The following is a 47289-nucleotide window of genomic DNA, read 5'->3' as shown; positions in this document are numbered from 1 at the left end:
CTGGACCCAATATCTCGCCGCGCATCAAAATCCTCGCTAAGACACGTCAATAAGGACGTCATTATTGACGTGTCTTAAATCAGAAGACCGAGTTCGGAAAGGCGGTGCCAACCGGGTGATTACCTACTCCGATACCGCTCCATCGCCTGTTTGGCGACAAGGAGTTCGAGATTGTCATAGGTATAGTCCATGCCGTGAAGATACTCGTCGCGATGGATGACGTAATCAAGCACTGTGCCAAGGGCGTCATCAACGGGGATGCCCTCATGGTCGGCGCATCGCAGGACAGTATTCAGAAGCCATTCCTGCGAGGGGGCAAATTCATAATCCAGTGCCCAGTCATACCAGCGCCAGACAAGGCGGTAGGTTTCTATCTTCCGGGTTACACCATCGGGGAATTCCAAGTTCCGAACAGAGGTTCGAAACATCTCTTCCCGTTCCCTTTCAACCAAATAATCAAACATATTTGCAGTTTACCGGATTTAGCAGCAGGGCTGCAAACTTCATTCAATTTCTGGTTCATTTTCAAAGCCATGGCGCATAGTGCGGGAAGCACTATCGAGACGTTTTTCCAGATGATTGATGCGCCGCTCTCGCATGCGCATCCATGCACGATCTGAATCATCAGAATCCTCAATCCAAGATGGCTTCGGGTAGTTGTATTCAGGAACGGTGGGATCATTGTCCCGATCAGCAATCAACTGATCCAGTTCATTGCGGGTGACAATGTCAGGCTCGGTGTCTGCCATGAGGTTTCAGGCTCCTTGACAAGAGAAACACCCACCCGCATGAAGCGGATGGGTGATGTAGTAGGGCGATCACATTTCAGGGTCGTGGTCGCGTGAAGGGGTGTTGTCACGCTCACGAGTAGGGAGACCCTGTTCAGCACGCACCTGTTGGAGATAGTCAAACGGGTCTTTCTCAAAGGCCTCGTTGAACTTTGAGGCAATCATCGCCTTCATTTCATCCTTCGGATAACCAGTTTGATCTGAAAGTCGATCCGCATAAGCCGAAAGCGTTTTGCTATAATAACCTTTTTCATCAATCTGATTTTTGATTTTATCCGCATAACCTTGCGCCTCCTTGTCATGAACCTCTTGCCATGGCACTGGATCAGGCGTTGCCACGACAGGGCCATTGGCAGACTGGAACACTTGGGCTTGTTCCAGATTGTCCGGCAGCTCCGCATTCTGGAAGTAGTCTTTGAGCGGAGTGCCTTGTTGGCTGCGCGGAACACGGGCAACGCCATCGCGGGTTGGGATCAGGCGGGTTTCTCTTGGATCGTCCATCTTGCTCTCCTTGGGTTTGGCTATCTCAATTTTCGGAACACAACGAATGGGCAATCAGGACCATCCAGAGTGAACTGCTCAAGGCCGATATAGTGACAATCAGACATCGGACCCGGCCTTGAGTAACTCCCAGTAAAGCTGTATTGCAGCCGCAAGTGGGGCGTTCCCAGGGCAAACCCGGTCGCAATCAGGGCGGAAGTCACAATCGCTATAGAGAGCGGCAAGCGGGAGATGATGTATTCCGCGATCAGAGGCCAACGCTTGACGTCCATCACGGGGAAGCGACCACGGCGTGTTACCTTGGCTTTCTTGCCTTTGATGATGACTTCGACAGGTTTCAGGTAACGTTTGCCGCCATACATGCTGTTTGGCGACAATTCCATACGCCAGGGTGACACCGAGAAGACCTGTACCTTGCGCGATACAATTGGCTTTAAGTTGCCATAAAAGATCAATTGAGCGTCTTTGCGCAAACGGCGGATCTCATCAGGCTTTTGCAAAGGCCTGCCTGTATGGCTTAGGCTTTCCTTCACATCATCATCTTGGAAGGCATAGCTAACACTGCCCGTGGTGATGTCGCCAAGATACTTGCTAATGAACTCCAGAGTGGTCTGCGACCGGATACCGCCCAAGAAGACCTTGATATCTGTCTCGGACAAGATGGTCTCATAGGCGGCGGGTCCATAGACCCGTTTCAAGTCCTCCAAATCTTGCGTTCCGCCCACCCATTTGACCCCATAGGATCTGAGGAGCGTCAATATGGTCGGAAGCGAATAGAGTGGCGAGTTGGCACATTCATCATGATAGATGATCACTGGGACATTGTTGTTGGCGCGCACCAGTTGGTCAGTAGCAATCCAGAGCATGAGGCCAGCCCATTTGCCCAACACCTCTCTAATGGCAAAATCAACGGTCAGATAGGCGGTGATCTTCTCGGTCTTGAGATCAGCAAAAGAGATGGTGGTCTTGGATGTGATATGCGCCAAATAATTTCCCGGCCCAAAAGCTTCCAAAGCTTGCATAGACCCGATGCGGAATTGCTCAAATGTCTTGGCTGCGCCATCTTCCCCAAAAGCCATCCGGTGCAGGTCATCAGCCATTTGGGCAATCTCGCCCTTGAATTCTGTGCAACGTCCGGCCTGCATCAAAAGCTCATTGAGAAAGCCCGCATTGGTCAGTGCTCGATAAACAGTGGTTAGATTGCGGTGCTCAGCGGGGCATGTTGCGACCACCGCCAGCTCAAGCGTGACAATCATCAGACGGGTGCCATCACGAAAGAACTTGTTGGCACCTTCTTGAGGTGGTTCAGGATAGAGTTGAAGCACCAAGCCGCGTGCCAGTGACAAGGCTGCAGGTGAGCCAATCTTGAAGAACTCAAAGATATAATCGAGGGGGTTCAGACAATCGGTTTCAGTGCCCATGGGATCAAGAACGACAATGCGATGCCCGAACTTCTTGGCTCGCAAGTCTGCGGTGGTTTCGAAAAATTCCCGCTTGATATCAACGACAATGCAGCTTTCGTCGTTGCTCACGAGCATATTGGCAAAAGCCGCCGTGCTCTTAGAGCTACCTGCAGGCCCGATGATCAGCATATGGGTTTCTGTTATGAGCCATATAACAGTCTTGCCAATCACTCCGGCAAAGCGACTGCCCCATGTTCGAATGTGAAGCCCGGCATGCCGTGCCTCTTTTTCCGTCAAAAAGGCAGACGTACCATGAGAGGAACCTGGACTGATGGCTCTCAAATATCGGGCAAAGTTGCGAAAGCCATTCCAGCCAACGCCAAAAGCCTTCATCGCATGAACAACAGAGCCAACAACCAAAGTCCCCGCAAGGAGTTTCATCCAATCGGGAGAGTAAGATCCCGGCCAGAAATAATAAGCCCCATAGGCAAAGCCAGCGGACAGAATGGTTGACCCAATCAAACTTGGGCGCTCAGAGGGAGGTTGATTTGACACAATCGCTTCCTTTCGCAAAAAAGGCGCTCCGCGTGATGCGAAGCGCCTTTTGAGATTGGAGTTTTCCTGCGATCTGTGAGGGCGAAGACCGGGCCGGGCTTGGGCTATTCTCCGGTCAAAACATCCTCCGGCTTGATAATAACCCAGGCCTTATTTGGCACTTGACCGTCACGCATTACAGTTTCTGCACCTTTGCCTTTGTTTCCCCTTGTCTCGGCAATCTTGAAGGGTTTGGCCCAAACCTGATCACCGATGGCAATGCGAATTTCGCCAGAGACACCACCAGCAGGCACCTGACCGCTATAAATATTGATCGCCAGCATTGTATCGCTGAGATCAAACGTGCCGTTCAAAGCCACAGTCTCAAAGCCATTGACGGGGCTGTTGCGGAAGTCCTTGTAAAGCTGACCTTCCTCGGTTGCCTGCCCAAAGAAGATTACAGGCGAGGATGGAGTGGGGCGAACAAACAGATCCAAGTCAGCATTGGGAGCATTCCAGCTAATACCAATACGAGGATTAACCGCACCACGCCAGACTGGCTCAGGAGCAGGTTCGGGCATCGAACGCGCGTCGTAAATCTCTGCGACCTTTCCTGTATCGCGACCAAACTGGATCATTTCCAACTTGTCCGTCGCGACCAGTGGTTGGCTGTGTTTCACATCCGGCGCATCTGTTCCGGCCTTTTCAAACAAGGTCGCCAGATCATTGCCGAAATAGGCAAGCGAACCACCATGTGCCTCAACGCTCAAAGACCAGAAGCGTTTTACATGATAGCGATGCGCATTGGACACAGCCCAATCATCTGTAAGGGTTCCGATATAGACATCATAGCCTTTCAAGGAACCGGAAAGCCCGGCAGTGCCATAGGAGCTTTCCCCAACACCAGCAGCAATGTGACCGTCATTGGGAACACGACCACCCACCATAGACAATGAAGGCGATTTCGGATCATCCTGGATCTGTGACCCCAAAAGGATCAAATCAGCCCCTTCTTCTGTTTGGTAATTCTGACGCAAGGTTGCAAACAAAGCGGGCATATCAATCCCGCCAACGCGCCCCGGAACGGCCTCAGCACCTTTGAGGAACTGTTTAAGGCCAGCCAAACCCTTGGCATTAGCATTCAAGAACACACGCGTGTTATTGGCATGCTTACCAGTTGGAGCTTTGAAAGTAGCCATCAGCTTGCCTTTGCTTGCATCAAAGAAGCGCGCTGTCTCACCGGGCTCAAGTTTGTCCAGCATATGAGTGATCGCCTGTTCAGCCTGTGCCTTCAAAACATCCGGGCTTTGTTGGGATGAGAAGCCAAACACCATGTCCCGAGCAATAGAAGGGGTAGAAAGAGTGGTGACTGCAAAAAGTGCAAGTGCGAATGTTGAGCGTTTCATAACGTCTCTCCTTGATTAAAGAATGGATGGGGATGGTTGACCGCGACGGCCTTCAAACATCAGCAAGGCGGTGTTGATATAGCCTGCAAGTTCAGCCTCAAGTTTGCCTTGTTCAGCGAGAAACTCATCCAACTCGTCTTCGAGTTTGGGCAGGCGCTTCTCAAGGGCGCTTTCGCGTTTCTTGAGATCGACATAGTCTTGATTGGTGTGGAAATAGTCAGGGGAATAGCGACCTGCGATAATAGTAAGACGCAAGGCAAACACAGCACCGATCAGGATTTCTGTGCTAAGCGAGACGATGATAAACACCGTATCGCGAACTTGATCCCACCAAGAGGTTTCATCAAGTATGCCACCCCCAGTAACGCTGGAACTAAGGCCATGATAGGAATTGGCATAAAGCAAAATCCAGAGGCAAACGGAGACAAGCATCGCTGATACGAGTGAAAAGATGTAAACTCTTGTCTGCCAGCCATTTCTGAGGAAGCCGTGGATTGACTTGATCGCAAAACCGCACAAGGGTGCCAGAGCGGCCATAGAGGCTGGCAACAACGGATTGTCCAGAAAAACAACAACACCGCTCCCAATCAGATTGGTGTAGGCCGTGATAAAGGAGGCCACCACCGCCATTGACGTGGCCGCACCCAGAATGAACACTTCGACCTTATGGCGGCTTTGCCATTCACAAAACTCAGCCTCAACCATATCGGCATCGTCTTTATCGCGATTGCCACGCCAGGATGGTGTTTTCTCGCTCGTTTCGCGCAGTTTTGCTTTCACATCAGAAAGCTCAGTTTTAGCAAACTGATATTGCTCTTCCTTTCTCGTGATTTTACTCTTGAGCCAAGTCAGGCTTCCCATATAGGCGGCATAAAACGCGGCCTCGACATTCTTCATCAAATAGGATTTGGCGGTATCATCATCTCTAATTTGAAGCGCCGTCGTCACATAGAGAGTGAGCTGCTCCAGAATGAAGCTCTTCAACATCGTCCCTACATCCATAGGTGTGCTGTTGCCCCAAAACTTGTCTTTTGACATGGTCATTCCCCTGTCTCTGTCGAAAAAATCTTCACCGAATAGTTTTTCCGGTATGCAGGTTTTCGTCAGATCCTATGGGGCAGAACTGGGCGCAACTCGGGCTAACTAAACACCACAAGAGTGTTTCAGCGCACACCGATCCACTCATGCGGGTATTATTTTTGACTGAACGGGCCGAAATCTGGTATACTCTAAGGAATTGAATTATAGATAGATTTATTGATTTCTTTGGGGTTTTGGTGGGCTATACGGACGAATTTACTATCATCGCGAAAGCACAGAAAGAGCGTGACCGACAGGTTGATTACGACGATCACAACAATGCGCTGCGTGGCACGGATGTGGGCCGCGATCTTCGTTTTCTTAGCCCCGAAGCGCACGAAGCGGTCAATGGCGACCGTAAAGCCAAGAAGGGGTTAGATCCTTTAGAATTGGCTTTGCTCAGCGCTGAATATGCTCAGATGTATAATCTGGTCTTAGATGGTAATAGGGACGCACAAAACGCCATCACAGACCTTGGAGATCGCATTGACCTCCTTATGGATAAGGTCAATGAGAGGATTGATCAGACGCTCGACAAAGCCGTGACTTTGCCGGATGGCCGTAAGGTGTTCATGCATGAGGACGGCAAAGTTTACACCAGCGACGACAAGCCCGTAGATCCGGTCCATGTTGCTGGGATTGATTGGACAGACCGCCCAACCTACAACGAATATCGCGCATTGCTAATAGACCGAGATCGCTTGCAAGAAATCCGCGATGAAAATGACCAAAACAGCTTGCGCCTCGGTGAGATCCGAGACGATCTTGAAAACCGCGACAATCCGCTATCCCAGAACCAACTTCAATCCCACAAGAAGGAGCAAGAGACCATTGGCGACCGGACGGATGAATTGAAAGGTCGCGTCTCTCAAATCGAAGAACGATATGATGAGAATCGGGAGCCCTCGCAATCCAGCCCATCTCAATCAATCGCAGTCGCACCAAAGGCAGAGGGTCTTAATTTTTAGACTTGGTGTACTTGAAAGAACCACATTTCCGTTCAGCAACCGCGATAATAATCGACATTGGGTGATGATCAGAGTTCTTCCCCATAACCTCCCTTATATAGCGCACATTTCCTTCCCGATCTGAATCAAACCAGCTCCCGATGCAATCTGATTGCTTTATGTCGTTCTGGCTAGCAATCGTGTTTGCCGTCATGAGCACAGTTTGAATGTAGGAAGATATGTTCTCGTCTTTCCATCCCAGCAATTCCTTAGCCGTAAAACCCGCATATGCAGGCATGCAAAAGGCCAAAGACATTGCGGTAGTAGCGACAACTCGTGCCAAGCTCGACTTTCTCATAAGTGATGGAATTTGTTAAAGAAATAATACAGCTGAAACATGAATTATGCAAAACAGAAAAGTGGCGGAATTGCTGGATTTACAAAATCCAAGCCCCGCCGGAGCGCACCAGGATTCCCCAGTTCAAAAAGGATCGTTTTTGAAAAGGGAGTTGTGCCATGAGTTTCATGCCGGAGCTAAAATGTCACGGACGGCTCATGGGCTATGCCCGTGTCTCAACACCGGAACAAAAGCTCGACCTTCAAATCGATTGCCTCAATTCCGCTGGCTGCATACGAATTTTCAAAGATCACGGCATATCAGGAGCAAAAGCCAAACGCCCCGGCCTAGACGACATGCTCGCAGCGCTAAAACGGGATGATATGGTGGTGGTCTATAAACTCGACCGCCTCGGACGTTCCGTCCTCCACCTCTCCGATCTACTGGTGCGGTTCCAGAGAGAGGGTATTCATTTCAGCTCATTATCAGAAGGCATCAACACCGCCACTCCCGCAGGGCAATTGACCTTCCATCTGTTCAGTGCAGTTGCTGAGTTTCAACGCCAGATCATCGCGGAGAATACCGCTGCTGGACTGCATGCCGCCCGCAGGCGCGGCACACGCTTAGGCCGTCCTCGCCGTCTGTCCGAAAAACAAGCGATAGACGCGGCCCATACCATCACCAAAACAGGGCGCAGGCGCGAGGACGTCGCCAAGCGTCTTGGCGTCTCCCGGATGACACTAGACAGAGCCATACGCAGAGTGGGAGCAACAGCATGAACCGCGATGATAAAGATATTGTAGTAGATCACCTGATCGATATCATGACCGAGCTAGCACTTATCGAAAACCAAGTTCGGGCGTTGCGGCAGAATATCGAGCCCTTCGCGAACAAGCTGATTATTGAGGACATAAATAGGGACTAAATCCATTAAAATGGCGGCACCCCAAAATCCAGGATGCCGCCTATTGCTTTCTTAGAAGTCCAATTTAACTTCTGGTGCTTTGAGAGCTACATGTAGGCGTTGCAAACGCTTTTGGAGATCCTTTGATGGCGCTTGCTTTAGGCCGTGCAACTTGCACTTCCTCGGGAAATCAGACAGCCATTTGTAGCCTGGGTCATCGCCGAAAACCTCTTCAAGATAGTCTTCATGGATGACGATTTCTTTCCCCATCATATCGACAATGGTTCCCCCCGCATAAACGAAATAGTCCAGGCGAGATTGCAGTTCATCAATGATGCTACGACGGGACAAACCCAAATCGTATAAAAGGCACCCAACTGCTTCTGCGTTGCGCTTATTGTTATAGACCCTCACGTCATGCATTTCGATAAATCCAGATCCTTCCGTTGGGAAGGTCGTAGGAAGCTGTGCCATAGTTTGCTCCGTGACACTGCGGAGAGCTCTCCTGGGTTAACCCCGGGCTTGGTCGACAGGGAAAGCTTGGCCTCAAAAACGGAACAAAAAAACAGATATGGGACTGATACAAGCCTGATATCGAACTGATATAGTTACGTAAATCACTGTTTTGTTGAGTTTTTTTGATATATTCGATACAATGAAAGAATGAGCAAGACATATATCGAAAAAGCATTTGTGGAGACTGAAGTAGACCTACACTCCGATCAAACAAAAAAAGAAATCTGGAAAAATGAAGATGGACTTCTTCATCGAGGACGCGGACTACCAGCAGTGACGACCTATGATGTCGAGACAGGAAACCCCACTGGCAGAGAACGCTGGTTCAGAGGCATGATGCATTGCATTGATGGCCCTGCTATTGAGGTCATCTGCCCCAAAACAGGCACTGTTATTCATGAAGCATGGTATCGTTTTGATGAACCAAAAGGCGATTTGACCCGCGACGCAGAAACAGGAAAAGTTGTGCGTTCAGATTTCGAAAACGCTGAGAACCCGTTATCAACACAGCAATCTCAAGAACTTGTCCAAGAGTAGCATTTTCCAATAAACACAACTAATCTTCTCTCAAATGATCGGATTGAGAGATTCCATGAGCGGACCCCATATTTGCACCCCGTCCAAGCAAGCCTTTAATCAGTTTTCGAAACTGATTAAAACAGGACTACAACCCGATGCACCAGACCTTTCATGGGCGATTAAAGACACCCTTCAGCCTTCGCTTGTAGAGGCATTTGGCATGTCTAATAATAGAGTTGTACCACTAGTCTGGAAAGAATTCCTGACGCAGATAAATGCTCATTTTCGTGTAGGCAAGTTACACGAAGTGATTGAATGGGTTCAGGAGGACATCCAAGCTAAACTTCTAAATGTATGGACCTTTGGCGGGACCAGATCACATAAGGAAATCGCACTCGCTGCCTACTATTTTGCCCACATTTCCTCGAACGGCGAGATGCGCAAAGCAGCAACAGATATTGATCAAAAAGTCCTTGGCAGCCCGTTCAGTGAGCGTTTTGGTGCACCAGTTCCGCTAACTGAAGAAGATGTAATTGGATTAAGTAAAAAGACTTATAATCAGGGGACAAATAACCGATTGGAAGATCCTGAGGATGACGACAGGAATGGCCACAATCATATTCCAATACGGTGGTATGGAATTGTAGCAGCAGCATTGCTTATATCAGTTACATTATCTGCGTATTTTTACGCAACATACGATAACGTCCCGACGAAGAATTTCCATCAAGCAGAAATCAAAAACGACATTGCCACTGATACACCTCCCGGTTCTGACACTTTCAAAATAGCACTTGACCACGAAAAGGCAGGTCGAGAAGATGATCGAGTATCGGCTCTGTTACAAGCGAGCCATGAAGGGAACCCAACTGCTGAATTGGAACTCGCATTCTCCGACTATCGAACTGGATCAGGTTCAGAACTCGAAGCAGATTTCAATGAAATTAGTAATCGCCATGACATGATTTCCCGCGCTGAAGAAGGAGATGCAGAAGCACGATATTTCTATGGCCTCATGCTCATGCACGGCCTTTCAATAGGCAAAGATGTTTCAAAGGCACATACCCAACTCGTCGCCGCGATGAATCAGGGTATTGTTCGTTCGGCAATACCACTTGCCATCTTGATCTTGGATCATAAAAATATTGCTCCGAAATGCGCGGGTTTCTCTTATGCAAGCAGAGCTGAGGATAGCGGTTACCTGATAGCGAAGTGGATATTAGCCAGATATCTCAAGGACTATTCTTGCCCGGCCAAAATGGGTACTAAGCAAAAAGCAATCCGAGATGCCATTTCAAATTTGAACTCCGCTATTGAAGTCAACGGAAACGCAAAGTCTCAAAACCTTCTTGGTGTGATGTACAAAGAAGGAATTGGCTTTGCTAAAAGTGATGAAAGCGACACAGAAGCATTCAAATTATTCGAGCAAGCCGCTGAAAAGGGGAACTTAGACGCGAAAAACAATTTGGGGGTTATGTATGCCCAAAATCGTGGGGTGGAAATCAATGCGAAAAATGAACGAGAAGCGGTCAGGCTCTTTAGAGAAACCGCGAACTTAGGAAACGCCAGAGGTCAGTACAGTCTAGGTTGGATGTACATGAAAGACCGCGTTGGTGACGACAAGAACGCTGACGAGGAAGCTTTTAGATTATTAAACCTCGCTGTATCGCAAGGCCATGTGTCTGCAAAAATCGATCTCGCCTGGCTGTATCGACAAGGTCGCGGTGTTGAAAGAAATTATGAAGAAGCACTGAGGCTTTACGAAGAGGCAGCTTTGGCAGGAAACAATCTTGCCAAAATCAATCTTGGTTACATGTACATATCCAATTTAGGTGCACCAAAGAGCGAGCAGAACAAGGAAACAGCTTTTAAGTGGTATAAAGACGCTGCGGAGACAAGTGCGCAAGCCCAGTATCAATTGGGAGAAATGTACCTATACAATCAAGGAGTTCCAGAAGGGGACGATATCGATGCTAAAGCGCTTAAGTGGCTAACCAAATCTGCGGAGCAAGATTACCCTGCAGCAATTAACGGATTGGGTGTCCTTTACGAACATGGGCGTGGTGTCGAGAAGAGCCTTGTTCAAGCGCACAGCTATTATGTACAGGCATCAAGGCTTGGTAGTTCTATCGCAAAGACCAACCTAGGTTGGCTGTATACAAAAGATGTATTGTTTCGGCGAGATTACGGCAAAGCACTGCAATACTTTACTGACGCTGAAAAAGCAGGCGATGAGGCAGCTACAGCAGCAATTGGATACTTATATGCCTATGGGCATGGAGTCCCAAAAAATTTTACTGAGGCTGAACGCAGGTTTGAAAAGGCGGCTGCTTCTGGAGACAGCTACGCTCAGTTTTACCTCGGGCAAGCTCACCGATTAGGTTGGATTGGCAAAAGTGTTGATTTCGATAAGGCTGTAGACTGGTATCGTCAGGCCGCAGAACAAGGACACCAAAGGGCTCAATATCAACTTGGTTTGATGTATAAAAGAGGTCGGGTTGTACCTGAAGGTCCTGAAAATGATCGCCTCGCAGCTGATTGGTTTCAAAAAGCCAGCAATCAGGGTAATGGATATGCGCAATTTGAGCTTGCACAAATGTATGCAAAGAAGCGCGGAGTTCCAACGAATGTAGATGCCGATGCAAAGGCATTCGAGCTTTTCAAAAAAGCGCTTCCCAAAACTGGGGTGTGGGAACTTAGAAAACTCGCTGAGTGGAATACGCTATACTATAAAAACAATGAAATTAAGCTACTTTCCCAGATCACTCTCGAGAAATACATTGAAGAAAAAAATACCAATGAGTTATCTGAAATTTTCAGCAATAATCCTTGGTACTACCTATCGTTAATGGCGGGCGCATCTACAGTTTTCAGAGATGAAGAACATCCATGCGGGACTGGTGCTGCTTACTATTGGTGTTTTGACTATACAGAGACTGAACTACATGAAAAAATGAAGGCCATGTCTCAGGCAGGGGTGTGGGAAGCGAGTTTCACCCTAGTTTTTCATCACTACGAAAAAGGGGATTGTGAAGAAGCAAATAGATATTTGCGGCTAGCTATTAATAGCAGTCCCAAGCCTTCGAACAGATTTAAATACGAACTAGCTAATGTTCTCTATGAAATGCCCGTCGATTTGATTTGCAACAGGGGCGTTGATGCCACTTATGTGTTAAATGGTTTATTTGAAGCGGTTTATGAAGGCTATAACGCTGGAGATATTCAATTTGATATTGATCCACCCGCACAGTTCGCTGCAATATTTCAGGATCTTTATCCAAGTTGGATTGCCAAGTTTGAAAAGAAGTCTATTGACGACAACAATTCAGACTGGTGGCTTACTCTTGGTAGGCTCTATGCACAGGGTGGCCCCGGCATTTATAAACAGCCTAAAATTGCTGAATCTTGGTTTGAGAGAGCGGTAAACGCTGGCAAAGAACATGCGTCCTTTGAACTCGCAAAGCTGTATGTGAATGATTTTAACCCTCCCAGAACATCAGAAGCGATTAGTCTGATTAGTGCAAACAAGGAACCTAAGGCCGCCATTGAAGAACTTGAGCAGCTTCTTGATCGCGTTAACTCCGATTCCAATAAAGTGGCCACTACCCAAACGCTAAATGAAGCAATTTCCAATATAAAAAGAAACCTTCAAACAAGGCAGTAATCCAAGTTATATTAGCTTCTGCATATGTTGCAGACCATTTGCGTGCGGCAAAAGCCACAGATTGCAAGTCGTGTGTTCACCAGAGGTTCACACGGTATGCAAGATGTGCCCTAAAGGGCGGTATGCAAGATGTGCCCTAAAGAGCGGTATGCAAGATGTGTATTGTCTGCCGACAATACATCTTGGCAAGGGAGGCCCGCTGCGCGCCTCCCGTTGCATCCCTCCCGACCATTGACGCTCTCAAGACATTGAGCCTTTCAAACGTCAGCGAAACGTACGGACGTTTCATCACCGTCCAAGAAATCATTCATGCTCCCCTTGGAGCCTCATATCGATTGGAATACTGATCAACAGTTCATATGAAAATCAAAAGTCTTATTAATACATGGAATAATCGAACCAGCAGAGCCGAAAATTTGAAGACAGAATTTTGGATTTTAGCTTAAAGAACAACCATTGTGGATGGTTTTTCTTAGCCGATCGACTTTTCCTGCGCATCACGTTAAAATCACCTGTGGAATCAATAATAACAAACGAGGCTAGGAGTCTGAATGCGACCGATTGGAATTGATCTTTTTGCCGGAGCTGGCGGTTTAAGCTTGGGGTTCGAGCAAGCGGGCTTTGATGTAGTCGCTGCTGTTGAGATCGATCCTGTCCATTGTGCGGTGCATAAATTCAATTTTCCAAGAACTGCAATCATTCCTCGCTCGGTCACTGGCTTAAGCGCTAAAGAAATCCGCATTGCCGCAGGAATTGGCGGCAAAGAAGTCGATTGCGTTTTTGGCGGCGCCCCGTGCCAAGGCTTTTCGCTTATTGGGCAAAGAGTGCTCGACGATCCCAGAAACAAGCTGGTACTCGAATTCGTGCGTATAGTCGCTGAACTTAGAGCGCGCACATTCGTTTTTGAGAACGTTAAAGGCCTTACACTTGGTAGGCATAAGAGTTTTTTGAAAGAGTTGGTAGAGGCGTTCGATGATGTTGGCTATGACGTGCGATTGCCTTGGCAAGTCCTGAACGCTGGAAACTTTGGTACTCCACAATTTCGAGAACGTTTGATCCTTTTCGGGTGCCGCAAAGGAGAAACACTACCTGACTACCCAACGGCGCAGACCAATCTCAGCGCTAGAAAAAATCATATTGATGGACTGGAAAACGGTCCCACATGCGAAGATGCCCTTGACGATCTTCCTGATGCGGATCGCTTTAAGTCACTTTTGGGTTCAGACACAGTAAAAACCAGCAAATTTGGGCGGCCTTCAAAGTACGCTGCCGAGCTTCGCGGACTGTCGAATGATTCTTGGCATTTCGGCTATGTGCGCAGATGGGATGCGACAGTTCTCACGTCAAGTGCTAGAACAGAACACACTGATATTTCTCGCCGACGCTTTGCTGATACTGAGCCTGGCAACGTTGAGCCAATCAGCAGGTTCTATAAGCTTTCGCCAACAGGCGTTTCAAACACTTTAAGAGCGGGTACTGATGGCGCGCGAGGCGCTTTTACCAGTCCAAGACCGATCCACTACCGTTTTGATCGCTGCATAACAGTCCGTGAGATGGCTCGCCTTCATGGCTTTCCTGATTGGTTTAGGTTCAATATCACCAAATGGCATGGAGCGCGGCAAATCGGAAATTCAGTACCCCCCCCTATGGCGCGCGCTGTTGCGGCTGAAGTCATGAAAGCACTCGGCGCTGCTCCATCTAAGCCGCTTGAAAGCATCGATCTTGGAGACGCAAAGCTCTTATCGATGGATCTTTCCAATGCTGCTCGCTACTTTGACGTGGACACACCTCCGAGTCGTCGCGATAAAAAGAGCGGAAATAAAAAGCGGAAACAGATAGAAATTGAGGAAGAACGTATAGCTGGGCAGGTGGCACATGGCTAAGGCACCAGTAAATCGATACAGCTCTCTGATAGAGAAAATCTTCTTTGACCGGTATCAAGAAGGCGCGACAGAGCTTGAATTTGCACGAACAGATATAGAAGATGCGGCGGAAAAATTGGGCATAATACTCCCGAAGAACCTTGGTGATGTTCTTTACTCTTTCCGTTTTCGCGCGGCGCTTCCTGAAAAAATCATTGCTACCCAGTCCGATGGTATGGAATGGGTCATCGAATTGGCCGGACGTGCGATTTACAAGTTTCGCCTAGTCAAGATCAATAGAATCTTGCCGCGGGAAGATCTAGCGCGGATCGATATTCCAGATGCAACGCCCGAACTGATAAGAGCTTACGCTCTTGATGACGAGCAGGCATTGCTTGCTATTGTTCGTTACAATCGCTTGATCGATACTTTTCTCAGTCTTACGACGTATAGCCTTCAAAACCATTTACGCACGACCGTTAAGGGAATTGGACAGATCGAAATCGATGAGCTTTATGTCGGTATCGATAAACGAGGCTGTCACTATGTCATTCCTGTTCAAGCCAAAGGCGGTAAAGATCAGATCGGAATAGTGCAAACAACGCAGGATATTCGTTTCGTTGAAGAGAAATTTTCTGGCATGCGCTGTCGTGCAATTGCTGCTCAATTCATGGATGATAGCGTTGTCGCTTTGTTCGAATTAGCGCTGCAAGACGATGAGGTCAAAGTTGTTGAAGAGCGGCACTACAAGCTAGTTCCCGCGAGAAAAATCAACCAAGAGGCAATTCGCGATTATCGAGATTAAAAAGCAAAGAGCCGTCAGTTGCTCAGTCTGCATATTTGTCTGGGCCAACGAACAAAAGGCATCGCAAGATTTCCCAAACCGTCAGGAAATGATCGTGGGATATGTAGCCAAATTTTCGTAAATCGCCTGAAAAACCAATTTCATCCATGACATTTTCAAAGCAATACCTATTGTCTTCGGCAAAAATAACCCGAAGCAAGTCGCTCACATTTGCCCGGACTTATACGTTATAAGCCTACACAGCACGGCTTCAAAAACCTTGTCTTTTCGAACATACCAAAAATAGCATAATTATCATTGCATAAACTTAGGATAGTAGTCTAAAATCTTATCAAATAAGCGAAATTCAAAATACCTTCCTATAATGCTACTCGACTGAGCGATGTCCAAAATACAAATCACCACAGAAGCAGAAGCATTGCGCGAAATTTTGATATGGTCTCAGGATCGGCCATCATGGCAGCGCGATGCTCTCAGGCGGTTAGTCACACAAGGTGAGCTTTCGGAAGCCGATATCGACGGTCTTACCGCCCTATGTAAGGACAGCTCGGAAAAGAGCGATCCTCTGGTACAGGGACATATTAATGCTCAGCATAAAGGGGCACCAACTGTCGCTCTGAAAAATATTCACAATGTCCAAAATGTGAACGCGCTTGCTGAGGGACAAAAACTAACCTTCCTGCCGAAAGGCATGACAATTATCTATGGCGATAATGGCGCGGGAAAATCCGGATACGTGCGTATTCTAAAGCGAGCATGTCGTGCACGGACAACGCGCGGAAAAGAAGAGGCGCTACTTCCCAACATCTATAATCAACAACCGGGCCCAATGCGAGCAGGGTTGGAATACAATGCTGGTGCACAGGTTCAAAAAACCACCTGGCAAAACGGCTCTGCGACAGACGACTTACTGTCGGAAATTAGCGTCTTCGATTCTCGGACAGCTAATGTTCATGTCGAAGAAACTAACGATCTAGCTTACACGCCGTATCCGATGAAGCTGCTTGAGAGGCTCGTCAATGCATGCAAGTCGGTAAAGGAAAAGATCGACGACGAAATTTCCACGATCGAACAGCAAACACCTAAAAGTATTTCGGAACCTAGCTCCGCACTGGGAACCAAAGTGAACGCGTTAATGGTCTCCTTAAACGAGAACACGAAGGAAGACGATGTAAACAAGCTTGCTACGCTCTCAAATGAAGAGATAGCTCGTCTCGCCGAATTGACGGCGGATTTCACTCAAGACCCTGCCGTAACGGTAAAACGTCTTCGTGCTCACAAGCTGCGATTGGATGGCTTGCGTACGAAACTAGAAAACTTGTCCAAGGCCAGCTCCTCCGAGAACGCGGTGCAGCTTACGAAACTTGCCGAGGATCTGGCTATCAAAGGCGAAGCGGCGAAACTAGCTGCTCAAGATCTTTCCAAAGACGAGCCGCTTTCTGGCGTTGGTTCAGCCACATGGCATACACTTTGGAAAGCTGCCCGTGCTTACTCCACTGAAGAAGCCTATCCCGAACATGATTTTCCCAATACCGAAAAAGATGCGAGGTGTGTCCTGTGTCATCAGGAATTGACTCCTGATGCCGCGAGTCGATTGCGCAGATTTGAAGGCTTTGTTCAAGACCGTACGCAGCAAGAGGAAACAGCAGCCCGCATTGCGCTTGAAGATTTCAGAAAAGATCTGATTGGAAAGGTGCTTCCATCGAAATTGCTTCTAGAAGAGCGCTTATTCCTGGCAGATGAACTCGGAAATGAAGATTTGGCAGCAGCAGTTCGGGCATTTTTGCTTAAGGCGCAATGGCGGTTACGCTGCATTCTGCGTTCGAATGCTGATGCGCAAGTTGATGTACCACCACTCGAAGATACCGGGTTGGAGGATGTCATTACCTCACTTCAATCCCGGATTACGGCTCTCTTGGCTGAGGAAGATAGTGATGAGCGCAAGGCGCTACGTGCAGAACTTCAAGAGCTGAAAGACAGGCAATGGCTTGCCGGGGTCAAAGCCGATGCTATCGCAGAAATCGGCCGTTTAAAGGCAAAAACAAAACTAAAATCTGCTCTTAAAGACACCAAACCAGCCAGCATAACCTCGAAAAATACCAGCCTTTCGCAGGCTTTGATCACGGATCGTTTGCGAGGGCGTTTTGCCCAAGAAATTGATCATCTGAATCTTGCTGGTCTAGCTATTGAACTAACGCAAGCGGGTTCAAAACACGGCGTTTCTCGGTTTAAAATCAGCTTAATCCAAAGTTCGTCGCGCAATGCAGGCGACGTATTGAGCGAAGGCGAGTATCGCTGCGTTGCTTTGGCAGGCTTCATGGCCGAACTTGCGACCAACAACAGCCACTCTGGAATTATTTTCGACGATCCGGTCTCGTCTCTCGATCACTTGCACCGTGAAGCCATAGCTAAGCGACTCGCAGAAGAGGGACGCAATCGTCAAGTGATCGTTTTCACGCACGACCTTCCTTTCTTGTTTCTGCTTCGCAATGCCTGCGCTCAGGTCGATGATCCAGCTCAAAAAACGGAAGTCGCTTTGCGCCACATCCAAAAGAGGCAGGACACCCCGGGTCACTGTCGAAACGAGCCGCCGGAAAAAGCTCAAGATGCGACCACACGTCTGAAAACAATTCGTACCCACCTTGACAATACGCGCATACAATATGAACAAGACCCGGATGGAACGACTTGGCTTATCACAGCCCGCGGACTGATCGATAGCCTTCGTCAAGCCTGGGAAACGGCAGTGGAAGATGCTGTTTCTCCCGTATTGCGCACCTTCTCAAGCAAAGTCGATACAAAGGGTTTTGCGAAGCTTTCTGCCATCCAACAAAAAGATGCAGAAACGATGCGAACGCATTACGGACAATGCTCGAAAATGCTTCACAAAACGTCTGATGCAATGAATCCTGTTGCTCCAACTCCTGACGCCATTACTTCGGAAATAGAAGCGTTGGAAAAATGGTTGGCTGCAGTCACAGATCGACAGCGCAAAATAAAATAGAAGATAACCAGTTCATGGACATCCGGGCGGGCTCTTGCGAGCCAAGCCCACGTTTGCGGTCTTGACCGTTCCGGCTTCGATCCCTGATGCATGATTAGTGCCGCGTCGCGGCGCTTTAGTTTATCGGGGAAGCCAAGTGGCTTTGCCTCTTTCTCCCCGCAAGGAAAATAGACACGGACCGTGGCTCAGTGCCTTGCGCCCGCACCATCCGCATCGATTTTCCTTTTCCCCTCCCATCTCCATCCTCGACCGGAAGCAGGGTTGCAAGCGCAACCCTCTATTCATTCGGAAAGGAAAAGGAGATGACCCAATTACACGCACAGCCCTATGATATTTCAGCAACTGGCTTTTATTTCGAAAGCTATGAGGAATACCAAGCTAAAGCCACAAAGGCCGTAAATGCCTATGGCGATAAGGTCGAAGAGTTTGAGATCCAGTTTATCGATGGGGAAGACATTGATTGCGATCTAGCCAAGGCCATCGGCATCAAACAGGCGAATATAGATGACTTCTTGGAACTGGTAGTAGGGTGGGACGACTGGCAAAAGATCAATGTGATTATCGCATGTGGTGAATGCGGTTACGATTTCGATCCAGAATGTGACCCAAACCTCTTAGGCGTAGAACTCTATTTCGCAGACAGTTTGAAAGAGCTTGCAGAGCAGTTTGTTGATGAGGGGCTTTACGGCGATATCCCCGAAAGCCTGCAATATTACATCGACTATGACGCCATAGCCCATGACCTTGGAATGGAATATTCCGAAACGGAGATCGCTGGGCAAACCTACATCTATCGTTGTTCGTAAGAGGGGGATGAGATCATGACCAATCACCCCCAGCAATATGGATTTGACGCGCTCCTAGCCGATGCCGACACAGACAACAAAACCCTGAAGTTCGAGCGGGAAACCGTTCACTTGCCCGGCACCATGAGCGAAGCGATAGAGTTTCATCATCGCCAGATCACCCAACACCACGCCGCCATGCTGGACAATGATTTCGAAACCGCCATAACAATCCGGGAAGAAGCCCGCCAACTGGCACGCAAGCTCAATGGCAACGAACCCGGCATTATCGCCCATGACGATGCACCGGGTTGCGTTCTTGCTCGAAAAACCGCAACCGAACCCGGTATTGTTCCTTTTTGGGGGCAAGAGGGCACATTCCAGACGACAGCCGCCAATATGACGCTGAATGTCTCTATGGGCGGTATCTTCGGGATTGGAGCAACCGCCATGCCTTATCTTGGCTTCTCAGTCCGTGCAACGGATCAAGACAAGCCATTTCTAAGTTCAACAGGCTATCGCAGTTTCTTAGGCGTCTCCATTCCGCCAGAACCCCACATGGATGTAGAGGCCTTTGTCCGCCGCGTCGTTGAGATACATGTCAAAAATGAACTCAACAACCGCCTTGTTTCTATCGCCCAACAATATCACCCAAGTGATTGAGGAGGGTGCATGTGCATACTAACGTATTCAATTTTATTGCTTTTTTTCGATTTTTGCGGTAGATTAGGAATATCTTCCCCATACGTGCGCCCGCATTTTGCCCCGTGTCTCGCCTTGATTGAGCCCACACGGTCGATGACGCACGTCTTTATTTTAGATCTATTTCAACCGCAAGACATGCGGCTCTTGATCGGCTCCCACGGCTGGAAGGAGCCGCATGGGAAAGACAATTTCATGACCTATGACCGCGAGCGCTATCGCAAACACCTAGCGCCCCTTAAACTGACCAAAAAGGCCGAGGACACCATCCTCGATGAGCTTTGGATTCTGACCGAGAATCTAGCACGCCAATCCCGCACCGCTCCACTTTACCCCCTGCAATTTGCACTCGTTGCCGAAGCATTTGATGCAGTGGAACGCGCCATTGCGTTAGAATCCAAAGAAAACACAACGACAAGAGAAGAGGAGGAAGCATGTCCATAGCTGTCATTTACACCCGTGTATCCAGCAGGAGCCAAGTCAAAAAGGGCGATGGCCTTGCTTCCCAACATCAGCGCTGTGCCGACTTCGCAGACTACAAAGGCTATGAAGTCGTCGAATCCTTTCAAGATGAAGGGGTCTCTGGCGGCATTGCAGACCGTCCAGCCATCAAGCAAATGATGCAATGGCTCAGAAAACACCGCGCACAAGAGCCCGTTGTCCTGATTGATGACATCTCTCGTATCGCTCGTGGCGTTGAAGCCCACTGGAAGCTTCGCAAAGCCATAAGCTCAGTCGGTGCCAAACTGGAAAGCCCGTCTATCGAATTTGGCGAAGACAGTGACAGCCAGCTTATTGAGAATATGCTGGCATCCGTCTCTCAACATCACCGCCAGAAGAATGGAGAACAGACAGCCCATCGCATGAAAGCGCGGCTTCTCAATGGCTACTTTGCGTTTTGGGTGCCGACAGGTTACCGCTATACTCGCGTCAAAGGCCACAGCGGCAAGGTCATGGTACGTGATGAACCTCACGCCAGCCTGATCCAAGAAGCTCTTGAAGGCTTTGCATCAGGCCGCTTTCAATCCCAAGCCGGCGTAAAACGCTTTCTTGAGCCGCACGACATTTTTGGTCGCGACAAATTCGGACACATCCACCCGCAGCGCATCAAGAACATACTCACCAACAAGATCTATGCAGGCTACTACGCCTATAAGCCTTGGAATGTGCCCCTCACCAAGGGCATTCACGAGCCGCTAATTTCTTGGGAGACCTTCCAGAAAATCCAAAGCCTTCTCGAAGACAAAGCCTATGCGCCCACACGCAAGGACACCGAAGGCCTATTCCCCCTCAAGAGCTATGTCACCTGCGCTTGCTGCGGCAAGCCGTTAACCGCATACCATGCCAAAGGACGCAACAAGCATTACCCATATTATGAATGCTTCAACAAGGAATGCGACCAGCGCCGCAAATCTATCCGCAAAGATGTTCTGGAATCAGACTTCGAATCTCTAATTAAGAAGCTACGCCCATCCATTCACATCATGGCGACCATGGCGGCGATGTTCCGGGAAGCTTGGGACAAACAATCTCGCGAACTTGGTACCCAATGGAAGGAGCAGAAGCAGGCGCTTAAGACCATCAATGCCAATGTTAGCAAACTAACCGACCGCCTGATTGAGACTACAAGCGCGTCAGCCATTAGGGCTTATGAGGCAAAGTTGGAAAAACTGGAGACGCAAAAAGCGTTAATTACCGAGAATCTGGCCAAAAAGCCCGATCCGAAGAAAGACTTCGATCAATCTTTTCGAACCGCTATGGGATTTCTTGCAAACCCTTGGAATCTATGGTCTTCCAGCAACCCTGAGCACCGCAAAGCCCTCATAAAGTTGGTCTTTGCAGCCCCATTGCCATACATGCGGAATCAGGGCTTTCGAACCGTCAAAACAACAAGTCCGTTCAAAGCCTTAGCATCGATTTCAGAGGAAGAAAAAGAAATGGCGGAGAGGAAGGGATTCGAACCCTCGAGACAGTTACCCGCCTACGCCCTTAGCAGGGGCGCGCCTTCGACCACTCGGCCACCTCTCCGCCGCCCTGTTTAAAGACCCTGATGGGGTTAATCAACGTCTATTTTGTCATATGTTTGACATTTCCACATGAGGCTGTCTCGCAGGCTTCAGGCATGCGCCTGCGCTCACTGCGGGCATCCGGGCACCAATTTGAAGAAACTAAAACTTTGAAAAAACGTACAGATCACGTTTTAGTGCGCTGGGGTTCAATTTCCAGCACCGCATCAAAGAAACTGGCGAACAGCTCTTTTCCTTCGGTCTCGAGGTCCAGCTCCATGAATGGCAGCAGAGCCTTCTCAACCATGCCGACAAACAGACAAAGACACGAGAGCGCGGTGACCTTGGGGTCCATATTTGCCTTTAACTGACCCGCCTTCTCGATGCTTTTGAAAGCAGTGGCAATCGTATCCTGAAACATCTGATGCTGCTCAGACAGAAACTGATGCAGATCGCCTTCCTTGTCTGAAATTTCCATATTGTGAATGATGATAAACATCGCACGCGACACAAGACGATCACGGGCAAACACGTCGATCAGACGGTTGATTTGCACCCGGAACGCACTGGCTGGGTCGTCTTTGGGCAAACTGATCAGCGCCTGCCGAACAGGATTGAAACCCGGATAGGCATGATTTTCCCAAATGCCCTTGATGACGTCTTCCTTGCTTTGGAAGTGCCAGTAAAACGCACCTCGCGTCATGCCAGCATGAGAGGCGATCTCGTTGATGGTCGTGCGAGCATACCCCTGACTGCTATATAAGTCCGCCGCCGCTTCAAGCAGGGCAAAATAGGTTTTTTCTGCTTCTTCTTTCGTCTTGCGCGCCATGGTCGGGTCCGGTTGGTCAGTCTTCATTCAGGATGGCATTGCAGCAAAGCTGCCTAGCAAAGCCGCTTAGTTATGCATAGCAGCATCCTACAGGAAAAAACAACTAGACAAACATACATTCATGCATGTATTTAACAGGCTACTGCGGGCGCCCCCTCTTATCCCGCGTCTTTGTAATATTGAACGGACCCAAAACATGCTCCGAAAACTGCTCTTGATCGGCCTTTCTGCCTTGGCTCTTGCTGGCTGCAAGGATGGTGTTTTTGATGCCATTGCGGAAGAACCCGTGCAGGAAGATCCCTTTGCCCGCCCTGCGAAGATCACAACCGCCAGCAAGGTAGCCTTCAGCTTTTACAAAACCTTCCCCGGCGTGACTGCGGCGTCCCGCAATTCGATCCTGGCCTTTCGCGTGGCCGGGCAGATTTCTGAGCTGCCAATTCATGCAGGGCAGATTTTGAAAGAAGGGGACGTCATCGCCAAGCTTGACGACACGCCCTACAAAAATGTCGTGGCGCAGCGGCAGGCAACCTTCGATCTGGCGCAAATTCAGCTGACCAGAACCGAATCCCTGTTTGAAAAGAAGCATGTGGCAAAAGCAGCGCTGGATACGGCAAAGGCAACCTTTTCCGGTGCAGAGGTCGCCCTCAAGATGGCCAAGGAAGATGTTGGCTATACGGTCTTGCACGCGCCTTATGATGGCGTGATCGCCAAGGTCAATGTCGAACGCTACCAGAATGTGGCTGCGGGCGCGGCTGTGATCCAGTTTCAGGGGCGCGATGACATCGACATTGTCTTCAACGTACCGGAGAAGCTGTTGCTGCTGTTCAATCCGATCAGCAACTCGCTTGGCCTGGCTTTTGAGGTGCGGTTCGATGCCCTGCCCGATCAGAAGTTTCTGGCAACCTACAAAGAGCATGACGCCCTTCCCGATGCTGTGACACGCTCTTTCAAAGTGACGGCGACCATGCCGGTTCCCAAAGAGCTTAGCGTGTTGCCGGGCATGAGTGTCAATGTGCGGGCCGATGTGGCCGGTCTCACGGCACCCGAAGGCACCGGCGGTGTCCTTGTGCCGCTTGAATCCGTTTTTGAAGAAGCTGGCAAGCGCTGGGTCTGGAAGGTGGATCCGCAGAATCAGGCCCGCAAGACAGAAGTGGAAGTATTCGGACTTGAGGATGGCTCTGTGCGCATTCTTGAGGGTTTGCAGGATGGCGACCGACTTGTCGCCGTCGGGGTTTCCCATGTCGCAGAAGGCATGAAACTGCGTGCCTACCAAAAAGAACGTGGCCTCTAGGAACCGCTATCATGAATTTGACTGATTACGCCATCGAGCGGAAAACCGTCAGCTGGATGGTCACCATCCTGTTGTTGGCAGGCGGTGTCCTGGCCTTTTTCAATCTGGGTCGTCTGGAAGACCCCGAATTCACCATCAAGCAGGCAGTGGTCGTCACGGCCTATCCCGGCGCCTCATCCATGGAGGTCGAGGAAGAAGTAACGCTGCCGATCGAAACCGCGATCCAGCAACTGCCCTATGTCGACCATGTAACCTCCATTTCCTCGGCTGGCCTCAGTCAGGTCACTGTGGAAATGAAATCGATCTACCGCAAGAAGGATCTTGCTCAGATCTGGGATGAAATGCGGCGTAAAATCAACGACCTCGCCCCTTCCCTGCCGCTCGGATCGCGTCCGCCTGTGGTCAATGACGATTTCGGTGATGTCTATGGCATGTTCATGGCAGTCACGGGGGCTGGCTATTCCCATCAAGAGCTCAATGACTATGTCGACTTTCTGCGCCGCGAGCTGGTGCTGGTGGATGGGGTCGGCAAGGTTTCGATTGGCGGCGGGCTGGAGCGTCAGATCATCATCGAGATCAACCGCGCCAAGCTCAATTCGCACAATATTTCGGTGACAGCCCTCAAGCAGCTGCTGCAAAACCAGAATCTGGTCACCAATGCAGGCAATCTGCGCATCGGTACGGAATTTATCCGCATCAGTTCGACAGGCAATTACAGCAATGTTGAACAGATCCGCGACATTCTGCTGGGCCAGACAGGAGACGAGCTGATATATTTGTCGGATGTGGCCAATGTGAAAATCGACTATGTGCAGCCACCGCGACATGTCTATCATTTCAACAGCGAAAATGCTCTGACGATCGGAGTTTCCTTTGCCAGCGGTGTCAACGTGGTGGAAGTGGGGCAGTCCGTACGGGCCCGTCTCGCGGAGCTCGATTATACCCGTCCGATCGGGGTGGAACTGGCGACCATTTATGACCAGCCGCGACAGGTGGAAAATTCGGTCAATGACTTCCTTGTCAGTCTTGGTCAGGCGCTGGCCATTGTGGTGGTGGTGCTGCTGCTGACGATGGGGGCGCGATCCGGGGTCTTGATGAGCCTCATCCTGTTGCTGACCATTTGTGCCACTTTCATCGTGATGGACATTTACAATATCAATCTCCACCGCATTTCCCTTGGTGCCTTGATCATTGCGCTGGGTATGCTGGTTGACAATGCCATCGTCATCACTGACGGCATTCTGATAGGCATCAAGCAAGGTCTTTCCACCCGTGATGCTGCCAAGCGGATCGTCGGTCAGACCATGTGGCCGCTGTTCGGGGCAACGGTTATTTCCGTCACAGCCTTTGCTCCCATTGGCCTGTCACCAGATGCATCAGGGGAATTTACCGGTTCGCTGTTCTGGATCCTGTTCATCTCATTGCTAATCTCCTGGCTGTTCGCCATCACGCTGACGCCTTTTCTTGCCTCGGTGATGTTCCGCGGCAAGAAACCAACCAAAGACAGCGGTAACGAGAGCGACAAAAGCGAAATAGATTCTTCAGACAGCCAGCAACTGGATGATCCTTATCAGAGCATCTTCTATCAGATCTACAAGGGGCTGTTGCTGTTCACCTTGCGTTGGCGTTGGGTCACCACTTTTGTGATGATTGCCACGATGGCAACAGCGGTCTATGGCTTCAAATATGTCAACAAGGCCTTCTTCCCGCCTTCCAACCTGCCGATGTTCACGGCGGACTACTGGTTGCCACAGGGCTCCGATATTCGCTCGACCATCGAGGACATGGCTGCTCTGGAAGTCAAGATCCGCGCACATGAGGGCATCGATCAGGTGACGACGACGGTCGGCACCACGGCAGAGCGTTTCATGCTGACCTATCAGGGCGAGCGGTCTTTTGCCAACTTTGGCCAATTCATCATTCGGGTGAAATCCTATAATGACATGCCAGAAATTCGCAATTGGGTGCTCAATCTACTGAAGGAAGAAGCGCCGCAAGCCTTTGTCAAAACCAACCAGTTCCAGATCGGCCCTGCCACCAAGGCCAAGATCGAGGCCCGGCTTTCGGGTCCGGATCCGGAAGAGCTGCGCCGGTTGGCAAGTGAAGTGATCGACATCTATCGCGATGATCCCGATACCATCAACATTCGCAATGACTGGCGGGAACGTAGCAAGGTGTTGCAGCCACAATTCGCAGAAGCCGAGGCCCGCAGACTTGGTATTTCCAAGGCCGACATCGATTCTGCCATTTTGATGAATGTGAAGGGGCTGGAAATTGCCAAAATGCGCGATGGATCCTCGATTCTGCCGATCATCCTGCGCCCGCCTCTGAACGAGCGGTCGAATGTCGAGCAATTGAGTGACATTCAGGTCTTCAGTCCCGTGCTTAACCGCTATGTCAGCATTGATCAGGTGGTGCAGGAAATCGGCTTGGCATGGGAAGATCCGCTGGTGATGCGTCGCGACCGCAAACGCACCATTCAGGTCTGGGTGGATGCGGATCCGAATTCCGACACCAACAGCTTTGCCCTGTTCGAACGTCTGCGGCCTCAGGTCGAGGCGTTGGACCTGCCACCGGGCTACGAGTTATCATGGGGCGGCGAGTTTGAAGCCCAGTCCAAGGCCAACAAGGCGGTCTTTGCCTTCGTCCCTCTTGGTGTGCTGGTCATGTTCGCCATCACCATCATGCTGTTCAACTCGTTCCGCCAGACGATGGTGGTGTGGTTGACCCTGCCTTTGGCGGTGATCGGGGTGACCTCGGGCCTTCTGACCTTCAACCAGCCCTTCGCGTTCACGGCTTTGCTGGGCTTTTTGTCCCTGTCGGGCATGTTGCTGAAAAATGGCATCGTGCTGATCGAAGAGATCAAGCGGCTGAATGAGGAAGAAGGGCTGAATATGCATGATTCCATCACACGGGCCGCGGTGTCGCGTATGCGTCCGGTGACGATGGCTGCCATCACCACGGTGCTGGGTCTGATCCCTCTGTTGAGCGACGTCTTCTTTGCGCCGCTGGCGGTGACCATCATGTTCGGCTTGGCAGCCGCCACCATCCTCACCTTGATTGTGGTGCCGGTGCTGTTCTCCATCTTCTATGGTGTTTCCTACCGACGCGGTGAGACAATCTAAGAGCTGACCTTCAGTCTTACCGATTGGCCGGGCCTGTTCATTCAGGCTCGGCCTTTTTCGTTATGAGGCGCATTATTTGCAATTTAAAGTTCGTTTTTGTTCACATTCCCTGTGAAATGAACTTTCACCCTTGGCAAAAGGAAGATTCGAGCGCATGATGCCCACCAAAAGGAGCATAGTCTTGGATCCCCTTATTCCACGCCATTCTGACATTATGGAACTTGCCAAGCGCGACGGCCGGGTTGATGTCGACGGGTTGGCGGCTCATTTCGATGTCACGCCGCAAACCATCCGCAAGGACCTCAACGTGTTGTGCGATCACGACCTGCTGGAGCGTGTGCATGGCGGTGCGATCTACAAATCCGGCGTGTCCAACTATGCCTACACCGCGCGGCGGTCACATGCGGCAGCGGAAAAAGCAGCCATTGGCAAGGCAGCAGCCCAGCTGATCCCGGACAATGCCTCTCTCATCCTCAATATCGGGACAACCACCGAACAGGTGGCTGAAGCCCTTGTGCGCCATGATGGCCTGATGGTCATCACCAACAATATCAACGTCGCCAACATTCTGCATAACGGATCGAATGCTGAGGTGGTGGTGGCAGGTGGCATGTTGCGCAAGTCTGATGGCGGGCTTGTCGGTGAAGCGACCATCGATTTCATCAAGCAGTTCAAGGTCGATTTCGCGGTGATCGGGGTTTCCTCAATCGATAGCGACGGATCCCTGCTGGACTATGACTATCGCGAGGTGCGGATTGCGCAGGCGATCCTGCAACATGCCCGCAAACGCATCCTGGTCAGCGACTCGATGAAATTTGAGCGCAACGCCCCCGTGCGGATCGGCCATCTGGCCGATATCGACTATTTCGTAACCGATCGGATGCCCAGCGAGGCCATCCAGACCCTTTGTCGCGACGCTGAAACCGAGATCATCGTCGCCCTCCCCTCGAACAGCGAGAGTGAATTATGACTGCAGACCTCAAGGATATCTTTGTCATTGGTGGTGGCATCAATGGTGTAGGCATCGCGCGTGATGCCATTGGACGTGGATATTCCGTGACCCTTGCGGAAATGAACGATCTGGCTAGCGCCACCTCCTCCGCATCGACCAAGTTGATCCATGGTGGCCTGCGCTATCTGGAATATTATGAATTCCGTCTGGTCCGCGAAGCGCTCAAGGAGCGCGAAGTGGTTTGGGCCAATGCGCCGCATATCGTCTGGCCATTGCGCTTCGTGCTACCACATCACAAGGACCTGCGTCCGGCTTGGCTGATCCGCCTTGGCCTGTTTCTCTATGACCATATTGGTGGCCGCAAGGAGTTGCCTGCAACAGCCGACATTGACATGACCAAGGATGAAGTCGGCAAGCCGCTGAAACCGCTCTTCACCAAAGGCTTTGAATATTCTGATTGCTGGGTCAATGACGCCCGTTTCGTTGTGCTGGCAGCCATGGACGCCCGGGATCGCGGTGCCGACATACTGGTGCGCGAAAAGGTCATTTCCGCCACCTACGAAGGCACCAGCTGGAAGGTCGTGACCAAAAATCAGATCAGCGGCGAAGAGACTGTTCATCACGCCCGGATGGTAATCAATGCTTCCGGTCCGTGGGTCGATCACATCATCGGAGATGCCCTGGGCAAACCGGACGACAAGAATGTGCGTCTGGTGCAGGGCAGCCACATGATCGTGAAGAAAATGTTCGATCACAAGCGCTGTTACATCTTCCAGAATAAAGACGGCCGGATTATCTTCTCCATTCCTTACGAAGAAGATTTCACCCTGATCGGCACCACCGATCATGACTTCAAGGGCGATCTCGACAAGGACAAGGTCGCGGCAACAGAAGAAGAACTGCTCTATCTGTGCAATGCAGCCAGCGAGTATTTCGCCAAGCCGGTCACCCGCGATGATGTGGTGTGGAGCTATTCCGGCGTGAGGCCGCTTTATGATGATGGCGCGTCGGCAGCGCAGGAAGCCACCCGCGATTATGTGCTACGCCAGAGCAAGGAAGAATGCGACAATTCGATCATTCATATTTTTGGCGGCAAAATCACCACGGCCCGTATGCTGGCGGAATCGGTGCTCAAGAAAATTGAAATGAAACTCGGCCCGAAAGGCAAGAAATGGACCAAGGTCGCTCCTTTGCCGGGGGGTGACTTCAATGCCAGCGCCTTTGACGATCTGCTGGCCCGCCTGAAATCTGAGCATGGTTATCTGTCGGACCGTCTGGCCTATCGTCTGATGCGGCTGTATGGCACCAAGGCGTGGGGTTTGCTCGAAGGCATCACCGATACCGACGGTCTTGGCCAGTGCTTCGGAGCGGATCTGTATGAAGCCGAAGTGCGTTATCTGATCGAAAACGAATGGGCCATGACCGCGGAGGACATTCTGTTCCGCCGGACCAAATGCGGCTTGCATTTCACATCCGATCAAACAGCAGCCCTTGAGGCCTATCTAAAGGCCTATTGGGCGGGCAAAGCCTAGCTCCTGCCCACGGCATCCAAGAGATGAACCCTGCGTCCCCCTTGCAAGGCCAAGAGGGACGCATAAGATCAAGAGACGCGCAGCATTCGAGGGAAGAGGCGAATCGCTCATGAAACACAATTACGTAATGGCCATCGATCAGGGCACCACCTCATCACGGGCGATCCTGTTTGATGCGGACTACCGCATTCGATCTGTCGCACAGCAAGAATTCACCCAGCATTTTCCGCAATCGGGGTGGGTGGAACATGATCCCGAAGAAATCTGGGATACGGTGGTGACCGTCTGTCGAGAGGCGATGGAAAATGCCGGGGCGCATGCTTCCGAAATTGCCTCGATCGGCATCACCAACCAGCGCGAAACCACCCTTGTCTGGGACAAGCGCACCGGTGAATGCGTCTACAATGCCATCGTCTGGCAGGACCGCAGAACGTCGGACTATTGCAAGAAGCTCAAGGATGAGGGTCTTGAGGAAACGGTGACCGAGAAAACCGGTCTATTGCTTGACCCCTATTTTTCTTCCACCAAGGTGGCCTGGATCATCGACAATGTCGAAGGCGCGCGCGAGAAAGCCGAAGCGGGCCATCTGGCCTTTGGCACGATTGACAGCTTCCTGTTGTGGCGCCTGACGGGTGGCAAGGTTCATGCGACAGACGCGACCAATGCCAGCCGCACGATGCTTTATGACATTCACAATGGCCGCTGGAGCAGCACCCTGCGTCAGATCCTCAATCTACCGCAAGCTCTGGCACGTCCAGAAGTGAAGAATTGTGCCGATGATTTTGGCACCTGCATGCCCGAACTGTTTGGCGGCCCGATCCCGATCACCGGGATTGCCGGAGACCAGCAGGCAGCGGCCATTGGTCAGGCCTGCTTTGAGCCGGGCATGATGAAATCGACCTACGGCACGGGCTGTTTCGCCCTGCTCAATACAGGCGAGAAACCGGTTCGTTCCGAGAACCGCCTGTTGACCACCATCGCCTATCAGTTTGACGGCAAGCCGACCTTCTCACTGGAAGGTTCGATCTTCATTGCAGGTGCTGCGGTGCAGTGGTTGCGCGATGGTCTTGGCATCATCGAAAAAGCCAACCAGACCGGCCCACTGGCCCGCAAGGCGGATGAAAGCCAGCAGGTCTATCTGGTGCCGGCCTTTGTCGGCCTTGGCGCGCCCTACTGGGATGCGGATTGCCGCGGGGCCATGTTTGGCCTGACGCGTGCCACGGGACCGGAAGAAGTCTGCCGTGCAACGCTGGAGTCGGTCTGCTACCAGACCCGTGATCTACTGACTGCGATGCGCAAGGACTGGGAGACCGACAGCGAAACGATGCTGCGGGTGGATGGCGGCATGGTTGCCTCCAACTGGACGATGCAGTTCCTGTCCGACATCCTCAACACCAAGGTGGAGCGGCCACGCATTCTGGAAACCACCGCGCTTGGTGCTGCCTATCTGGCAGGCTGGAAGGTCGGTTTCTATCCCGAGCCTGAGGAATTCGCAAAAAGCTGGGCGGTTGAAAATCGCTTTGAGCCACATATGGACGAGGATGTGCGAGAGCGCAAATATGCTGGTTGGAAGGACGCGGTGTCGCGCACGCTCAGCCACTAGGGCACTTTCTATCTGGCAACAGACATAAGAAAAGCCGTCATTTGCATGACGGCTTTTCTCGTTTTGACAATTGGTGCTTCGGCACCCCGTGCAGACCCTTGGATCAGGCGGCACGGATCTTGTTGACGAAGTTCTGAACAGTGTCACGCAAAGCGCTCGACTTGCCAGACAGATCAAGCGCAGCGGAAAGAACGTTGGCTGCGCTCTCCTCGGTGTCACTGGCTCCCTTGGTCACCAGCACCGTGCTTTCGCTCACTTCCTGTGTACCCTTCGCCGCTTCATTGACATTATGGGCGATTTCGCGCGTTGCGCCGCCCTGCTGATCGACGGATGCAGCGATTTCAGAAGCGATCTCGTTGATCTCGACGATCACATCCCCGATGCCGCGAATGGCACCTGCGGCTTCATTCGACACCGACTGCATGGCGGAAATCTGCGTGGCAATTTCATCGGTCGCCTTGGAGGTTTGATCGGCGAGTGACTTCACTTCTGACGCCACGACCGCAAAGCCCTTGCCTGCTTCACCGGCACGCGCTGCTTCAATTGTCGCATTGAGGGCCAGCAGATTGGTCTGGGCCGCGATGTCGTTGATCAGGCTGACGATTTGGCTGATCCGGTCTGTGGTGGACACAAGGCTTTGCACGGTCTGGTCCGTCTGCTTGGCTGCACCACTGGCCCGTTCGGCAATTTCGCGGGACTGGTTCACCCGGCGGCTGATTTCGGAAATCGAGGCGGCCAGCTCTTCGGATGCGGCGGCAACCGAACGCACGTTGATCGAGGCTTCCTCCGAAGCGGCTGCCACTGTGGTCGCACTGGCGGCTGAGGCTTCTGCGGTGGAATTCAGAGATCCTGCGGTGGTTTCCAGTCCGGATGAAGAGACCGAAATCGTCTTGAGAACTTCACTGACTTCCAGATCAAACTCGGAGATCAATTGATCAACCAGTTCGACCCGCTGCTGCTTGGCCTGTTCTTCCTTGGCCTGCTGTGCACGCAGTCGGTCCTGCTCGATGGCATTCTGTTTGAACACCATGACGGCTTCTGCCATTGCACCAATTTCGTCCTGACGATCAAGTCCATCGATTTCGACGTCATTGTCCCCGTGGGCAAGGCGGCCCATGGCGGACGTCATGTTGCTGATCGGCATGGCAACCAGTTTGGTGAGGAAGAAGCCCAGCACGATGATCATCAGAATGGCGGCCAGAGTTGCCGCGATTGCGGCCGACATACGGAAGTCAGACAGCGATGCATAGGCCAGATTTTTGTCCATCGACAGGGCGACATACCATTCAACCGGCAGGCCTTCGATCGGCACAAAGGTCATCAGCGAGGTTCCGTTGGCGTCTTCCACTTCGGCCATTTCCTGGCGAATGGCCGGAGCACCATTTGGGTAGGCAACGGAGAGGTCCTTATCGACATAGTCGATATTGCTGTGAACGAGGATTTTGCCTTCCTTTGACACCAGGAAGGCATGCCCCTTGCCGTCGAGGTCCGTCTGGGAAAGCATCTGGACAAGGCTTTTAATGCTGAAGTCACCTGCGGCCACGCCGAGCAGACCGTCTGAGGTCTTGACCGGATGCGCGGCTGAGATGATCAGATCTTTGGTGGAGGCATCGACATAGGGAGCGGTCAGAACCGGCCCACCCTTGGCAACAGCGTCCTTGTACCAAGGCCGTTTGCGGGGGTCGTAATCGTCCGCCATCTTGGTAACTGGCCAGATGAAGAATTCGCCTGTCTTTTCCATCCCAATATAGGAATATTGGAAGTTGTCGAGATAGGTCTGGTTGCTGAACAAAGACAGCGGATCCGTGTCACTATCCATCTTCTTGGCAAACTCGGTCGACGATGCAATCAGCGTCATCCGGCCCTGCAGCCAGTTATTGATGCTATTGGCAGTCGTCTTGCCGATATTGTCCATCAAGACGGCGGTTTCGTTCCGGATGGTTTCACGCTGCAGTGTATCGTTGTAGAAGGCAAACAGCGCAAAGACCGCAATAACCGCAGCAGTCGCGACGGTCAGAGTCTTTGCCATGATTCCCTTCGTCAACCTGATTTCGGTCGAGACTGGTTTCTTAGACATGTTGTTTTCCCAATACTGAGGGGCATTTTGGTCCTATTTGGGAAAAAGCATGACTGTACAATCCTAATCAATTCTTTATTCAAATAGTCTGGAACAATTAAAATCAGAAATATTGTAAAAAATTACGAGTTTTCCAGCCCAAATTTGCGCCATATACGCATTTTTTCGTATTTTCCGTCTGCTTTTCGCCCGCCATGTAAAGAATTATAGGTTGTAAAGACGCACAATTACCCGCCATAAACAGGTTCAAAAAGAAGATTTTAAGCAAATTGGAAGCTTAAGTTCAGGATATTCTTTACAATAATCACGCCTCAAATCCCAGTTTGGCTATCCACTCCAGTTATACTTGAAGGAACTGTAAGGTGAGATGAAAGTGGTTCATGCCTTCCCTTTGACGGCATAATGTCGACCGGATATATCCCATGACGCACGAAAAAAGCCGCCTCCAGTTGGAAGCGGCTTTCTTGAATTCGCGCAGTTCGAAGCGTGAGATTAACGCTTGGAGAACTGGAAGGAACGACGTGCTTTCGCGCGACCGAATTTCTTACGTTCGACAACACGAGAGTCACGGGTGAGGAACCCACCCTTTTTCAGAACGCCGCGCAGCTCTGGCTCATAATAGGTCAGAGCTTTGGAGATGCCGTGACGGATCGCACCGGCCTGACCGGACAAACCACCACCAGAAACGGTGCAGATGATGTCGAACTGGCCATCACGGTCAGCAGCGACCAGAGGTTGTTTAACAACCATCTGCAGAACTGGGCGACCAAAATAGACGTTGTATTCTTTTTTGTTCACGATGATCTTGCCAGAGCCTGGCTTGATCCATACGCGAGCAACAGCGTCTTTACGCTTGCCGGTGGCGTATGCACGACCATGAGCATCAAGCTTCTGAACGTGAACTGGTGCGGACTCTTCAGCTTCTACGCCAATAGCAGAGCCGAGTTCTTCAAGAGACTGTACAGAATCGCTCATTCTTAAGCCCTCGCATTCTTGGCATTCAGGGATTTAACATCCAGTGCCTCTGGGGCCTGGGCTTCATGCGGGTGCGTTGCACCAGCATAGACACGCAGGTTGGACAGCTGAACGCGGGTCAGTGGGCCGCCTGGCATCATGCGCTGAACAGCTTTCTCCAGAACACGCTCAGGGAACTTGCCCTCGATGATCTGACGAGCGGTACGCTCTTTGATGCCGCCCGGATGACCGGTGTGCCAATAGTATTTTTTGTTCTCGTATTTGCGACCAGTCAGTTTGACTTTGTCGGCATTGATTACGATCACGTTGTCACCACAATCCATATGTGGCGTGAAGGTGGCTTTGTGTTTGCCGCGAAGACGCATGGCGATCAACGCTGCCACACGACCCAGCACAAGACCTTCGGCATCGATGAGAATCCACTTCTTCTCGATGTTGGAAGGGTTTGCAGAAAATGTTTTCATTGCTATTCCGTATCTCGGTGTCACATTGACAACAGGAAACGGCGACCCGAGAGAGCCGCCGCAATGTCTGGCGCTTCTTTTATACGAGCTTGTGACTTTGTCAAGCAGTTTCGAACAAAATTCATCAACAAAAACAATGCATTATTTTTGCGGTATGTAATTACCACAAAAAATGGCGTTATTTTTGTCTTTGTCTCTTCATTTTTTTCAAATACCGCTTTTAATCTAAGGTAGATGAAATTCTCGAAAACACCTATGCGAGTAAACCTAAATGCCTTTTGTAACATCTAGTGCGATTAGTCGCATTGAATGGGAAGATGGAATTCTTTCAATTTGGTTCAAGTCTACTGGACGGTACGATTATCCAAATGTTCCCTTGGAATTGTTCGAAGCCTTTTTAGATGCGCCGTCAAAAGGCCGCTTCTATAACATGTACATTCGTGACAAGTATTGAACGCTTATCTGGGCGGAATCGAATAAGTAGCCGTGGCGTGGGCAACCAGATCTTCCTGCCCTTCAGACCACATATCCACTTCGACCACCACCAACCGCTTGCCCATTTTCAAAGTCCGGACATGGGCCAGCATGTCTCCCGGAGCGGGTTTCATCAGAAAATTGATGTTAAGGCTGGTGGTCACGGCAAGCGCAACAGGGCCAAGCTCTGCCAGAATGACAACATAAGCGGCGAAATCTGCCAAGCCCATCATGGTTGGGCCCGACACCGTTCCTCCGGGGCGCAAATGGCGTTCATCAGCCTTCAGCCGCAAAACCGCCTCTCTATTCTTGACCCAGTCGATGAAGTAACAACGCCTGCCCTGATTGAGCTGCGGGAAAATGTCGTCAAGCAGAATGGTGATTTCCTCAGCTGTCATTGCTTGAGCTGTCTCTTGAGCTGCTTGTTCCGTCATTGTCGTTCCCTCCTCCTGACCCACGAGATAGGCCGCGTCACGCATTTACTTTGACGTTTTGGTCAAATGTTGACCCGGATAAGTACGGATTGCAAGCCCTTCCAGCCTTGGATGGGGGCATATTATTCACGAGGCTAACTTGACAGAGGGAATTTTTGGCAGGCAATGTGCCGCTCACCTGATCGCAGTTTTGACTATGCCGGAGGAAAGAAAGCATGTCTGCGCCAACCCCAGTTCAAGAGGCTTCTGCCCCAGAGGCTGCTGTCCTCGTCGAACAGATTGGATCGATCCGTCGGTTGATCATGAACCGCCCTGAAAGCCGCAATGCCTTATCGGAAGAGATGATGCATGCCCTGTCGGACGAGATCGAACATGCCAACAATGATCGCCAGACCCATGTCATTGTTCTGGCGGCCAATGGTCCGGTTTTCTGCTCCGGTCACAATCTCAAGGAAATGACCGCCCGTCGCAGCGATCGTGATGGCGGTCGTCATTACTATTCGCTGATCATGCGCACCTGCGCAGCGCTGATGCAGTCGATCATCAACACACCAAAGATCGTCATTGCCGAAGTGCAAGGCATGGCCACAGCCGCAGGCACCCAGTTGGTCGCCACTTGCGATCTGGCCATTTGCGTCAATGAAGCCAATTTCTGCACCCCGGGGGTCAATATCGGCCTATTCTGTTCAACGCCGATGGTTGCCCTCACCCGCGCCGTGCCACGCAAACAGGCGATGGAAATGCTGGTCACCGGGGAGCAAATCGACGCCCATACTGCCAAGGCTTATGGTCTGGTCAACCGGGTGGTGCCGAAGGACTATCTGCGTCTGGTCGTTGACAAATATGCGATGGAGATCGCAGCCAAGTCCCAGACCGCACTGAAGTTCGGCAAAGAGACCTTCTATCGTCAGGCCGATATGAATGTTGCCGATGCCTATGACCTTGCCTCTCTTGTGATGGCGGAAAACATGCTTGCGGGCGATGCCAAGGAAGGCATCAGCGCGTTCCTTGAAAAGCGCAAAGCCGACTGGCCGGACAGCAAATAACATGCAGGATCATCAGGCAGACACCATCAAGCACATTCTGGAAACGACCAAAGTCATTGCCCTTGTAGGAGCCAGTGACAAGCCGGCACGCGCCAGTCATCGCGTTATGGCCTTTTTGCTCGACAAGGGATATCGGGTCATTCCGGTCAATCCGGGCAAGGCTGGCGGTGAGATCCTTGGTCAGACAGTGGTCGGTTCGCTGGCTGACATTGCCGAACCGGTCGATATGGTCGACATCTTCCGCAATTCCGAAGCGGCGGGCCAAGTGGTCGATGAAGCCATTGCCATCAAGGCAAAAGTCGTCTGGATGCAGCTTGGCGTCATCAATGAAGAGGCGGCAGCGCGTGCGGAAGCCGAAGGCATCACCGTCATTATGGATCGCTGCCCGAAGATAGAATATCCGATCTACTTCTAACCGGCCCCACTTGAATTTGTTTGATAGGCCGCAGATCCCCATGTCTGCGGCCTTTCTGTTTGCGTCAGGACATGGGCGTTGAGGTTTATTCTTTCTGTGTAAAGGCATCGATTTGGACACAGAAGAACAAACTCCCTTCTTCCCTCCCATCTTCGAAAAAATATTCCAAAATCGGAAATGGCATCCCATTGGCTGCTGCTATAAAGTCTTGCGCATATTTCGATCAATAACGCGATTTGCGGTGAGGCCAATCAGAGGCCTGCGCGCAAACATTCTTTAGAAGGGGGCTTTCATGAGCGAGGCGAACAATCCGGGCTTTTCCACTTTGGCGATCCATGCAGGGGCACAGCCTGACCCGACCACTGGCGCACGCGTGACGCCGATCTATCAGACCACGTCCTACGAGTTTCAGGATGCGGACCATGCGGCCGCCCTGTTCGGTCTGCAGGCCTTTGGTAATATCTATACCCGCATCATGAACCCTACACAGGCGGTTCTGGAAGAGCGCATTGCTGCTCTTGAAGGCGGCACCGCAGGTCTGGCTGTTGCGTCTGGTCACTCGGCGCAGTTGCTCACTTTCCATTCCATCATGCGCCCCGGCGACAATTTCATCGCCGCCGACAAGCTCTATGGTGGTTCGATCAACCAGTTCAACCACTCCTTCAAGAGCTTTGACTGGCATGTCAAATGGACCGATGCAATGGACCCGGAAAAGGCCCGTGCGTTGATCGACGAGAAAACCAAGGCCATTTACATCGAGAGTCTTGCCAATCCGGGTGGTGTCATTTCGGACATTGAGGGCTTTGCCAAAGTGGCTGCCGAGGCTGGCATTCCGCTGATCGTCGATAACACAATGGCGACCCCCTATCTGTGCAAGCCAATTGAGTATGGCGCGGATATTGTGCTGCATTCGATGACCAAGTTCATGGGTGGTCATGGCAATTCGATGGGTGGTATCATTGTCGAGGCAGGCAAGTTTGACTGGTCCGCATCAGACAAGTACCCGATGCTGACCGAGCCACGGCCAGAATATAACGGCGTCAAACTGCACGAAACTTTTGGCGGCATCGCCTTTGCGATTGCTTGCCGGGTGCTTGGTCTGCGCGATCTGGGCCCTGCAATTTCGCCTTTCAACGCCTTCCAGATTCTGACAGGCGTCGAAACCCTGCCTTTGCGTATGGAACGCCATTGCGAGAACGCACTGAAAGTCGCCAAGTGGCTGGAAAAGCACGAAGCGGTCAGTTGGGTTTCCTATGCCGGTCTGGAATCAAGCCCGCATTACGAGTTGCACAAGAAGTACATGCCCAAAGGTGCCGGGTCTGTCTTCACCTTTGGCCTGAAGGGCGGTCATGAGGCAGGTGTCAAACTGATTGCCGCCTTCAAACTCTTCAGCCATGTTGCCAATATCGGCGACACCCGTTCTCTGGCGATCCATCCGGCCTCCACCACACACAGCCAGCTGACCGACGAGCAGAAGACGGCCGCGGGTGCAGCGCCAGAAACGGTGCGTCTGTCGATCGGCATCGAAGATGTGGCCGATATCATCGCCGATCTGGAACAGGCCCTTGCCTGATCCTGCGGATTGAATGACATAGGAAAGCCGGGCCCCGTCAGCCCGGCTTTTTTGTGGCTGGACGATCAAATGCAAGATGGGTCAAATGGACCGGTTTGCAAGGGACATCGCTCCCCATAAAGTATCATCATGACCTTTGATGACCATTACCAACTGGCGATGACCGAACTGCAAGGAACAGAGATCCTGCGGGACAATTACGCGCCGCCTTTGCACAAACTGCTGCTACGATTGGGATTCTCGATGCGGCCGCCTCATTATGCCAGCATGCCCGTCAATATGCTGACGACTGGCATTCCATTCGGCATTCTCTGGAGTGGCTTGATGTGGCTGTTTGTCTGGGAAGACCAGATTGGCATGACGGTGTCGATTGCCCTCTGGGCGGGCTTTTTCGCCGGCATGCTGTTTGGCATCGGGATGGCGATTTATTATCGCGCGGCTGCGCGCAAGCACGGCCTGTCCAGTTGGACCCAATTGGCCATGAAATGACAAAGGGCGCGTTTGCTTTCGCGCCCTTGCCTTTGCTTTTCTTCACTTCAGATCTCTTCAGATCCGCTGTTGACTATCCTTCAAATCCCGGTACAGAACGGTACTGGCAGCCAGCAGCAGAGCCGCCGTTGCCTGATGCAGCAGGCCAAGCCACAAAGGCACAACCAACAGCAAGGTCGTGATGCCGATCACCACCTGCACCAGCACCAGCGCTGCAAGAATAGAGGCTGCAATGGTCATTTTGGCCGCGTACGGATCGCGCCAGATGCGCAACCAGACCAACCCAACAACGACCATGATCAGATAAGCCACGACACGGTGGTTGAACTGGATCGTCAAATGATCTTCAAAAGCGGCAAGCCATGGCGGGCTGTAGACATAAAGCCCCTCAGGGATCAGGCTGCCATCCATCAGAGGCCAGGTATTGTAGGTGTGGCCCGCATGGGTGCCAGCCACCAATCCGCCAAGAAAAATCTGGACCAGCAATAGACCCACAACCACAGCAAGCGTCCAGCTGTGACGTTCGCTGCTGACACATTCAGGCACTTGCCTGACGCTGCGATAGCCGCGCGCCACCCACAGCAGCGCGACAAATATGATCGAGGCGAGCAACAGATGGGTTGCGAGGCGATATTGGCTGACATCGACCCGATCCACCAGCCCGGAGGCCACCATCCACCAGCCAATCGCCCCTTGTGAGCCGCCCAAAAACAGCAACACCACGAGCCGGGGTTTGACTTCGTCGGAAAGACGTCCGCTCAACCAGAAAAACAGCATCGGCACAAAGAAAACCAGACCGATGAAGCGGCCCAACTGCCTGTGACCCCATTCCCACCAGAAGATGAACTTGAAATCTTCAAGGCTCATGCCCTTGTTGACCTGTTGGTACTCAGGTGTCTGACGGTATTTTTCGAATTCTTCGGTCCATTCGGCGGCATTCATCGGTGGAATCGCACCATGAATCGGCTTCCATTCGGTGATTGAAAGACCGGAATCGGTCAGGCGTGTCGCGCCGCCGACAATCACCATCAGGAAAACAAGGAACGCGACGCAATAGAGCCAGACCCGCACGGCACCTCTGGATGGTGCCACCTTGTCCGGTTTGATGTCGACATAGCGACTGGCCCGTTCCGCTTCACTGATATGGCCTTCCATCTCACACTCCCTATTGGTCTTTCGGTCTTGAAGTCATGCCTGTTTTTGTTGTTGAATCCCTTATACGCGATTGCCAGACAAAATGCCCACGGCAAAGTGCAAATTCCACCCCGCCCAAGCGCCAATTGGTATTTTTCCCATTGGCATTGAGCCTTGCTGGTCTTTTTTCTTTTCAGAGCCGTCAAGCTGGTTTAAGACGCTGGGCGTGAGCTTTCGTTTCACGATCCTTTCCACTTCGCAACGCCTTGGCAAGACAGATTATGAACAAACGCACGCGCAAATTCATCGGCATGATCCTTTTGGTGAGCTGGATCATTCTTTATGCCGCGGTCGGCATGACCGTAGGCGCCGCTGTCGTCGCCAATGCCAGCGGCTGGGTTCAGATCATCTTTTTTGTGATTTCCGGTGCATTGTGGGTGGTGCCTGCGGGTTTGATCATCCGCTGGATGGAAAAGGACTAGTCGACAGGATCACTCAGCCGCAATGGCCTTTTCCTGTTCTTCATAACCGATGAAATCCAGCTGCTTTTTGCAATCCAACGGCAAGATCAGGCAGTCCTGATAACCGAAATGCCCTATCACGGCTCGCACCTGTTGGGCAACCGATTCCCCGGCATCGGGTGCGTCAATGCAGGCCAGTGCATCGCGAGCAATCCCCAGACTCTTCAGCGCATAGTCATTGTCGTAATGGCTGCCGAGATCGATCAACACGATATCGCATGCCTCTTCCAGAGCCAGCAGCAACCCATGAAATTCATGACTGAAGAAGTCCTCAAGACGCATTGCCCGCGTACCGCGAGCGATGTGATGCAGCCCTGTGTTATCATCGATTTGCACCAGATCGGCATAGCTGGCGGTCTGATCGATGAGATCGGTGATGCCTGCATGAGCGTGATCCGTGCCTGCATCTCCCAATCTGACCAACAGAACAGCCTGATCGAGATCCATCAGCGCCTGCATGAGGATGTTCGCCTGTTCACCCCAGCGGCCACTCTCTGACAACAGCACGACCCGTTGGTGCCCAGTGGCCCGTATTTGCAAGGCCACGCTGTCCATGTCCAAGTCTGTCCCAGACATGATGTCGTGGACGGGTGAAGGGGCAGCCACAGGGGCCTGTTGCGCCGGTGCCTGTGGAGTTGTCACAAGAGGAACTGTCACCTGAGGCACTGTCTCCAGTGGCACTGTCTCCAATGGTACTGGCAACTGAGAAATTGAGGTCGGGTCGACTGCAATCGGATTGCGTGTGTCAACGCCAGATTTTTCCAGAGAGACCGGAAGGTCTGGACGCACAGCAGAGCGGCGAGCGGACTTGCGTCGCAGATGCAGGCTGTAGATCCCCCAAAGACACACCATCGACAGGGCGCTGATCCATAGGGTCTTCACAAAGAGGCCCAGCGCGCTTGCCTTGATCGAATATTCGGGCAGCGATGCGCGCACGAGCAGTCGCGCTTCTGGCGGCAGCAGATCATATTTCTGTTTTGTAACGGCCTGCTGGTGCAAATTGCGCATATTGTTGAGAATGCGGTCCGTAGCATTGATGCTTTTCTGCACCCGGGCGATCCGCAGGGCTTCCTTTTCCTTCCAGGTTTGAAGAGCAGCGTCACTCTCCAATTGGGGAACTGGATTGGGTGCCAGCCTAGCGGTCAGAGCGACCTGCTGGAACTCAATCGCGGAAATATCGGTAGCAAGCTTGTCTACTGCATCATGGAACTGCGTGGCGCGGCGGGCTTTCAACCGGGAGAGATACGCATTTGCCAGCCGGTTGGCATTGTTCATTGCCTCTTCACGGTCTTCGTCGGTTACTCGGATCGACAGGGTTCGCAAGGCTGCGTCAAAGGATAAATAAACTTTGGCCATCAGGGCACTTGTCCGCTCTCCTTCCCCAAACAGCAATTGCCGTGCATCCTGAACAATTCGGTCTGCATTCTGCCAGTCAGAAACCGACTGGGCAGCCCCCTGCTCCGGTATATAGCGCTCATTGGGCGCTAGGATCAGAATATTGGCGGTTGCGCGGTAGCTCTCCTCCTGCATCGTCACCCAATATGCACTGACCGAAGCGACCACCAAAGGCAACAGCAAAGCAAGGCACAGCAACCACCCGGCATGCGAAAATGGCTGTCTGACAGGCGTGGCGTTGTTGTTGGAACTTTGACTGGTCTGATTGGGCATGGATCTAGGTCGCCGTAAATGAGGTTTCCCAAATCCTGACACGTCATGGTAACCAGCTCCTTAACAACGGCCTCGCCTCGCCAAAATCGAAGCAAAATGCACGAATAACGCGATCAAATGGATATGCACCTCCTCCTCTTTACGCAGAATTAACCACAATATTTCATAAAAGATGCAGTCTTAATCTGATGAGTCGGTTCCGATGTTTGTTCGTATTCTCGTTCTTTTGGCCGTAATTTCCGGTTTGGCAGGTTGCTCCAGCTACCGGCCTGCAGGCGAAGCCTTCCACAAATCCCTCGTCGGGCCCTATTTGCTCGATTCAGGAGATAGGGTGCGTTTGATTGTCTACAATCAGACCGAACTGAATAATGAATATACAGTAGACCAGTCGGGCTATGTCTCGGTGCCGTTGATCGGCAATGTGGTGGCCCGTGGCCGCGAGACGAACGATCTGGCGCGGGACATTGCCGCACGCCTTGAAAATGGCTTCATCAAGAATCCTGACGTGTCCGTCGAAATTTCCCAGTATCGGCCGTTCTTTGTCATGGGTGAAGTGACCACTGCCGGGCAATATGCCTATGTCACCGGCATGACGGTGCAGACAGCCATTGCCATTGCAGGCGGCTTCTCGCCGCGCGCCCAGCAACGCTATGTCGATGTCACGCGGCAGTTGAATGGCAAGATCCTGACAGGCCGCGTCAAGCTGACTGCCCCGGTGCGTCCGGGTGACACCATCTATGTTCGCGAGCGGCTTTTTTGACGGACCCACTGAGCCAGCCTTGCTGCGTGTCGTCTTTTGAACTTTGTTAACTACAATGGCCAAAAGCGGTTCACCCGTGTTTAGAAAAACAGTCGGTTAAATCTTATTCAAAAATTGGCTGTTAATCCTCTTAGTCACAACCGAACTCAAAACCAATGGTGTTGGACTATGCAGGCTCTGGATCCGAAGACAGCCTTTTCATCAAGTGCTGTTCTGGCGACCGCACAAGAGGAAGATTTCCGGTCAAGTTCCCAGATTTCCGACCTTGCTCGTGAAGTCGCCTCGGAATTCTCGACGACGACCTACGCCCCCATGATGGTGCGCGGGCTGGTGCAGCTTTCCGATTTTCTGATTGTCATGATCATGGGGCTGACGGCCTACTCCATCGCGGGAGGGGCGCAGTTGGCCGGATACGAGATGCCACTGACCTTCCCGATCGTCGGTGCGGCCTTGTTCATGCTCTTCATGTTGTCTGCGGACGGCTATAATGTGCATGAAATGAACAATATGGCGCCGCATCTGGGCAAGGTGATTGGCTCGATGACGATGCTGGTCGTGCTGTTTCTTCTGGTCGGCTTTCTTTCTGGCACGGATCTGGAACAAAACCGCGCTTGGCTGGGCATCTGGTTTACGCTGGGATTGGCCGTAATGTGCTCCATGCGAGCCGTCGAGACCCTGTTTATCCGGCGCTGGCAAGCCGATGGCCGCCTCGAACGTCGCGCTGTTATTGTCGGCGGTGGGAGACCAGCGGCAGAAATCATCGAGTCACTGGAAGCGCAGGAAAATAACGACATTCGCATTTGCGGAATTTTCGATGACCGCGATGATGACCGGTCACCTGCGATTGTTGCGGGCTATCCCAAGCTCGGCACTGTCAGTGATTTGGTCGAGTTTTCCCGTCTTTGCAAAATCGACATGTTGATTGTCACCATTCCCGTGACCGCAGAGAATCGTGTCTTGCAGATGCTGCACAAGCTCTGGGTTCTACCGCTTGATATTCATCTGAGCGCTCACATGAACAAGATGCAGTTCCGTCGCCGCACATACAGCTATGTCGGAAATTTGCCCACCGTGCCGGTCTTTGCCAAACCGATCGCCAATTGGGGTTCGTTGTTCAAACGCGCCTTTGATGTGGTGGTCGCGGCGACAGCTATTCTTGTGCTGTCTCCCCTGCTGGTTGGCACAGCCATCGCCATCAAACGCGACAGCAAGGGACCAATCATCTTCAAACAGAAGCGTCTTGGCTTCAACAACGAGGAAGTGGTCGTTTACAAATTCCGCTCCCTCTATCATGAAAGCTCCGACCAGAAGGCGCAGAAATCGGTCACCAAGAACGACAATCGCGTCACCAAGATCGGTCGCTTCATCCGCAAGACGTCGATTGATGAGTTGCCACAATTGTTCAACGTGCTTTCCGGCACCTTGTCACTCGTTGGCCCCCGGCCCCATGTGCCGCACCAGCAGACCAACAACAAGTTGTTCGAGGAAGTGGCCGACGGTTATATGGCGCGCCACAAGGTCAAGCCGGGCATCACAGGCTGGGCGCAGATCCATGGCTGGCGCGGTGAAATTGACGATCCGGAGAAACTCAAGCAGCGTGTCCAGCATGATATCTACTATATCGAAAACTGGTCGTTATCGATGGATCTATATATCCTTGCCGTCACGCCACTCAAGCTGCTCAATCAGGACAATGCCTATTGATCAGCCACGCGAATGGATGACCGCTGATTGTATCAGGGCCAGCATGCCACATGCCGGCCCTTTTCCGTTCTGCCTCTGAAATCCAACTTTGTTATGCATTTCAAAGCGGTTGACTGAGGATAATTGCCCAACCGGGCGCAAGTTTTATTGCAAGCGGATGACAATGACTCTATAAAGCCCACGTGTCGGAGCGTAGCGCAGCCTGGTAGCGCACTTCGCTGGGGGTGAAGGGGTCGTAGGTTCGAATCCTATCGCTCCGACCATTACTTCCCCTACAGCATTGATTTCATTGATAAATTTAGATCGACGATTTTTTACCCGCAATCATACCCACAATTTGAAATTCACTGTGACGCCCTAAAACGCGAAAAGGACCGCAATAACACCTATCTATTCATTGATCAAAACAAATTCGTCAAAATCTTTTGCGGTCATGGATTTAACAACATCGACAATTTCTGGAATAGTGGATCGTATATCATTTGCCAATTCCTCAATCTGATTTGCTATATCGATCAGAACGGCAGCGTCGAGATCATGGACTCTAAGTTTCAGTTTTCCATGAGCACTGAACTTTAAAAGCTCATTTTTCCCTGCTACAAATTTGCCGTGCGCCAAAAGATTGCGAACATTGACAGAATAGTGAGCGGTAGAATCCAACAGTTCTTTTATTTTATCGCTTAATTCATCACCAAGCGGACTAGCCAGCGAACGTGCGGCAGCCTGAAGTGAACTAATTTTTGCTTTGGAGGTCATGTTCTCTGTAATGCTCAGGGCATGAGTGGGATCTAACCTGAATAGTGCCACGAACATAATATCAATTTCAGCCTCCACTAAACTCCACCAGACCATTATCAGCCCGATGTTGTAAATTGATTGTGCATCCAACGTAGGTTTTTCAATTGGAGTCAGAAAGTCATTTGGGTCGTAGTTTATTGGCCAATCATCCACCGGAATTTCTCGCTGAAATGGTTATTTCTAGTTATTTGACTATTTATGATCGCTGTGACTTCGTCCATTAAAAAAATGTTCGTATTCTAATGCCTCGCCCAATCGCCACTAGAAATTGCATCTATAGTCTCAGCGATATTTATTAGAAGAGCAGTTTTTCCCGTCCAATTGAAATCGCCATGCACCCATGCGCCAAGGCAATTTGGATAGCCAGCGGTAATTAGGTATTGAGCGAGCAGGCCAAATTGCTTGCAAGCATGGGCCGGATTTAGCGCTCCCCGCCCATCACGAGTGCGACGGAAAGCACGCGTGATTGATCGGCCTTGCTCGTCCACAAAGGTCAGGGTGATCCGGCCGTAATTGTGTTGCTTGATGGTGTGAAGCATCAACGGCACGTCGCGGCCCTGATAATCGATCCGCCCTGTTATATGCGCCCCCGTCGTCCATATGCCGCACCCACTGGGCGCTTGATCAAGCCAATCATTCAGTTGGGCTAGGGCTTGCTGGCGCTGTGCGCTCTGTTGCTGTAACGCCTTGAAGGCATCATTGTCGTTAGCCTGCTGTCTGCGTGCTAACCATCTGTCGTTTGATGGTCGAACCGACAACAAAGCATTGTCAAAAACGGTTTGCTTTTGATCCCACTTGTTGCCATCGCCGCTATCGCTCCGACCATTTTCTTCTCTTTAAAATCTATCCATCTTCCCCTCGCAGCATATTGCTTGCTGCGCCTCTTGCGCGTTTGCCTGAAGGGGACTGGACATTTCCAATGCAAACACAAAAGGCGCGATCAAAGCCGCGCCTTGTGGTTTGCAGGGACTGTTCTCCGAAGACAGCTCTCAAAGGTCCTTGTGGACCTCCGGCACGAAGGTCTGCTCGTCCATTGGTGGACGAACATAGCCGCTCTGGACCGGTCGCGGTTCCAGCTCGAGCGGCTCGGGTGTCAGATCCTCATAAGGCACCATCGAGAGAAGGTGACTGATGCAATTGATCCGCGCATGTTTCTTGATGTCCGACTCGACCACATACCAAGGCGCTTGCTTGATGTCCGTATGGGCGAACATTTCATCCTTCGCCTTGGAGTAATCCATCCATCTTTTGCGGCTTTCCAGATCCATTGGGCTCAGCTTCCAACGTTTTGTCGGATCTTTCAGGCGGTTCTGAAAGCGGCGTTCCTGCTCTTCGTCTGAAACGGAGAACCAGTATTTGATCAACTGGATGCCTGAACGCACCAGCATGCGCTCAAATTCCGGACAACTGCGCAAAAACTCGCGATATTCTTCCTCAGTGCAGAATCCCATGACCCGCTCGACACCAGCCCGGTTGTACCAGGATCGGTCCAAAATGATCATCTCACCCCGAGCAGGCAAATGGGCGACGTAGCGCTGGAAATACCATTGAGTCTTTTCGCGCTCGGTCGGAGCGGGCAAGGCAACGACTTGCGTGATGCGTGGATTGAGCGGTTCGGTGATCCGCTTGATGGTTCCGCCCTTGCCTGCAGCATCACGGCCT

At 51.4% G+C, this 47289-nt stretch carries 42 protein-coding genes, 2 tRNA genes and 2 pseudogenes (1 of these 46 running past the window's edge); 27 read left to right on the top strand and 19 right to left on the bottom strand.

The genetic code is table 11. The features are described from left to right. Positions 1–119: 119 nt before the first annotated feature. From FDK21_RS18065 to FDK21_RS18040, 6 genes are all read right to left on the bottom strand, one after another. Positions 120–428 (bottom strand): hypothetical protein, encoded by a 309-nt coding sequence (locus FDK21_RS18065; protein ID WP_138150342.1) that lies wholly within the window; start codon positions 426–428, stop codon positions 120–122. A 75-nt stretch (positions 429–503) separates the two neighbouring features. Next, the gene (locus FDK21_RS18060; protein ID WP_138150341.1) at positions 504–749 is read right to left on the bottom strand and encodes a hypothetical protein; all 246 of its coding nucleotides are present in this window, start codon (positions 747–749) and stop codon (positions 504–506) included. A 69-nt stretch (positions 750–818) separates the two neighbouring features. Beyond that, on the bottom strand, positions 819–1289 hold the full coding sequence (locus FDK21_RS18055; RefSeq protein WP_138150340.1) for a hypothetical protein: 471 nt from the start codon (positions 1287–1289) through the stop codon (positions 819–821). A gap of 20 nt (positions 1290–1309) precedes the next feature. Then, positions 1310–3247, bottom strand: a complete 1938-nt coding sequence (locus FDK21_RS18050) for a type IV secretory system conjugative DNA transfer family protein (protein ID WP_138150339.1) — start codon at positions 3245–3247, stop codon at positions 1310–1312. 104 nt (positions 3248–3351) lie between these two features. After that, positions 3352–4632 (bottom strand): hypothetical protein, encoded by a 1281-nt coding sequence (locus FDK21_RS18045; RefSeq protein ID WP_138150338.1) that lies wholly within the window; start codon positions 4630–4632, stop codon positions 3352–3354. A gap of 15 nt (positions 4633–4647) precedes the next feature. Then, a complete protein-coding gene (locus tag FDK21_RS18040) occupies positions 4648–5670 on the bottom strand; it encodes a hypothetical protein (RefSeq protein WP_138150337.1) in 1023 nt (340 codons plus the stop codon). A gap of 239 nt (positions 5671–5909) precedes the next feature. On the opposite strand from FDK21_RS18040, the gene FDK21_RS18035 reads away from it, so the two are divergent. From FDK21_RS18035 to FDK21_RS20690, 3 genes are all read left to right on the top strand, one after another. Then, entirely contained in the window at positions 5910–6680 is a 771-nt protein-coding gene (locus FDK21_RS18035) for a hypothetical protein (protein ID WP_138150336.1), read from the top strand. 495 nt (positions 6681–7175) lie between these two features. After that, entirely contained in the window at positions 7176–7775 is a 600-nt protein-coding gene (locus tag FDK21_RS18030) for a recombinase family protein (RefSeq protein WP_138150335.1), read from the top strand. Next, on the top strand, positions 7772–7921 hold the full coding sequence (locus tag FDK21_RS20690) for a hypothetical protein (protein WP_171022146.1): 150 nt from the start codon (positions 7772–7774) through the stop codon (positions 7919–7921). Before FDK21_RS18030 ends, FDK21_RS20690 begins: the two co-directional genes overlap by 4 nt. 51 nt (positions 7922–7972) lie before the next feature. On the opposite strand, the gene FDK21_RS18025 is transcribed toward FDK21_RS20690, so the two are convergent. Beyond that, entirely contained in the window at positions 7973–8374 is a 402-nt protein-coding gene (locus FDK21_RS18025) for a hypothetical protein (protein WP_138150334.1), read from the bottom strand. 189 nt (positions 8375–8563) lie between these two features. On the opposite strand from FDK21_RS18025, the gene FDK21_RS18020 reads away from it, so the two are divergent. From FDK21_RS18020 to FDK21_RS20830, 9 genes and pseudogenes are all read left to right on the top strand, one after another. Next, a complete protein-coding gene (locus FDK21_RS18020) occupies positions 8564–8953 on the top strand; it encodes a hypothetical protein (protein WP_138150333.1) in 390 nt (129 codons plus the stop codon). Between the two features lie 55 nt (positions 8954–9008). Beyond that, positions 9009–12599, top strand: coding sequence for a tetratricopeptide repeat protein (locus FDK21_RS18015; RefSeq protein WP_171022145.1), 3591 nt, complete (start codon positions 9009–9011; stop codon positions 12597–12599). A 551-nt stretch (positions 12600–13150) separates the two neighbouring features. Then, complete coding sequence (locus tag FDK21_RS18010; protein WP_138150331.1) at positions 13151–14482, top strand: DNA cytosine methyltransferase; 1332 nt, start codon at positions 13151–13153, stop codon at positions 14480–14482. Next, on the top strand, positions 14475–15266 hold the full coding sequence (locus FDK21_RS18005) for an endonuclease (protein ID WP_138150330.1): 792 nt from the start codon (positions 14475–14477) through the stop codon (positions 15264–15266). The genes FDK21_RS18010 and FDK21_RS18005 overlap by 8 nt, the downstream gene beginning before the upstream one ends. A gap of 382 nt (positions 15267–15648) precedes the next feature. After that, positions 15649–18270 carry an AAA family ATPase gene (locus FDK21_RS18000; protein ID WP_138150329.1) on the top strand — a complete coding sequence of 874 codons (2622 nt, stop codon included), beginning with the start codon at positions 15649–15651 and terminating at the stop codon, positions 18268–18270. A gap of 302 nt (positions 18271–18572) precedes the next feature. Then, the gene (locus tag FDK21_RS17995) at positions 18573–19076 is read left to right on the top strand and encodes an antirestriction protein ArdA (protein ID WP_138150328.1); all 504 of its coding nucleotides are present in this window, start codon (positions 18573–18575) and stop codon (positions 19074–19076) included. A gap of 15 nt (positions 19077–19091) precedes the next feature. Beyond that, positions 19092–19718: a hypothetical protein gene (locus FDK21_RS17990; protein ID WP_138150327.1), complete on the top strand. Its 627-nt coding sequence runs from the start codon at positions 19092–19094 to the stop codon at positions 19716–19718. Between the two features lie 234 nt (positions 19719–19952). Beyond that, positions 19953–20201: a hypothetical protein gene (locus FDK21_RS17985; RefSeq protein WP_171022144.1), complete on the top strand. Its 249-nt coding sequence runs from the start codon at positions 19953–19955 to the stop codon at positions 20199–20201. Then, a pseudogene (locus FDK21_RS20830) lies at positions 20192–20632 on the top strand (recombinase family protein); the annotation flags it as partial. The gene FDK21_RS17985 and the pseudogene FDK21_RS20830, both read left to right, overlap by 10 nt. A 135-nt stretch (positions 20633–20767) precedes the next feature. Here the strand turns inward: FDK21_RS20830 and FDK21_RS20825 are convergent. Then, positions 20768–20947 carry a hypothetical protein gene (locus FDK21_RS20825; RefSeq protein WP_210238836.1) on the bottom strand — a complete coding sequence of 60 codons (180 nt, stop codon included), beginning with the start codon at positions 20945–20947 and terminating at the stop codon, positions 20768–20770. Here FDK21_RS20825 and FDK21_RS20820 point away from each other — a divergent pair. Continuing rightward, positions 20864–21202 (top strand): annotated as a pseudogene (locus tag FDK21_RS20820) (recombinase zinc beta ribbon domain-containing protein); the annotation flags it as partial. The gene FDK21_RS20825 and the pseudogene FDK21_RS20820 overlap by 84 nt on opposite strands. Positions 21203–21695: 493 nt before the next feature. Here FDK21_RS20820 and FDK21_RS17975 read toward each other — a convergent pair. Both FDK21_RS17975 and FDK21_RS17970 read right to left on the bottom strand, forming a co-directional pair. After that, a tRNA-Ser gene (locus tag FDK21_RS17975) sits at positions 21696–21785 on the bottom strand. Between the two features lie 165 nt (positions 21786–21950). Further along, positions 21951–22592, bottom strand: a complete 642-nt coding sequence (locus FDK21_RS17970; RefSeq protein ID WP_210238835.1) for a TetR family transcriptional regulator — start codon at positions 22590–22592, stop codon at positions 21951–21953. Positions 22593–22788: 196 nt separating this feature from the next. Between FDK21_RS17970 and FDK21_RS17965 the strand changes: the two genes are divergently transcribed. The 5 genes from FDK21_RS17965 to glpK all read left to right on the top strand — a co-directional run bounded on the left by FDK21_RS17965 (position 22789) and on the right by glpK (position 31095). After that, entirely contained in the window at positions 22789–23883 is a 1095-nt protein-coding gene (locus FDK21_RS17965) for an efflux RND transporter periplasmic adaptor subunit (RefSeq protein ID WP_171022143.1), read from the top strand. 11 nt (positions 23884–23894) lie between these two features. Next, the gene (locus FDK21_RS17960; RefSeq protein WP_138150323.1) at positions 23895–27008 is read left to right on the top strand and encodes an efflux RND transporter permease subunit; all 3114 of its coding nucleotides are present in this window, start codon (positions 23895–23897) and stop codon (positions 27006–27008) included. Between the two features lie 181 nt (positions 27009–27189). Continuing rightward, complete coding sequence (locus FDK21_RS17955; protein ID WP_280955311.1) at positions 27190–27978, top strand: DeoR/GlpR family DNA-binding transcription regulator; 789 nt, start codon at positions 27190–27192, stop codon at positions 27976–27978. Continuing rightward, a complete protein-coding gene (gene glpD, locus FDK21_RS17950; RefSeq protein ID WP_138150322.1) occupies positions 27975–29492 on the top strand; it encodes a glycerol-3-phosphate dehydrogenase in 1518 nt (505 codons plus the stop codon). Before FDK21_RS17955 ends, glpD begins: the two co-directional genes overlap by 4 nt. A gap of 109 nt (positions 29493–29601) precedes the next feature. Further along, complete coding sequence (glpK, locus tag FDK21_RS17945) at positions 29602–31095, top strand: glycerol kinase GlpK (protein WP_138150321.1); 1494 nt, start codon at positions 29602–29604, stop codon at positions 31093–31095. 103 nt (positions 31096–31198) lie between these two features. Here the strand turns inward: glpK and FDK21_RS17940 are convergent, their stop codons facing one another. From FDK21_RS17940 to rplM, 3 genes are all read right to left on the bottom strand, one after another. Further along, positions 31199–33172, bottom strand: coding sequence for a methyl-accepting chemotaxis protein (locus tag FDK21_RS17940; protein WP_114010374.1), 1974 nt, complete (start codon positions 33170–33172; stop codon positions 31199–31201). 492 nt (positions 33173–33664) lie between these two features. Next, on the bottom strand, positions 33665–34147 hold the full coding sequence (gene rpsI / locus FDK21_RS17935) for a 30S ribosomal protein S9 (RefSeq protein WP_114010373.1): 483 nt from the start codon (positions 34145–34147) through the stop codon (positions 33665–33667). 2 nt (positions 34148–34149) lie between these two features. Next, positions 34150–34611 (bottom strand): 50S ribosomal protein L13, encoded by a 462-nt coding sequence (rplM, locus tag FDK21_RS17930; RefSeq protein WP_114010372.1) that lies wholly within the window; start codon positions 34609–34611, stop codon positions 34150–34152. 271 nt (positions 34612–34882) lie between these two features. Between rplM and FDK21_RS17925 the strand changes: the two genes are divergently transcribed. Next, positions 34883–35065, top strand: a complete 183-nt coding sequence (locus FDK21_RS17925) for a KTSC domain-containing protein (protein ID WP_138150320.1) — start codon at positions 34883–34885, stop codon at positions 35063–35065. A 4-nt stretch (positions 35066–35069) separates the two neighbouring features. On the opposite strand, the gene FDK21_RS17920 is transcribed toward FDK21_RS17925, so the two are convergent. Then, positions 35070–35519, bottom strand: coding sequence for a PaaI family thioesterase (locus tag FDK21_RS17920; RefSeq protein ID WP_246657614.1), 450 nt, complete (start codon positions 35517–35519; stop codon positions 35070–35072). Positions 35520–35734: 215 nt separating this feature from the next. Here FDK21_RS17920 and FDK21_RS17915 point away from each other — a divergent pair, with 215 nt between their 5' ends. The 4 genes from FDK21_RS17915 to FDK21_RS17900 all read left to right on the top strand — a co-directional run bounded on the left by FDK21_RS17915 (position 35735) and on the right by FDK21_RS17900 (position 39042). After that, positions 35735–36565: an enoyl-CoA hydratase gene (locus tag FDK21_RS17915; RefSeq protein WP_114010371.1), complete on the top strand. Its 831-nt coding sequence runs from the start codon at positions 35735–35737 to the stop codon at positions 36563–36565. Between the two features lies 1 nt (position 36566). Continuing rightward, positions 36567–36980 carry a CoA-binding protein gene (locus tag FDK21_RS17910; RefSeq protein WP_114010370.1) on the top strand — a complete coding sequence of 138 codons (414 nt, stop codon included), beginning with the start codon at positions 36567–36569 and terminating at the stop codon, positions 36978–36980. A gap of 292 nt (positions 36981–37272) precedes the next feature. Further along, positions 37273–38553 (top strand): O-acetylhomoserine aminocarboxypropyltransferase, encoded by a 1281-nt coding sequence (locus FDK21_RS17905; protein ID WP_138150319.1) that lies wholly within the window; start codon positions 37273–37275, stop codon positions 38551–38553. A gap of 129 nt (positions 38554–38682) precedes the next feature. Further along, positions 38683–39042: a DUF6404 family protein gene (locus tag FDK21_RS17900; protein WP_138150318.1), complete on the top strand. Its 360-nt coding sequence runs from the start codon at positions 38683–38685 to the stop codon at positions 39040–39042. Between the two features lie 57 nt (positions 39043–39099). Here the strand turns inward: FDK21_RS17900 and FDK21_RS17895 are convergent, their stop codons facing one another. Both FDK21_RS17895 and FDK21_RS20685 read right to left on the bottom strand, forming a co-directional pair. Then, complete coding sequence (locus tag FDK21_RS17895; protein WP_114010367.1) at positions 39100–40197, bottom strand: COX15/CtaA family protein; 1098 nt, start codon at positions 40195–40197, stop codon at positions 39100–39102. A gap of 60 nt (positions 40198–40257) precedes the next feature. Next, positions 40258–40419, bottom strand: coding sequence for a hypothetical protein (locus FDK21_RS20685; protein ID WP_157967717.1), 162 nt, complete (start codon positions 40417–40419; stop codon positions 40258–40260). Between the two features lie 38 nt (positions 40420–40457). Here FDK21_RS20685 and FDK21_RS17890 point away from each other — a divergent pair, with 38 nt between their 5' ends. After that, the gene (locus tag FDK21_RS17890; RefSeq protein WP_138150317.1) at positions 40458–40658 is read left to right on the top strand and encodes a DUF2842 domain-containing protein; all 201 of its coding nucleotides are present in this window, start codon (positions 40458–40460) and stop codon (positions 40656–40658) included. Positions 40659–40667: 9 nt separating this feature from the next. Here the strand turns inward: FDK21_RS17890 and FDK21_RS17885 are convergent, their stop codons facing one another. Then, positions 40668–42365, bottom strand: a complete 1698-nt coding sequence (locus tag FDK21_RS17885) for a hypothetical protein (RefSeq protein WP_138150316.1) — start codon at positions 42363–42365, stop codon at positions 40668–40670. A gap of 202 nt (positions 42366–42567) precedes the next feature. Between FDK21_RS17885 and FDK21_RS17880 the strand changes: the two genes are divergently transcribed. From FDK21_RS17880 to FDK21_RS17870, 3 genes are all read left to right on the top strand, one after another. Continuing rightward, complete coding sequence (locus FDK21_RS17880; protein ID WP_114010364.1) at positions 42568–43125, top strand: polysaccharide biosynthesis/export family protein; 558 nt, start codon at positions 42568–42570, stop codon at positions 43123–43125. A 168-nt stretch (positions 43126–43293) separates the two neighbouring features. Next, entirely contained in the window at positions 43294–44829 is a 1536-nt protein-coding gene (locus FDK21_RS17875; RefSeq protein ID WP_138150315.1) for an undecaprenyl-phosphate glucose phosphotransferase, read from the top strand. A gap of 186 nt (positions 44830–45015) precedes the next feature. After that, positions 45016–45092: transfer RNA gene (locus FDK21_RS17870), tRNA-Pro, on the top strand. A gap of 127 nt (positions 45093–45219) precedes the next feature. Here FDK21_RS17870 and FDK21_RS17865 read toward each other — a convergent pair. Together FDK21_RS17865 and ppk2 are read right to left on the bottom strand one after the other, a co-directional pair. Next, a complete protein-coding gene (locus FDK21_RS17865; protein WP_138150314.1) occupies positions 45220–45780 on the bottom strand; it encodes a hypothetical protein in 561 nt (186 codons plus the stop codon). Positions 45781–46616: 836 nt separating this feature from the next. Beyond that, a protein-coding gene (gene ppk2 / locus FDK21_RS17860; protein ID WP_114010362.1) for a polyphosphate kinase 2 crosses the window boundary here: on the bottom strand, positions 46617–47289 show its 3' portion. It continues 152 nt past the right edge of the window; only the last 673 of its 825 coding nucleotides appear in the window; its start codon lies off the right edge, out of view — the gene reads right to left on this strand; its stop codon occupies positions 46617–46619.

The organism is Cohaesibacter sp. CAU 1516 (assembly GCF_005771485.1).
Lineage (GTDB): Bacteria > Pseudomonadota > Alphaproteobacteria > Rhizobiales > Cohaesibacteraceae > Cohaesibacter > Cohaesibacter intestini.
This window is presented reverse-complemented; position numbering and strand designations above follow the sequence as displayed.

What these genes read in the sequence shown, in the direction of transcription:
- FDK21_RS18065 (WP_138150342.1), bottom strand. Translation starts at nt 428, where the DNA reads ATGTTTCGAACCTCTGTTCGGAACTTGGAATTCCCCGATGGTGTAACC.
- FDK21_RS18060 (WP_138150341.1), bottom strand. Translation starts at nt 749, where the DNA reads ATGGCAGACACCGAGCCTGACATTGTCACCCGCAATGAACTGGATCAG.
- FDK21_RS18055 (WP_138150340.1), bottom strand. Translation starts at nt 1,289, where the DNA reads ATGGACGATCCAAGAGAAACCCGCCTGATCCCAACCCGCGATGGCGTT.
- FDK21_RS18045 (WP_138150338.1), bottom strand. Translation starts at nt 4,632, where the DNA reads ATGAAACGCTCAACATTCGCACTTGCACTTTTTGCAGTCACCACTCTT.
- FDK21_RS18040 (WP_138150337.1), bottom strand. Translation starts at nt 5,670, where the DNA reads ATGTCAAAAGACAAGTTTTGGGGCAACAGCACACCTATGGATGTAGGG.
- FDK21_RS18030 (WP_138150335.1), top strand. Translation starts at nt 7,176, where the DNA reads ATGAGTTTCATGCCGGAGCTAAAATGTCACGGACGGCTCATGGGCTAT.
- FDK21_RS20690 (WP_171022146.1), top strand. Translation starts at nt 7,772, where the DNA reads ATGAACCGCGATGATAAAGATATTGTAGTAGATCACCTGATCGATATC.
- FDK21_RS18025 (WP_138150334.1), bottom strand. Translation starts at nt 8,374, where the DNA reads ATGGCACAGCTTCCTACGACCTTCCCAACGGAAGGATCTGGATTTATC.
- FDK21_RS18020 (WP_138150333.1), top strand. Translation starts at nt 8,564, where the DNA reads ATGAGCAAGACATATATCGAAAAAGCATTTGTGGAGACTGAAGTAGAC.
- FDK21_RS18015 (WP_171022145.1), top strand. Translation starts at nt 9,009, where the DNA reads ATGAGCGGACCCCATATTTGCACCCCGTCCAAGCAAGCCTTTAATCAG.
- FDK21_RS18010 (WP_138150331.1), top strand. Translation starts at nt 13,151, where the DNA reads ATGCGACCGATTGGAATTGATCTTTTTGCCGGAGCTGGCGGTTTAAGC.
- FDK21_RS18005 (WP_138150330.1), top strand. Translation starts at nt 14,475, where the DNA reads ATGGCTAAGGCACCAGTAAATCGATACAGCTCTCTGATAGAGAAAATC.
- FDK21_RS18000 (WP_138150329.1), top strand. Translation starts at nt 15,649, where the DNA reads ATGTCCAAAATACAAATCACCACAGAAGCAGAAGCATTGCGCGAAATT.
- FDK21_RS17995 (WP_138150328.1), top strand. Translation starts at nt 18,573, where the DNA reads ATGACCCAATTACACGCACAGCCCTATGATATTTCAGCAACTGGCTTT.
- FDK21_RS17990 (WP_138150327.1), top strand. Translation starts at nt 19,092, where the DNA reads ATGACCAATCACCCCCAGCAATATGGATTTGACGCGCTCCTAGCCGAT.
- FDK21_RS17985 (WP_171022144.1), top strand. Translation starts at nt 19,953, where the DNA reads ATGACCTATGACCGCGAGCGCTATCGCAAACACCTAGCGCCCCTTAAA.
- FDK21_RS17970 (WP_210238835.1), bottom strand. Translation starts at nt 22,592, where the DNA reads ATGGCGCGCAAGACGAAAGAAGAAGCAGAAAAAACCTATTTTGCCCTG.
- FDK21_RS17965 (WP_171022143.1), top strand. Translation starts at nt 22,789, where the DNA reads ATGCTCCGAAAACTGCTCTTGATCGGCCTTTCTGCCTTGGCTCTTGCT.
- FDK21_RS17960 (WP_138150323.1), top strand. Translation starts at nt 23,895, where the DNA reads ATGAATTTGACTGATTACGCCATCGAGCGGAAAACCGTCAGCTGGATG.
- glpD (WP_138150322.1), top strand. Translation starts at nt 27,975, where the DNA reads ATGACTGCAGACCTCAAGGATATCTTTGTCATTGGTGGTGGCATCAAT.
- glpK (WP_138150321.1), top strand. Translation starts at nt 29,602, where the DNA reads ATGAAACACAATTACGTAATGGCCATCGATCAGGGCACCACCTCATCA.
- FDK21_RS17940 (WP_114010374.1), bottom strand. Translation starts at nt 33,172, where the DNA reads ATGTCTAAGAAACCAGTCTCGACCGAAATCAGGTTGACGAAGGGAATC.
- rpsI (WP_114010373.1), bottom strand. Translation starts at nt 34,147, where the DNA reads ATGAGCGATTCTGTACAGTCTCTTGAAGAACTCGGCTCTGCTATTGGC.
- rplM (WP_114010372.1), bottom strand. Translation starts at nt 34,611, where the DNA reads ATGAAAACATTTTCTGCAAACCCTTCCAACATCGAGAAGAAGTGGATT.
- FDK21_RS17925 (WP_138150320.1), top strand. Translation starts at nt 34,883, where the DNA reads ATGCCTTTTGTAACATCTAGTGCGATTAGTCGCATTGAATGGGAAGAT.
- FDK21_RS17920 (WP_246657614.1), bottom strand. Translation starts at nt 35,519, where the DNA reads ATGACGGAACAAGCAGCTCAAGAGACAGCTCAAGCAATGACAGCTGAG.
- FDK21_RS17915 (WP_114010371.1), top strand. Translation starts at nt 35,735, where the DNA reads ATGTCTGCGCCAACCCCAGTTCAAGAGGCTTCTGCCCCAGAGGCTGCT.
- FDK21_RS17910 (WP_114010370.1), top strand. Translation starts at nt 36,567, where the DNA reads ATGCAGGATCATCAGGCAGACACCATCAAGCACATTCTGGAAACGACC.
- FDK21_RS17905 (WP_138150319.1), top strand. Translation starts at nt 37,273, where the DNA reads ATGAGCGAGGCGAACAATCCGGGCTTTTCCACTTTGGCGATCCATGCA.
- FDK21_RS17900 (WP_138150318.1), top strand. Translation starts at nt 38,683, where the DNA reads ATGACCTTTGATGACCATTACCAACTGGCGATGACCGAACTGCAAGGA.
- FDK21_RS17895 (WP_114010367.1), bottom strand. Translation starts at nt 40,197, where the DNA reads ATGGAAGGCCATATCAGTGAAGCGGAACGGGCCAGTCGCTATGTCGAC.
- FDK21_RS17890 (WP_138150317.1), top strand. Translation starts at nt 40,458, where the DNA reads ATGAACAAACGCACGCGCAAATTCATCGGCATGATCCTTTTGGTGAGC.
- FDK21_RS17885 (WP_138150316.1), bottom strand. Translation starts at nt 42,365, where the DNA reads ATGCCCAATCAGACCAGTCAAAGTTCCAACAACAACGCCACGCCTGTC.
- FDK21_RS17880 (WP_114010364.1), top strand. Translation starts at nt 42,568, where the DNA reads ATGTTTGTTCGTATTCTCGTTCTTTTGGCCGTAATTTCCGGTTTGGCA.
- FDK21_RS17875 (WP_138150315.1), top strand. Translation starts at nt 43,294, where the DNA reads ATGCAGGCTCTGGATCCGAAGACAGCCTTTTCATCAAGTGCTGTTCTG.